This window comes from Streptomyces sp. CA189 (assembly GCF_056428985.1).
The window spans coordinates 1-42,188 of the sequence record NZ_JBWJVM010000076.1 but is presented as its reverse complement, the minus strand read 5'-3'; the positions used below and the strand labels follow the sequence as shown (position 1 = coordinate 42,188).

Below are 42,188 nucleotides of genomic sequence, written 5' to 3'. Positions count from 1 at the left end.
GGATTTGGCCGGCGCCGGATCGCACGTGTGCGCAGCACAGCGTGCTGGATTGCCCGGAGGCAACTCCAGCCATATCCAGCCTCGCCGGCGTTTGAGGCGCGGGGGTCCGGGGGCTGGTCCCCGGCAACGGCGCCGCGCACGGCAACGGGTCCGGGGCAAAGCCCCGGGGAACGGGCGAAGGGCGGGTAGGGGACCCAGCCCCGCAGGGCCAACCCACCCGCACCCGCCCACCGGCACCGACGCCAGACGGCAGTGGCCGCACCGCCGCCGAGCCGCGCGTTAAGAGGAAGCGTGGCCGGGCCGGCTCTCGACCCGCTTCTTCAGGCCCGCCAGCGCCCGGTCGATGATGACCTTCTCCGCCTTGCGCTTGATCATGCCGAGCATCGGGATCTTGACGTCCACGGTCAGCGAGTAGGTCACCTCGGTGCGCGCGCCGCCCGCGACCGGCGCGAGCTGGTAGGACCCGTCGAGCTGCCTCAGCATCTGGGACTTGTCCAGGGTCCAGCTGACCGTGTTCTCGCCAGGCCAGGTGTACGCCAGCGTGTGGTCGTCCTTGATCGCGCCCGCGTCCAGCAGCAGGCGGACGAGGGAGGCGCGGCCGGCGTCGTCCTTCGCCAGCACCTCGGCCTCCTTCACCTCGCCGGTCCACTCCGGGTAGCGGGCGAAGTCGGCGATCACGGCCATGACGTCGGCCGGGGACGCCTCGATCATGATGCTCGAGCTGGTGTGTTCCGCCATCGCGGTCGCTCCTCCGGGGGGAGTTCGAGGAAGTGTGCGGACGGCCGAGCCGCCGCGTGAAGGCTATCGCGCGTCATGGCCTCACCACTCCAGGGCCCACGGCCTTCCCGTGGCGGCGAAGTGCCCGACGTTCACGCACTCGGTGGCGCCGATCCGCATCCGCCGTGCGAGCGGCTGGTGCACGTGGCCGAAGAGCGCGTACCGGGGCCGCACCCGGCGGATCGCGGCGAGCAGCGCCCCGCTCCCCCGCTCGAAGCGCCGCGCCACCGTGTCGTAGCAGAGCTCCGGCACCTCCGGCGGGATGTGCGAGCACAGCACGTCGACCTCGCCCAGCGCCTCCACCTTGGCCGCGTACTCCTCCTCGGGCACCTCGTACGGCGTGCGCATCGGCGAGGGGAGTCCGCCCCCGACGAAGCCGAAGACCCGGCCCCCGATCTCGACCCGCTGCCCGTCGAGCACGGTCAGGCCGGGGCCGGCGTACTCGGGCCAGAGCCCGGGGATGTCCACGTTGCCGTAGGTGGCGTACGTGGGCCGCGGGAAGGCGGCGAACATCTCCGCGTACTGGCGCCGGACCGCGCCCTCGACGAGCCGTTCCCGGTCCAGCCCGGTCCACAGGCCGCGGGCGAACTCCCGGGCCTCCTCGAAACGGCGGGCGGTGCGCAGTTCGACGATGTGGTCGGCGTTCTCGACTCCGAACAGGTCGGGGAAGATGCCGCGCGAGTGGTCGGCGTAGTCGAGGAAGAGGACGAGGTCGCCGAGGCAGATGAGCGCGTCGGCGCCTTCCCCGGCCCGGGCCAGGGCCTTTGTGTTGCCGTGGACGTCGCTGACGACATGGACCCGTGTCCGGTTCTTCGTACCACCCATAGAGCCACCCATGCGGCCACCCTAGGGGCGCTTGGCCACCGCGGGTAGGGAATCGGGCCAGGCGGCCGGACCTGCGGTTACTTCCGAGTCGCAAACCGGGTCGACTAATGTCGGCAGGACACGGCCGCTACATGTGACGCAGGGAACATCTGGCCGGTTCCCTCTATCCGGAACCCACTACCGGTGGGTAACGTCCGGTCGGTCCACATGGTGGCGATGGCGCCCAGAGGAGCAGCAGTCTTGCGCGAGTTCAGCCTTCCGGCCCTGTACGAGGTCCCGTCGGACGGGAACCTGACGGATCTCATCCGCCGCAATGCCGCTCAGCATCCCGACACCGCCGTCATGGCCCGCAAGGTCGGCGGCGCGTGGCAGGACGTCACCGCGACCCAGTTCCTGGCCGAGGTCCGTGCCGCGGCGAAGGGCCTGATCGCGGCCGGCATCCGGCCCGGCGACCGGGTCGCCCTGATCTCCCGCACCCGCTACGAGTGGGTGCTGATCGACTTCGCGATCTGGAGCGCCGGCGCCGTCACGGTCCCCGTGTACGAGACCAGCTCCCCCGAGCAGATCCAGTGGATCCTCGGCGACTCCGGCGCCGTCGCCGTCGTCGTGGAGTCCCCCGGGCACGCCGCGGCCGTGGCCGCGCTGCGCGACCGGCTGCCGGAGCTGCGCGAGGTCTGGGAGATCGAGCAGGGCGCCCTGGAGACGCTGCGGGCGGCCGGCGCCGGGGTCTCCGACGCCGAGGTCGACGAGCGCAGCGCGCTCGCGGGCGCCGACGACCCGGCCACCATCGTCTACACCTCCGGCACCACCGGCCGCCCCAAGGGCTGCGTGCTGACCCACCGCAGCTTCTTCGCCGAGTGCGGGAACATCGTGGCCCGGCTGCGTCCGCTCTTCCGGACCGGCGAGTGCTCCGTGCTGCTCTTCCTGCCGGCCGCGCACGTGTTCGGCCGCCTGGTGGAGGTGGCGGCCGTGCTGGCGCCGATCCGGCTGGGCTGCGTACCGGACATCAAGAACCTCACCGACGAGCTGCAGTCCTTCCGGCCCACGCTGATCCTCGGCGTGCCGCGCGTCTTCGAGAAGGTCTACAACTCGGCCCGCGCCAAGGCCCAGGCCGACGGCAAGGGCAAGATCTTCGACGCGGCGGCCGAGACGGCTATCGCGTACAGCCGCGCGCTGGACCTGCCGGGCGGGCCGTCCCTCGCGCTCAAGCTCAAGCACAAGGTCTTCTCCAAGCTGGTCTACAGCAAGCTGCACACGGCGCTCGGCGGGCGCGGCGAGTACGCGATCTCCGGCGGGGCCCCGCTGGGCGAGCGGCTCGGCCACTTCTTCCGCGGCATCGGCTTCACGGTGCTGGAGGGCTACGGCCTGACAGAGTCCTGCGCGGCCACGGCCTTCAACCCGTGGGACAAGACGAAGATCGGTACGGTCGGCCAGCCGCTCCCGGGCTCCGTGGTGCGCATCGCCGACGACGGCGAGGTGCTGCTGCACGGCGAGCACATCTTCAAGGAGTACTGGAACAACCCGACGGCCACCGCCGACGCGCTGACCGACGGCTGGTTCCACACCGGTGACGTCGGCACGCTCGACGAGGACGGCTACCTGGCGATCACCGGGCGCAAGAAGGAGCTCATCGTCACGGCGGGCGGCAAGAACGTGGCGCCCGCCGTGATCGAGGACCGGATCCGGGCGCACGCGCTGGTCGCGGAGTGCATGGTGGTCGGCGACGCGCGCCCGTTCGTGGCCGCGCTGGTCACCATCGACGAGGAGTTCCTGGGCCGGTGGGCCGCGGAGCACGGCAAGCCGGCCGGTTCGACGGCGGCCCAGCTGCGCGAGGACGCGGATCTCGTCGCCGCCGTCCAGCAGGCGGTGGACGACGGCAACGCGGCGGTTTCCAAGGCGGAATCGGTGCGGAAATTCCGCATTCTGCCCTCCCAGTTCACGGAGGAGTCCGGGCACATCACGCCTTCGCTGAAGCTGAAGCGGAATGTGGTGGCGAAGGACTTCGCGGACGAGATCGAAGCCCTCTACCGGGGCTAGTGCCTGCCTCGCGGCCCCGCGGCCGGAGGCCGCTGATCAGCGCGGGTCGGCGAGGACCCTCGCCAGGTTCCGTTCCGCCAGGGCGGTGACGGTCACGAAGGGGTTCACGCCGAGCGATCCGGGGATCAGCGAGCTGTCGGTGACGTAGAGGCCCTGATAGCCCTTGACCCGGCCGAAGTCGTCGGTCGCGTCCCCGAGGACGCAGCCGCCCAGCGGGTGGTAGGTGAAGTTGTCGGCGAAGTTCTTGTTGTCGCCGAAGAGGTCGTAGCGGTAGATGGTGAAGTTGGCCCGGTTGATCCGGTCGAAGAGCCGCTTCGCGGACTGGACGGACGCGGCGTTCTGCGCCCGGGTCCACTGGAGCTTCGCCGAGTCGCTGGCGGCGTCGTAGGTGAAGTGCCCGCGCTCCGGGTTCTTGGTGATGGCCAGGTACATCGAGATCCAGTGCTCGAACCCCATCGGGAGCGGGGCGATCTCGGCGAAGACCGGGTTCGAGGCGTTGTCCCAGTCGTCGATGCCCAGGGCGGGCATCGTCGCCTGGTTGGCGCCGACCGTGTCCCACAGGTGGTTGGCGCGGGCGGTCATGACGTTGCCGTTGGGGCCCCAGCCGAGGCCCACCTTGTCGCTGAGCGCGGGCAGGGTGCCGGTCTCGCGGGCGCGCAGCAGGATCTCGGTGGTGCCGAGGCTGCCGGCACCGAGGAAGAGCTGCTTGCAGGCCAGTTCGCGGACTTGGGTGACGCGGCCGCTGAGGTCGCTGGTCTGGACGGTCAGGACGTAGCCGCCGGCCGGGTCCTGCCGTACGCCGACCACCCGCTGCATGGTCTCGATGGTGACGTTCCCGGTGCCCAGGGCGGCGGCGAGGTAGGTCTTGTCCACGCTCTTCTTGCCGTGGTTGTTGCCGTAGATGACCTCGCCGGCGAGGGCGGACTTGGCGGCGGTCCCGGCGGCCTCGCGCTTCATGTACTCGAAGTCGTAGACGTTGGGGACGAAGGTGGTCTTCAGCCCGGTCTTGTGTGCGTGCTTGCGGGAGACGCGGGCGAAGCGGTACCACTCGGTGGACTCGAACCAGGCCGGGTCGATGTCGTTGACCCCGAGCATGGCGCGGGCCCGGGGGTAGTAGGTGCCGTACATCTCGTCGGCGTCCACCCGGGGCATGACCTCGGTGAAGTACGAGCGCTTCGGCGTGGGCGCCATGCCGCCGTTGACCAGGGAGCCGCCGCCGACGCCGCGGCCCACGTACACCGACATGTCGCCGTAGTTCACGCGGTCCAGGACGCCGGGGTACGGGCTGATGTTGCGGTTGACCACGTCCAGCCAGAGGAACTGGGCGAGCGGCGCCTCGGTGCGGTTGCGGAACCACATCGAGCGCTGGTCGGGGGCGGAGGTGGCGGGGAAGACCTTCCCGTCGGCGCCCGGGGTGTCCCAGAGCCGGCCCATCTCCAGCACGACGGTCCGCACGCCGGCCTGCCCGAGGCGGAGCGCGGCGACGGCGGATCCGTAGCCGGAGCCGACGACGATGGCCGGGGCGTACGTCGCGGCCGCGGGCTCGGCAGCGGCCGCGGACTGCAGGCCGATCCGGGTGAAGCCGAGGGCCGCCGCGGTCTGGAGGGCGCCGAGACCGAGAACATGACGGCGTGTCAGGTTTGGTGTCATGGCCGCATCATGAGCGGATTCCGCTCAACCGGCCATAACCCGCACTGACACGCTTCTGAGTAACAGTCAGACATGGCTCGACCGTAGGAGGGCCCCGCCCCGGCCCGTGCGGTTTGATCGACTCTGCCCGCGATCGGCCCCTCGGGAGCGATAATCCCCCTCCGCACGGAAGGGGGACCCCGGCCGTCGCGCACGGCGCGGGGTGGCCGGCCTGCGGTCGCGGACTGCGGTTGCGGACTACGGCCGGGACTGCGGCCGCGAACTACAGCAGCTCGCGCAGCCGTTCCGCCAGCAGGTCCCAGCGCCACTTCTCCTCGACCCAGGCCCGGCCGCGCTCGCCCATGCGTGCCCGCAGGGCCGGGTCCCGGAGCAGGGTGACGATGCGGTCCGCGGCCTCGGCCGGGGCGCCGCCGCGGACCACCCAGCCCGTCTCCCCGTCCAGTACGGCATCCGGGGCGCCGCCGGAGTCTCCGGCGATCACCGGCAGCCCCGTGGCGGAGGCCTCCAGGTAGACGATGCCGAGGCCCTCCACGTCCAGCCCGCCGCGCCGGGTCCGGCAGGGCATCGCGAAGACGTCCCCGGCCCCGTAGTGGGCGGGCAGTTCGGACCACGGGACCGCGCCCGTGAAGACGACGGACTCCGCGACCCCGGTCGAGCCGGCCAGTGCCCGCAGGTCGGCCTCGTAGGGGCCGCCGCCCACGATCAGCAGGACGGCGTCGGGCAGCGCCGCCAGGATCCGCGGCATCGCCTCGATCAGCGTGTCCTGGCCCTTGCGGGGGACGAGCCGCGAGACGCAGACGACCACCGGCCGGTCGGTCAGGCCCAGCCTCGCCCGGACCTCCGCGCCGCCCGACCCCGGGTGGAAGGTCTTCTCGTCCACCCCCGGCGGGAGCTGCGTCATGCGCGCCGCCGCCCGCTCCGTCAGGGCCGGCGCGATCCGCGAACGCGTGTACTCCCCCAGGTACGTCAGGGTGTCCGTGCCCTCGCCGATGCGCCGCAGCAGTTGGCGCGCGCCCGGGAGCTGCGCCCAGCCCGCCTCGTGCCCGTGGGTGGTTGCCACGATCCGGCGCGCACCGGCCTGGCGCAGCGCGGGGCCCATCAGGCCCAGGGGGGCCGCGGCACCGAACCACACCGACGAGCAGCCGTGTTCGCGCAGCAGGCCCACGGCCCGGCGGGTGACCCTGGGGGTCGGCAGCAGCATCGTCGTGCGGTCGCGGACCACCTGGAAGGGCTGCTCCGCGTCGAAGGCGGCGGTGGCGGCGCGGGCCTCGGCCGAGTGCTTCCAGGTGGAGGCGTAGACCACGACCCGGTCGGGGTCCAGGCGCAGCGCCATGTTGTGCAGGAATGCCTGGATGCCCCCCGGCCGCGGCGGGAAGTCGTTGGTCACGATCAGCGTCTTGTCCATCGCCTGCCGACCCTACCGGAGCGGGGCCCTGCGGGGCGGGGCCCTGCGGGGCGGGACCGTGCGGGGCGGGGCCCTGCGGGGCTCTGCCCTACGGGGCGGTGCGCGGGCGGCGGCGCTGCGGGTCGGGGCCTGCGGACCGGGGCCGCGGAACCGGGCTGCGCCGGGGGCCCCTTGGGCTCAGCCCCAGACCCCGCGCCTCAAACGCCGGCGAGGCTGGATTTGGCCGGCGCCGGCCCGGATGTGCCCGCCCACAGCCGGATGCGTGCGACGCCAACCCGGACGTGCCCGGCGCCAACCCGGACGTGCCCGGCGCCAGCCCGGACGTGTCCGGCGCCGCCGGGGTGAAATCAGCCCCTCCGGCGTTTGAGGAGCGGGGGTCCGGGGGCTGGCCCCCGGGAGCGGACCCGCACGCGGCCCCCGGCGGGGAGCCGCACCAAAGCACCGGCGGCGTTCGAGGCGGCCGGTCCGGTGCCACGGCTAGCGGAACTCTCGGGTCAGGTCCTGCTGCCAGGCTCGCGTCAGGCCCGCGGGGTCCGTGCCCAGAGCCTCCGCCACCGCCGCCGGCAGGGACTCCCGGCCGGACTTCTCGTACAGGGAGACCAGCGCCGCGTCCCCCCACCGCCGGGCGATGAGCCGGCAGGCCAGCCAGGAGCCCTCGTAGGCCCGCGCCAGCGCGTCCGCGTCCCCGCCGAAGGCGAAGGCCCCGGGCTCCGGGAGGGTGGCCGGCAGGTCGCCGCCGCGCACCGCGCGGGCGAGGGCCGGCGCGGCTTCGGCCGGGGTCCGGCCGCTGTCGCGGAACGCGGCCCAGTCCGCGAAGCCCTCGGAGAGCCAGAGCGGGGTCCGGGCGGTGGTCGCCGCCCGGGTGGCCACGTGCGTGGTCTCGTGGGTCAGGATCACCTGGCGGCCCTCCGCCGTGAGCTGCCCGTACCCCTCCGGGTTCACCACGACCCGGTCGGCGGGGGCGGGGCCCGACCCGGTCCGCCCGGTGGTGACGGCGCCCAGGCCGCGGTACTCGTCCGCGGGCCGCCCCAGCAGCGCGGCCATCGCGTCCAGCGAGCCGGGCACCAGCACCACCACCCGGCCCGCCCACGGCCGCGGCCAGGCCGCGCTCGCCGCGGGCACCGCCTTGTCGGCCTCGGCGGCGATCTCGGAGAGGTAGCCGGAGCTGTGGCCGGCGCCGCCGAGCACCAGGGCGTGCGCCCCGCGCTCCACGGACACCGGGCCCTGGTCCCACAGCTGCGGCAGGGCCCCCGGGGCGGGCCGGTCGGCCGCCACCGCCCAGGAGCCGCCGTCGCGGGCGAGCTCCACCTCGCGGGCGGAGCCGGCCGGGGCGGCGTCGTAGCCGGTGAGCCGGTAGCGCAGCTCGGCGCGCGCGAAGGCCCGTACGCCGTCCACCCGGACCGCGGAGACCTCGTACGACCACCCCTCCAGCGGGATCGCCGCGAGGGCCGCGGGCGGGGACGCCGACCAGTCGGCGACGGCCCGCCGGACGTCCCGCTCGGCGGGGCCCCCCGAAGGGACCCCGGAGGCGGACACGGAACCGGAAGGAGAACCGGAGCCGGAACCGGAGCCGCATCCGGCGAGCGGCGCCCACAGCAGCAGCACGCAGAGCAGCACCAGCGGCAGTGCGCGCGGGCGCCGGCGAGGAGGACGGCCCAGGACCGGGAGCATCACCCGATCGTACGCAGGGCAGCCCCTGGGCCGACCTAGTGCTGTGGCCGGAAAGGTTTGCCGGGTCGCGGTGTCCGGTGCGGTGCATCGCAAGGCGGAGGACCGCGACTCGTACTGGACGTACCGTCGTGGTCCGACAACACGGCGAGGTGCCGTGCCGGGCGCCGTGACACGGTGAACCTTTCCGGCCACAGCACTAGGCCGGCTCTTTCGGATCTTGCCGGTCAGGCCCGCTCATCCGGTGCCGTGCCTCGCCACGCTGCCGGGGCTCCCGCGTACTGGACGTACCCGGGTGCCCCGGCAGTGCGGCGAGGTGCGGTGCCGGGCGGCGCGGGCCAGGCAAGATCCGAAAGAGACGGCCTAGGGCCGGGTCACCGAGGAGACCGGCATCATCCCGACCGGGTCGTACCGCACCCGCGCCCCCGGGTACGGGGCGTGCACCACCTGGCCGTTGCCGACGTACATGCCCACGTGGCTGGCGTCCGAGCGGTACGTCACCAGGTCCCCCGGGCGCGCCTCCGACAGCGACACCCGCCGCCCGGCGTGCCGCTGCGCCTGTGAGGTGCGCGGCAGGGCGACACCGGCCTGCCGGTACGACCACACCATCAGTCCGGAGCAGTCGAAGCCGGAGGGGCCGGTGGAACCCCATACGTAGGGCCGTCCGACGGCGGACCGGGCCGCCATCACGGCGGTCATGGCACGGCCGGAGGAGGGCCCTGAGGCCGCGGGGGCGGGGAGCTCGGGCAGGGCGTCGGGGCGGCCGCCGGAGCGCGAGGCCCGGTCGAAGTCGGCGCGCTCCTGCGTGGGCATCGCGTTCAGCAGCCGGCGGGCGGCGGCGAGCTTGGCGGTGACGGCCCGCTTCTCCTTGGCCACGTCGGCGCGCAGGGCGTCGAGTTCGGAGAGCTTGCGAGCGGCTTCCCCGCGTTCCTGGCCGAGCCGGCGCTGCTCGGAGCGCAGTTCGTCGAGCTGACGGGCCTGCCGGCCGGACAGCCGGTCGATGGCCGCGGCCTTGGCGAGGTAGTCGTCCGGGTCGTCGGAGAGCATCAGCTCGACGGCGGGGTCGATGCCGCCGGCCCGGTACTGGGCTCCGGCGTAGGCGCCGAGGACCCCGCGCATGGTGTTGATGCGGTCCTGCCCGCGGGCCACCGCGTCCTGGACCCGGTCGACTTCGGCGCGGAGCCGGCCGGCCCGCTCGCCCGCCTCGTTGAAGCGCTCGGTGGCCTGTTCGGCCTCTTCGAAGAGCCGGTCGACCTGGGCGCGGGTGCCCGCGGAGGGCTCCAGCGGGAGCCCGGGGGCGGCACCGGCGGGTGCGCCCGACATGGCGACCGCGGCTCCCGCCGCGGCGGCGGTGAGGACGGTGACCTTCGTGTTCCGGTCGAGGGCGCTGGGCCCGGACCGGCGATGGGACGCCACGTGAAACCGCTCCCTCCTGCTGAGCGGGACCCGGGTCCGCCCTCCGTGGGCGGCCGTGTGCCGGGGTTCCGCGCTGGCAGACAGTAGCCGCGCCTGAGGGCACCGGCCAACGACCTCCGGCGGGCACGCACAGTGACGCCCCGTCGGAGACGCAGGTCACCGGCGGGGCGTGTGGTCGGAGCGGGGCCTCGGAATTCGCCCGGATGGGCGGTGTACGGCGCGTCCGGTCGGGTCCTGGGCGGAGGGGGGCGTCAGCCCACGCGCACGCCGAACTGGAAGGGCATGTTGTTGATGGATTCGTACTTGACGCCGCCGCGCGGGTTCGAGGCGTGCAGCACCATGTTGTTGCCCGCGTACAGGCCGATGTGGTGGAGGTCGCCGTAGAACAACACCAGGTCGCCGGGCTGGAGCTGGCTCTTGCCGATCCGGGTGCCGTCGTTCGCCTGGGTGTACGTGACGCGCGATATGTTCACGCCGGCCTGCTTGTACGCCCACTGGGTCAGACCCGAGCAGTCGAACGAGTTGGGGCCTTCGTGCCCGGATATGTACGCGCTGCCGACCTTGGTCTGGGCGGCGGCGAGGGCGGCGCCGGCCCGGCCGGAAGGCTTCACGCTGCCGAGGTTGGGGACGCGGTCGCCGGCGCTGCGGCTGGCGCGGGTGTCCTCGTCCTTGATCTGCGCCCGCTCCTGGGCGGTCAGGGTGTTGAGGAGGGCCTGGGCCTCGGCGAGCTTGTCCGAGGAGGCCTTCTTCTTCTCGCCGAGCTCCTTGCGGGTGGCGTCGAGGTCGGTGAGCTTGCCCGCGGCCTCCTGGCGCTGCTGCGCGAGGGTGCGCTGCTTGGCCTGGATCTTCTGGACCGCTTCGACCTGCTGACCGCTGAGCTGCTCCAGGGTGGAGGCCTTGTCGAGGTAGCTGTCCGGGTCCGCCGAGAGGAAGAGCGCGAGGGACTGGTCGATGCCGCCGCTGCGGTACTGGGCGCTGGCCATCGAACCGAGCGTGCCGCGGAGGGCGTTGAGGTCCTCCTGGCCGCGGGCGACCTGGTCCTGGAGCTGCCCGATCTCGGTTTCGAGCTTGTCCTGGCGCTCCTTGGCCCCGTTGAACTTCTCGGTGGCCTGCTCCGCCTCTTCGTAGAGGGCGTCGACCTTGGCCTTGACCTCGTCCTTGCTCGGCTTGGCGGGGGCGGCGTGGGCGGCCTGCCCCGAGAGGACCACGGCGGCTGCCGCGGTGACTCCGAGCACGGTCGTGCGCATGCGGGTCGGCTGCTTGGGTCGACGGTGGGACGCCACGAAGGCGAGCTCCTTCTTCCTAGAGCCGCCGAAAGAACGCAAGACTCGGCGACACCTTCGCTGTCACCCCGAATGAGTGAACTACCGCACGAAGGTTTGACTGACCCTAGTGACCCTTCTGTGATCAGTTCAAATCCTGTCGGCAAAAAAATCGCCGTCCGACCAGGTTCTTTACCTATAGTGCACGCTCCGTGCCGACGACTTGACGGTCCGTCCCCCCGATCACCTGCCAATTCCGGCATATGGACCAGCAGTTACGAAACGCGCGAAAGCCGCTTCAGCAGCAAGGCGGACGCCACCGGCCGCGCCCCGGCCTTGGCCACCCCGTCGGCGACCTCACGGTCGGTGGAGACCACGACCACCGGACGGCCCGCCGGCTCGGCGCGCACCAGCTGGCGGATCAGCTCGTCCGCCGTCACCCCGGCCTTGGAGAACAGCACCCGCACCCCGCGCGGCGGCGCGAGCAGCACGGGGGCCGCCAGCTCCGCCCCGTCGAAGACACAGGTCATCTCGGCGCCCGTCTGCGCGGCGAGCATCGACAGCCCGCCCAGCAGCCGCAGCCGCTGCTTCTCGAGCGGCATCGTCGGGTAGCCGGTCTTGGTGACGTTGTAGCCGTCGACCACCAGATGGGCCTGGGGCAGCGCCAGCAACTGGTCCAGCAGCGCCGGATCGGTCTCCGACAAGGCGCGCGCCGCGATGTCCTTCGGGGTCATCCGGCCCGGCTCCACCGCCTCCACCGTGTCGGCGGGCCGCGTGGAGACAGGCGGCAGCGCGAGCTCCCGGCGCAGTCCCGCGGCCGCGTCCAGCACGGTGTCGAGCAGCAGCCGCAGCCGCATGTCCTCGATGCTGCGCCCCTCACGGGTGGCCCGGCGCGAGGTCTCCAGCGCCGATTCCACCTCCGCGAGGCGGGACTTGAGGCGCCGGGTCTCGCTCTCCGCCGAGGTCACCTGGGCGGCCGCCTCGGCGCGGATGCCGTCGACCTCCGCGTTGATCTTGCGCAGGGCGGCGTCACCCCGCTTGACGTCGCTCAGGGCGCTGCGCAGCTTGCGCTGAAGCGATTCCGCTTCCTTGCGCGCCACGTCCAGCTCGGCCCGCACCTGGTCGACACCCGTGCGCTGCAGTTCCCGTACGTGGGCCAGCTCCTCGCGGAGCCGCTCCATCTCGCGCCGGGCCTCCTCGTCGACCCGCTCGGCGTCGGCGCGCTGCGCCTCCTCGCCCGCGGCCGCGACCAGCTTGACCCAGCCGGCCGGCCGCAGCACGTACGCGGCGGCCGCGACGTCCAGCGGATCGGCGGCGGCGGGCGGGGCGCCCGACTCCAGCGCGGAGGCCAGGTCGGCCTGCGCCTCGCGGAGCTTCTCGGCGACCCGGCCCCGGAAGACGGGGTCGCTCTCCACGGCCGTGGCCATGGCGTTGCCCGCGAACTTGGCGCGCCTGGTCGGGGTGAAACGGGCGTACTGGCGCAGCTGCGCCGGGAGGTCCGCGACCGTCAGCCCGCCGAAGGCGTCGGAGACGAGCGCGACGACCCGGCGCCGCACGCCTTCCGGCAGCGGGCGGTCGAGGACCTCCGCGGCGTCGCCGGCCGCGTCGGCCGGCTCAGCGCCGCTTGCTGGCTCCACAATCCGTCACCCCTACCGTCATTCACCTGCGGGCGGGGCTCCGTCAGGAGTCCGCGCCCGGCCTGTCCACGAGCTCGATCTGGTCCACCGCGTTGCACCAGCGGCAGCGCACCGACTCGATGGTCTCATTGACCACCTCGCGCTCCTCGACCTTGGGCTCCCCGGCGAGGTCCAGGTGGACGTACTCCACGACCTTCGACGAACGGGTGACGTCGAAACGCGTGAGGTTGCCGCACAGGGTGCAGCGCCACCGGGTGGTGTCGGTCGGCAGGGGAACCGTCATCAGGCCGCTCTCTCCTTCTATCCTTCTATCGCGTACGTGCCGCACGCGGCGCACACGCCCATGTCGCCCTCGGGCACGTGCGTGCGTGCGTAGCTCGTAACCCTACGGCCTGCCGCACGCGCTGGTGGGCCCGGCTGGGTCATGCTCGGTCGCATGATCGTAAGGTGGCAGGCCGTACGCGAGGCCGCCCGGGGCCCGGTGGTCACCCACGCGCTGATCGCCGGCTGCTGCGTGGTGTTCGTACTGAGCCCGGCATCGGGGCTGAACCCGGTCTACGGGACGGGCGACCAGCTCCTGGAGACGGGGACGGCGTACTTCCGGCGCTGGGGCGTGGTCCCGGACGAGCTGTTCACCGGCTCGGGCCGAGCGGCGCTCACCCCCCTCACGGCCCTGTTCGTGCACGGGAGCTGGCTGCACCTGCTGGGCAACATGCTCTTCCTCTACGTCTTCGGGGCGATGACGGAGCGGCGCATGGGCCGGGCCGGGTTCCTCTGCTTCTACGTCTGTACGGGCTACCTGGCCCTGGCGGCGTACGCGGCGGCCTACGCCTCCTCGGACCAGACCCTGGTCGGGGCCTCCGGGGCGATCTCCGCGGTCCTGGGGGCCTTCCTGTACCTGTTCCCCAAGGCCCGGGTGACGAGCCTGTTCCCGTTCCTCTTCTTCCTGCCGCTGCGCTTCCCGGCGTGGATCGTGCTGATGTTCTGGTTCGGCCTGCAGTGGCTGGCGGCACACCGCGCGGCGAGCGGTCCGGGAGTCGCCTATCTGGCCCACGTGGTGGGCTTCTCCGTCGGCTTCCTCTACGCGTGGGCCCGCTACCGGGGTGGGACTAGAGTGGGTCGACCAGTGACTGCCGTCGAGGGAGACAGCCAACCGTGATCACCGCGATCGTGCTCATCAAGACCAGCGTGGACCGGATCCCCGAGATCGCCGAGGCCATCGCCGCGCTGGACAGCGTCAGCGAGGTCTACTCGGTCACGGGTACGTACGACCTCATCGCGCTGGTCCGCGTGGCCCGCCACGAGAACCTGGCCGACATCATCCCCGGCCGCATCAGCAAGATCCCGGGCGTCGAGGCGACGGACACGCACGTGGCGTTCCGCACGTACTCCCAGCACGACCTGGAAGCGGCCTTCGCGATCGGCCTCGACGCGTAGCCGTGCAGAGCGCGGGCAACGCCTCGCCCGAGCGGGCGGGGCGGCCTTCTCCTAGCCGGAAGAGATAGCCGCGCAGGTAGCCCGCGAGGCCCAGGTCGATGTGTGCCACGTAGGCGCGGGCACCGGCGGCGGCTTCACGCTCGTCGGAGCGCGTCGACACCGACCACTTCCGGTCCAGGGCCTCGGCCCATTCACGGACGCGACCGCGCTCGTCGTTGTAGAGCACATGGGCGGGCGCGACCTCCCGCCCCACCCAGCACGTGTCGGTTCCCGCGCCGTAGAACGGCCCCGGCACATTGCGCCAGTCACGCCGTGCCCACGCGTCGGGCCATGCGCCCCATGGTGGGCTGTACTCCGGTACCCAACTCGCGTTGCCCGGCAGCGGCTCACCGGTGACGCAGGCCCGCACGGTCGCTATCGGGTCCCAGTAGGTCACGCCCCGCAGCCTCTCAGACGGCCGGGACGCAGCGGCCCTCTTCGGTGCGGTACTGCCACTTGGCGCCGTCCGCGACGAGCTCCTTGACGGCGCGGACGAAGCGCTCCACGTGCTCGTCGGGGGTGCCGGCGCCGAAGCTGACGCGGATCGCGTTCAGGGACCGCTCCCCCGGGGCCGCCTCCGGGGCCCCGCACTCGCCCTGGGCCTGCGGCTCGCTGCCGAGGAGGGTGCGGACCAGCGGGTGGGCGCAGAACAGGCCGTCGCGGACGCCGATGCCGTACTCGGCGGAGAGCGCGGCGGCGAAGTGCGAGCTGTTCCAGCCGTCGACGACGAAGGAGATGACGCCGACGCGGGGGGCGTCGTCGCCGAAGAGGGACAGGACGCGGACCGCCGGAACCTCGGCGAGGCCTTCGCGGACCTTGGCGATGAGCCGCTGCTCGCGGGCGACGAGGTTCTCGAAGCCGGCTTCCTTCAGCGCCTTGCAGGCGGAGGCGATGGAGTAGACGCCGATCACGTTCGGGGAGCCGGCCTCGTGGCGGGCGGCGGTGGTGTGCCACTCGACGTCCACGCCGCCGTCCTCGCGGCGGGCCACCTTGCGGGAGGCGCCGCCGCCGGCGAGGTACGGCTCCGCCTCCTGCAGCCAGTCCGCGCGGCCGGCGAGCACGCCCGAGCCGAAGGGGGCGTAGAGCTTGTGACCGGAGAAGGCGACCCAGTCCACGTCGAGGTCCTGGACCGAGACGGGGTGGTGCGGGGCCAGCTGGGCGGCGTCCAGGACGATGCGGGCGCCGTGGGCGTGCGCGGCGGCGGCGAGTTCCTTGACGGGCCACAGCTCGCCGGTGACGTTGGAGGCTCCGGTGACGCAGACCAGCGCCGGGCCCTTGGGGTCTCCCCAGCTCGAAGAGCTAGGGGATGGGTCACGGTCGGCCAGGGCGCGCTCCAGGGTGGCGACGGCCTCGTCCGGGGTGCGGGGGGCGTTGAGGTAGGTGACCTGTGCGTTCGTCCACGGGAGCAGCGAGGCGTGGTGCTCGGTCTCGAAGACGAAGACCTGGCAGTCGGCTGGGAGCACGGCGGCGAGCAGGTTGAGGGAGTCGGTGGTGGACCGGGTGAAGATCACCTGATCGGAGGGGCGGCAGTCGAGGAACTCGGCGACCGTGACCCGGCTCTGCTCGAACAGGTCGGTGGAGAGCTGCGAGAGGTACCCGGCGCCGCGGTGGACGCTGCCGTAGTACGGGGCGTACGCGGCCACGTCGTCCCAGACCCGCTGCAGGGCGGGGGCGCTGGCCGCGTAGTCGAGGGCGGCGTAGGTGACCTCGCCGCCGGTGACGAGCGGCACGGTGACCTCGCGGCCGAGGACCGCCAGGGGCTCGGCACAGGCGGGGTCGACGGCGGCGGCAGCAGTGGTGGCGACGGCGTTCAGGGTTGCGGACATGGCGGTATCTCCCGGCAGGCAGGTGTGAATGGCTTCGGTGTGCCCGTACGCGGATACGGCGCTGCGGCCGTTCGGGGTACGGGAGTGCCCCGGAACGCGGATCGGCCACCGCACACAGATGTGCTGCCGCAGATGTACTGCGGGTACGCGGAAGTGACCCTGTTCGGAGGGGTGAAGAAGGGGCGGAGTCGCCCTATCGCATTCGCTTGCTCACGGAAAACGCTCCTCGAGAGACCAGGACCCCTGGCGTTCGAGGGATCCGCGCTTGCCGTAGACCTCACTGCCTACGACCTGGTCATCACCCGGGGCACCCCGCCACGGAAGGAGGGTTGCCGGACAGCAAGCCGGGGCCTAAACGCTGTCACTCGTGACCTGAGGAGCATCCTGCCACACGATCTTGCGAACGCAAGACCCCGGTCCACATGGCGGACCGGGGTCAGTGCTGGATCTTGGCCGGATCCCGTCGAACGGGGACGGGAACGGTGACCGGGACGGCTACGCGTTGCTCGCCGCCACCCAGCGTGCCAGCGCCTCGCGAGCCGATCCCGAGTCCACCGACTCCGCCGCCCGTACGACACCGGCGGCGAGCTGCTCCTCCAGGGTGCCCGGGCCCGGGTCCAGCGCGACCAGGGCCGCCGCCGAGTTCAGGAGCACCGCGTCGCGGACCGGGCCGGTCTCGCCGGCCAGCAGCCGGCGGGCCACGTCCGCGTTGAACGAGGCGTCCGCGCCGGCCAGCGCGGAGACGTCCACCAGCGAGATGCCGATGTCGCGCGGGTCGAAGCCCTGCTCCCTGACCTCGCCGTCACGGACCCACCAGACCCGGGAGGTCGCCGTGGTGGTGAGCTCGTCGAGCCCGTCGTCACCGCGGAAGACCAGTGCCGAGGAGCCCCGCTCCGCCAGGACTCCCGCGACGATCGGGGCCACCCGCGCGTCGGCCACACCGGTGGCCTGCGACCGGACCCGCGCCGGGTTGGTCAGCGGGCCGAGGAAGTTGAAGGTGGTCCGGATCCCGAGCTCCCGGCGGGCCGCCGCCACGTGCCGCAGCGCGGGGTGGAACTTGACCGCGAAGCAGAAGGTGATCCCGGCTTCCTCGGCCACCTCCACGACCCGCGCGGGGGTGAGGTCGAGGTTGACCCCCAGCTTCTCCAGGACGTCCGAGGAGCCGCTCGCGGAGGACGCGGCCCGGTTGCCGTGCTTGACGACCTTGGCACCCGTACCGGCCACCACGATGGCCGACATCGTGGAGATGTTGACCGTCTTGGCCCCGTCGCCGCCGGTGCCGACGATGTCCACCGTCCGGCCCGGCACCTCGATCAGGTTGGCGTGTTCGTACATGGCGCGGACCAGGCCGTTGATCTCGGCCACGGTCTCCCCCTTGGCCCGCAGCGCGACGGCGAATCCGGCGATCTGGGCGTCGGTGGCCTCCCCGCGCATGATCCGGTCCATGGCCCAGGCCGTGTCGTCGGCGCCGAGGTCCCGGCCGGACAGCAGGGCGTCCAGAACGCCCGGCCAACCGCGGGCCGCCACGCTGTCGCCGCCTGCCGGGGTCACCAGGTTCATGGTCCGCTCCTGCTGCTCGTGGGGGATTCCACGTCGAATGGGAAGGGCTTCAGCCTATCCAGCGCCGGGGACGGCAAAGAGCCCCGTCCAGACACTGGACGGGGCTCTCGCCGTGGCGACACCAGGACTGACCGAAATCAGTCCCTCAAGCAGTCATGCGTGGTGCGTACTGCGTGAATCGTGAAGCTGTGAAGCCGTGATGCGGGAGATCAGTGGTGGCCGTGGCCGCTCTGGATCTCCTTGTACTCCTCGACCGTGGGCTTCGGGATCTGGTTGTTCTCCCCGTAGTAGCCCTTGCTGAGCTTGGCGCGGAGCTTCTCCAGCGGCTTCACCTTGCGCTCGACACCGTTCTCGTCGACCGTCGGGCCGATCTCGGCGGGCTCGTACTGCTCGTACGAGGTGAGCGCGTGCAGCTTGCCCTGCGAGAGCGGCTCGTGGACCTCGACGAACTCACCGTGCGGCAGGCGCTTGATGATGCCGGTCTCGCGGCCGTGCAGCACCTTGTCCCGGTCCCGGCGCTGGAGGCCGAGGCAGATCCGCTTGGTGATGATGAAGGCGATGACCGGGCCGACGAAGAACCCGATGCGCGCGAACCAGGTGATCGCGTTGATCGACAGGTGGAAGTACTGCGCGAACATGTCGTTTCCACCGGCGATCAGCAGGATGACGTACCACGTCAGCCATGCCACACCGAAGCCCGTACGGGTCGGGACGTTGCGCGGGCGGTCCAGGATGTGGTGCTCGCGCTTGTCCCCGGTGATCCAGGACTCGATGAACGGGTAGACCGCGATCACGGTCAGGACCAGCGGGAAGATCATGAACGGGATGAAGACGCCCAGGGCCAGGGTGTGGCCCCACAGGTTGACTTCCCAGCCGGGCATGGCACGGATCAGGCCCTCGGAGAAGCCCATGTACCAGTCGGGCTGCGCACCGGTGGACACGTGGTCCGGACGGTACGGGCCGAGCGCCCAGATCGGGTTGATCGAGGCGATGCCCGAGATGGCCGCGATGACACCGAAGACCAGGAAGAAGAAGCCTCCGGCCTTGGCCATGTAGACCGGGAGCAGCGGCATGCCGACGACGTTCTTCTCGGTCTTGCCGGGGCCCGCGAACTGGGTGTGCTTGTGGTAGAAGACCAGGATCAGGTGGGCCACCAGCAGGCCCATCATGATGCCGGGCAGCAGCAGGATGTGCACCGAGTAGAGCCGGCCCACGAAGTCGCCGCCGGGGAACTCCCCGCCGAAGAAGAAGAACGACAGGTACGTGCCGACGATCGGCACGGACAGCATCGCGCCTTCCATGAAGCGGACACCGGTGCCCGAGAGCAGGTCGTCCGGCAGGGAGTAACCGGTGAAACCGGTGAACATGCCGAGGACCAGCAGCAGGAAGCCGAAGACCCAGTTGACCTCACGCGGCTTGCGGAACGCGCCGGTGAAGAACACGCGCATCATGTGCACGAGCATCGCCGCGATGAAGATCAGCGCCGACCAGTGGTGGATCTGCCGGATGAGCAGGCCGCCGCGGACGTCGAAGCTGATCTCCAGGGTCGAGCGGAAGGCCTCCGACATCATGACGCCCTGCATGGGGACGTACGAACCGTCGTAGTGCACTTCGTTCATGCTCGGGTGGAAGAACAGCGTCAGGTACACACCCGTGAGGATGAGGATGATGAAGCTGTAGAGGCAGATCTCGCCCAGCATGAAGGACCAGTGGTCCGGGAAGATCTTCCGCATGTTGGCCTTGGCGAGGCTGTAGATGCCCAGCCGGCCGTCGGCCCAGTCGGCTACACGCTCGCCGGCCGGGGCCTTGCGTTCTTTTGTTTCGGTGGCAGTGCTCATCCGCGCTCCCAGAAAGAGGGACCGACGGGCTCTTCGAAGTCGCCGAGCGCCTCGAGGAAACCTTCGTCATTGACGCCGATCCGCAGCTGCGGGAGCGCGTGACCAGCCGGGCCGAAGATGACTCGGGCGCCGTCGGAGAGGTCGAAGGTGGACTGGTGGCACGGGCAGAGCACGTGGTGCGACTGCTGCTCGTACAGGCTGATCGGGCAGCCGACGTGGGTGCAGATCTTGGAGTAGGCCACGATGCCGTCGTGGGACCACTCCAGTTCCTTCTTGTCCTTGATGTTCTCCGGCTGGATGCGGACGATCATCAGGGCGGCCTTGGCGATCTGGACCTGGAAGTCGTGCGCGTCCTCTTCCAGGCCTTCCGGCATGGCGAAGGTCAGCGAACCGACGACGATGTCCTCGGGCCGGAGCGGCTCCATCGTGTTCTGGTTGATGAGCATCTTGCCCCGCGCCCAGATGGTCTTGCGCAGCTTGTCCTCGGGCAGCGGGCCCAGGTCGCGCAGGATCACGACGGCGGAGAGCGGCAGCAGGGCCAGCGCACCGAACATCGTGTTGCGGATGAGCGGGCGGCGGCCGATGGCCGACTCGCGCGCGCCGTCCGCGAAGTCCTGCATGACCTGCGCCTTGACCTCGGCCGGGGCCGCGATCTCGTGGCGCTCGGCGGCGACCTCCACGTCGGACATCAGGGTGCGGGCCCAGTGGACCGCGCCCGCGCCGATGCAGAAGAGGGCCGCGCCGAGGCTGACGCCCAGGGCGAAGTTGAGAGCGCTCACCTTCCCGATGGGGAAGATGTAGACGATCTTGTCGACCGGCAGGATCACGAACGAGGCGATGAAGGCGATCGTCGCCAGCATCGACAGCGTGAACAGGAAGGCCACCGTGCGCTCGGAGCGCTTCGCGGCCCGCTCGTCGATGTCCTGGATCCGCGGCCGGTGAACCGGCAGGCCGGGGTCGGCGAACGGGTCGTCCGCCACTGCCACGGCACCGTGGTGCGCGTCGCCCTGCTCGCTCGGCAGGTGCTTCTCTTCGGGAATGTCTTGGCTACTCATGACTTCTTGGCCTTAGCGGTGTGGGCCGCGACCCAGACGGCGACAGCGATCAGCGCACCCAGTCCGAAGATCCAGCCGAAGAGACCCTCGGAGACGGGGCCGAGGCCACCGAGCTTGAGGCCACCGGGGCTGGTCGACTTCTCGCCGTTGACGTGCTGGAGGTACGCGATGATGTCCTTCTTCTGCTTCTCCGGCATGGTGCTGTCGGGGAAGGAGGGCATGTTCTGCGGGCCGGTGAGCATGGCCTCGTAGACGTGCTTCGGCTCGACACCCTCAAGGTTGGGGGCGTACTTGCCGTTCGTCAGCGCGCCGCCCTCGCCCGTGAAGTTGTGGCACTGCGCGCAGTTGTTGCGGAACAGCTCACCACCCTTGGCGATGTCGGCACCCGCCGGGTCGTACTGCTTCTCGGTCGGCACGATCGGGCCGGCTCCGAGGGACGCGATGTACGCGGCGAGCTGGTCGGTCTGCGCCTGGGTGTAGATGACGGGCTTCTTCGGCACCTGGGCGCCGGGCTGCTGGGCGGGCATACGGCCCGTCATCACCTGGAAGTCGACGGCAGCGGAGCCGACGCCTACCAGGCTGGGGCCGTCAGAGGAACCCTGACCGCCGGTACCGTGGCAGCTTGCGCAGCCGACGGCGTAGAGCTTCTGGCCCTCCTCGATGGCGAGGGACTGGACGGTTTCGTCGGCCTTCGCATTGCCCGCGGGCGCGAAGGCGGAGTACAGCCCCCCGGTAACCGCCAGCGCGAAGAGTAGAACGACGACCGCCGCCAGCGGATGGCGTCGTCGTGCGGAGAGCTTTTTCACGGATTACCCCGGTGTCAGGATCTTCTGCGTCGGTGTGTCTGGATGGAGTGCCGGGTCGGGCCCGGCGACGTGTTCGCTACTTGATCAGGTAGATCGTCGCGAAGAGGCCGATCCAGACGACATCGACGAAGTGCCAGTAGTAGGACACGACGATGGCCGACGTGGCCTGTTCGTGGGTGAACCTCTTGGCCGCGTACGTCCGGCCGAGGACCAGCAGGAAGGCGATGAGACCGCCCGTCACGTGCAGACCGTGGAAGCCGGTGGTCAGGTAGAAGACCGAGCCGTACGGACCGGACGAGAGGCTCATGCCCTCGTGCTTGACCAGCTCGGTGTACTCGAACACCTGGCCGCCAATGAAGATCGCACCCATGACGAACGTGATGATGAACCACGTCCTGAGCTTCTTCACGTCACCGCGCTCGGCGGCGAATACGCCGAGCTGGCAGGTGAGCGAGGAAAGCACCAGGATCGTCGTGTTCGTCGCCGAGAAGGGCAGATTCAAGGCCGAAGCCTGTTCTGTCCAGTACTCGGCGCCTGTCACGGATCGCAGGGTGAAGTACATCGCGAAGAGGGCCGCGAAGAACATCAGCTCGGAACTCAACCAGATGATGGTTCCCACGCTGACGAGGTTCGGCCTGTTGACCGTCGGGTGCGCGTGCCCGGTATCTACTGTCGTTGCTGTCGCCACGACCGACATTATGTCGGTCCCTTATCCCGCCCTCACCCCGGGGGGTGCCGTTCGGAGTGTCAGGGGCGTGTGCAAGGCCCGAACGGCCCATCAGATCGCCCTTCGGAAGTCTGCGGAACGCCTGTGGGCGAGGTGCACGTACTTGGTTGGAATCCGTGGTGACCGGTTGGGTCTGGTCGTGGTCCGTCTTGAGTGAGTGTCGGATACGGGTTCGTGGCTCGAAGGGGTGACCTTTCGTGCGGGATGTCGTTGATCGGATGACAGCACCGGACGGTAGGGGGGTGGGTGTTGAGTCGGAAGGTGTCGCTAGCCGAGGGGCAGACAGTGCGGACGGCTTCTGCGCGTGGTCTGCTGCGGACTGGTGTGGATGAGAAGACCGGCGGACTCCTGCCTGCCGGTGTGCTGGCGGACCGGGTCGGCTGGGCCGTGCACCGTGCACCTGATGTCCGCCATGGCCGCTGAGCTGATGGCCGTGCACTGGAACGCCCTTGATGTGGATGTGCTTGCCTCCGGACAGGACGCCGGGGGCAGGAAGCTGCCATCGACCGCGTGGATGGCCTTGCGCCGCCTCGGCTGGAGCAGCACACCCCCCGAGGGCGCCAAGGTCAACGACCGGATCGTCCGGATGGCACAAGAGGCAGCCGGGCGGACGCTGCGGTCGGTGAAGTGGCGGGCCGATCTGACCGCTGGGGTCCTCGCGTCCTGGCCTGGCGACCCCGGCAAACGCACATCCGAGGAATGGGACCGGGTCCGCGAAATAGTGCCGGGCGGGCAGTTCCTGCCGTCCAGTGTGATCAAGTCCCGTACCCGACAGATCGCCGCGTTCCTCCGGAGGCATGGCCGTCTTCCGGTCGATGTGTTCGAGCTGGAAGCCGTACCCCGCATGGCCCAGATGCTGCTGCTGTCGGCGTGCGACGCGCAGCAGGCCACGATCGAGCGGGCGGACGCGCCAGGGCGGGCGTTGCTGCGGTTGCAGCTCCCCACCCGGCCCGATCCGCGGTCGTACGAGCACTGGACCCGGGTGGCCTGCCCAATCACGCTGCCGCCCGTGATCCCGGCGGGCGCGGTACTGCACCTGCCCACCCTCCGCGTGCACCAGGGAAGGGTGCGGGCCGACCTCGCCTACACACATGCCGTTCCCAAGGCCCAGCCGTCCGGGCACACGGTCGCACTCGGTGTGGACTGGGGGCTGAATACCCTGCTGTCCGCCGGTGCCGCCCGGCTGCACGATGACGGGCAGATCACCGCTCTCAGAGCCGGGGGCATGTTCCGCGCCGCTGGGATCCTGGCCAAACAGCACCGGCTACGCCGCCTCTCCGAGCACCTGTACGCCGAAGCCGACCAGTACCAACGCCTCACCGACGGCGACACCGAACACCCCCTCACGGTCAGACTGGCGGTGCTGGCCGAGGAGACGCAGCGTGTCAGTGCCCGGCGGTCGAACCTCAACGACGCCCTCGCGCGGGCCGCCGCACGCTGGGCTGTCGATCAAGCCATCGCCGCCGGGGCGACCGTCATCTACATCGAAGACCTCCGCTCGATGGAGGCAAGGGGCATGGGCCGCACGATGAACACCCGCCTTCCCCAGGCGGTGCGCGGGCGGATCGTCGACCGGATGCGGCACCTCGCCGCCGAGAGCGGTATCGCCGTCGTCACCGTGCCCGCGAGGAACACCTCGAAGCACTGCCCGCGCTGTCTGGTTCCGTTGCGGCACCGCAAGGCCCCTGACAGGCCCACCGCGCCGGGATGGAAATGGGCCATCTGCCCATCCTGCCGATACCAGGGCGACCGCGACCACGGCGCGTGGCAACGCATCGCCGCACGCGGCCTCACCCATCAGGCCAAGACCGTCACCGACCGCACCACCGGCACCATGGCCATCCGCACGGTCGTGGACACCCTGGAACCCCGCGCCGTGATCACCCCCACGGCCACACCCAGCCGGAAGGACCGGTCCAAGACCGGACCCACCCGGCCGTCAACCACACGCCCCGCGCCCAGGCGACGCAGGGCACCCTCCCTCGCGGGCCCTTCGGGGCCGGCGGGCAAGCGTCCGGAGGGGCGCGTACCAACGGGCCGGACCAGGCTGCCCCGCGCAGCCCACCGGAACCAGAACGTGACCACGATCAGCACACCCACCACCAGCTGACACCGGCCACGAGGCACAGCACTGGGCGCGGGGTTTCACCTGCACGCCCACGCCACCCCTCCACGATGGGAAGAACCCACACCGGACACCACGTCCTACGTGGGCTCGCCAGGCTTGATCAGAGACGCTGTGCGAACCGATGTTGACACCGGGTCGGACGGAGTAGCATCCCGCGCAACATCAACGTGATTCACGGGACACGTGGAGGAACGAAATGCGGGCGACTGCGCGGGTTCTGGTCTACAGCGACGACGCGGGCACCCGGGAGCAGGTGCGGCTGGCCGCCGGGCGCAGGCCGGCCGCCGACCTGCCGCCGGTGGAGTTCCTGGAGTGCGCCACGCTGCCGGCCGTCCTGAAGGAGCTGGACGCGGGCGGCATCGACGTGTGCGTGCTGGACGGCGAGGCGGTTCCGGCCGGGGGCATGGGGGTGTGCCGGCAGATCAAGGACGAGATCTTCCAGTGCCCGCCCGTACTGCTCCTGATGGGCCGTCCGCAGGACGCCTGGCTGGCCACGTGGAGCCGCGCGGACGCCGCCGTCACCCTTCCGGTTGATCCGGTGGACTTCGCGCAGGCCCTGGCGGGTCTGCTGCGCGCGCGGCTCTCCCCGGCGGCGTAGCGGGGCCTGTGCGCCCCGCACAGGCCCTTACCGGCGCATACCGGGCCCACGGGTGCCCGTACGGTCCGTACGGGCACCCGTGCCCCGGCTGTGGCCCCTCCAGGCGCTCCCGGCCCGGTGGTTACACCTGCGGGCGCAGTCGGGCCTGGTCGACCGGGCTGCGGCCCTCCTGGGTGCCCTTGAGGAGGGCGCTGCCCTCGCGCCAGTCCTTCCAGTCCATGTTCCAGTCGCCGAAGCCGTTGCCGAAGATGTCCATGTCGTCGCCGATGCTGTTGATGACGCTGACGATGTCGCCTTCGGTGATGTTCTCGTAGAACCAGGCGGCGTTGCCCGTGCTCATGCCGGTGCAGCCGTGGCTGACGTTGGCGTATCCGTGGGAGCCGACGGACCACGGCGCGGCGTGGACGTATTCACCGCTCCAGGTGACGCGCGTCGCCCAGTAGACGGGCAGGTTGTAGTACTCGCTGCCGCCGATGCCGACGGTGTCGCCGCGCATCTGGACGTAGTACTGCTTGCCGAGCACCACCTTGACGCCGTTGCGGGTGGAGAAGCCGGGCTTCCCGGTGGTCACCGGGATGGAATTGATCACTTCTCCGTTGCGCCTGAACGTCATCCAGTGCGAGGAGGCGTCCGTGGTGACCTCCACCCGGTCGCCGATCTCCAGCTTCACCGGCTTGGAGGCGGCGCCGTGCAGGTCGTCGGAGACCTTGATGCCCTCCAGGTTGCTCCGGACGGACACGGTGGTGTTGGCGGGCCAGTAGTCCTTGGGCCGGTAGTGGAGGTTCTTGTCGTCCACCCAGTGCCAGGCGCCCACGGCCGCCGACGGGCCGTCGACGACCAGGCCCCGCTCGATGACGGCGCGGGCGGCCTTGTCCTTCACGGGTTCGTTGAGTTCGGCCGTGAGGGGCTGTCCGACGCCGTACTTGCCCTCGTCCGGGCCGAATTCGACCTTGAGGACCTTCTGGGCCGGAGTGGTGTCGAAGGTGAGCGTGCGCTGCCCCGGCGCGCCCCGTTCGTCCTCGGTGCTCACGAGGACGGTGTAGCGGACGCCGGCGGCCATCGGGACGGTGCTGTGCCAGCGGTCGCCGGAGGCGGACAACTCTCCCGCCAGGCGGCGTCCGTGGGTGTCCACGGCGCTCACGTCGGTGATCCGGCCGTCGCCGCCCTTGGCGGTGACTTCCAGGGGCCGGTCCGGGTCGACCGGGCGACTGCCGGTGGACTGGTTGAGGGCGACTTGGTCGCCCGCGTCGTAGGGGCGGGCGGACAGCGGGTTGTCGTCGCCCGACCCGCATGCGGTGGCGCCGGCCCCGAGGGACGCGACCAGCAGGGAGCAGCCGATAACCGTCCAAAGACGCGGTGACTGGTTCATGGAGTCAACGCTATGAAGGTATGACAATTACGGCGCGCGGGGTGACTGCAAACGAGGGGCCCGGACTCCTCCATTGGAGGTGTCCGGGCCCCTGGTCTCACGCTGTGGCCGCTGCGGGAAGCAGTGGCGCGGGTGCGGCTACTGGTTCTGGTTCTCGCCGCGGTAGTACTCGTACACCCAGCCCCACAGACCGACCAGGATCAGCGGCGCCGAGAAGTACATCAGCCACCAGCCGAAGACGACGCCCATGAAGGCGAAGAGGCCACCGATGGCCAGCGAGAGCGGCTGCCAGCTGTGCGGGGAGAAGAACCCCAGCTCGCCCGCCTCGTCGGCGACGTCGGCCTCCAGGTTGTCCTGGGCCATCTCGTCCACGCGCGCGGCCGTGAAGGCCAGGTAGTAGCCGATCATGGCGCTCAGGCCGAAGGCCAGTGCGAGCGCGGTGGTGCCGACCGGCTCCTTCGACCACACGCCGTACACGACGGTCATGATCAGGATGAAGGCGGCGAGCCACAGGAACATCCTGCCCTGGATCTTCACTTGCCGGCCTCCTTGCCACCAGCGACGGCCTTGGCGGCCACGGCGTGGTCCTCAAGGTGGTCGAGGGCCGCGATCTCGGGGTGGTGCAGATCGAATGCCGGGGATTCGGACCGGATCCTCGGCAGGGTGAGGAAGTTGTGCCGCGGCGGCGGGCAAGACGTCGCCCATTCGAGCGAACGGCCGTAGCCCCACGGGTCGTCGACCTCGACCTTCTTGCCGTACTTCGCCGTCTTCCAGACGTTGTACATGAACGGCAGCATCGACAGGCCCAGCACGAACGAGCTGATCGTCGAGATGGTGTTCAGCAGCGTGAAGCCGTCCGCCGCGAGGTAGTCCGCGTAACGACGCGGCATGCCCTCGGCGCCCAGCCAGTGCTGCACCAGGAAGGTGCCGTGGAAGCCGATGAACAGCGTCCAGAAGGTGATCTTGCCGAGGCGCTCGTCCAGCATCTTGCCCGTGAACTTCGGCCACCAGAAGTGGAAGCCCGCGAACATCGCGAAGACCACGGTGCCGAAGACGACGTAGTGGAAGTGCGCGACGACGAAGTACGAGTCGGAGACGTGGAAGTCCATCGGGGGCGAGGCCAGGATGACACCGGTCAGGCCGCCGAAGGTGAAGGTGACCAGGAAGCCGATCGTCCAGAGCATCGGGGTCTCGAAGGACAGCGAGCCCTTCCACATGGTGCCGATCCAGTTGAAGAACTTCACACCGGTCGGAACCGCGATGAGGAACGTCATGAAGGAGAAGAACGGCAGCAGCACACCGCCGGTGACGTACATGTGGTGGGCCCACACGGTCACCGAAAGGCCGGCGATCGAGATCGTCGCGGCGATCAGGCCGATGTAACCGAACATCGGCTTGCGCGAGAAGACCGGAATGATTTCGGAAACGATTCCGAAGAACGGCAGCGCGATGATGTACACCTCTGGGTGCCCGAAGAACCAGAAGAGGTGTTGCCACAACAGGGCGCCGCCATTGGCCGCGTCGAAGATGTGCGAGCCGAACTTCCGGTCGGCCTCCAGCGCGAAGAGCGCGGCGGCCAGCACCGGGAAGGCGAGCAGGACCAGAACACCGGTCAGCAGCACGTTCCAGGTGAAGATCGGCATGCGGAACATCGTCATGCCGGGGGCGCGCATGCAGATGATCGTGGTGATGAAGTTGACCGAGCCGAGGATCGTGCCGAAGCCGGAGAAGGCCAGACCCATGATCCACATGTCGGCGCCGATGCCCGGCGAGCGGACGGCGTCCGACAGCGGGGAGTAGGCGAACCAGCCGAAGTCGGCGGCACCCGAGGGGGTGATGAAGCCGGCCACCGCGAGGGTCGAACCGAAGAGGTACAGCCAGTACGCGAACATGTTCAGCCGCGGGAACGCCACGTCGGGCGCGCCGATCTGCAGCGGCATGATCCAGTTCGCGAAGCCCGCGAACAGCGGGGTGGCGAACATCAGCAGCATGATCGTGCCATGCATGGTGAACGCCTGGTTGAACTGCTCGTTCGACATGATCTGCGTACCCGGACGGGCCAGCTCGGCGCGCATGAAGAGCGCCAGGAGGCCGCCGATGAGGAAGAACACGAACGACGTGAGCAGGTACATCGTGCCGATGGTCTTGTGGTCGGTAGTGGTCAACCACTTCACGACGACATTGCCCGGCTGCTTGGCCCGTACCGGCAACTCGTTCTCGTACGAGTCGGCCTCGGCACCCTGAGGCTGATTGAGGATGCTCACAGTTGGTTCACCTCAGCATTGCGGGCCGGGTCGGTCTGCTGGATGCCGGCCGGGAGGAAGCCGGTCTGACCCTTCTCCGCAAGCTCCTTCAGGTGCGCCTTGTACGCCTCCGGGGAGACGACCTTGACGTTGAAGAGCATTCGGGAGTGGTCGACACCGCAGAGTTCGGCGCACTTGCCCATGAAGACGCCCTCTTCGGTCGGGGTGACCTCGAAGACGTTGGTGTGCCCCGGAATGACGTCCTGCTTGAACAGGAAGGGGACCACCCAGAAAGAGTGGATGACGTCGTTGGACGACAGGATGAAGCGGACCTTCTCACCCTTCGGCAGCCAGAGCGTCGGGCCCGGGTTGCCGGTCTCCGCGTTCCGGTCGCTCGGGACGCCCTTGGTGTAGACGCCTTCGGCGCCCGCGGGGAAGTCCTTGGTGTAGCGGTCCGGAATGGCGGCGAGTTCCTTGGGAACCTCGCCCGCCTTCGGAGTCGCCGCATCGCCGTCGACGTCCTCGACGTAGTTGAAGCCCCAGCTCCACTGGAAGCCGACCACGTTGATCGTGTGCGCCGGCTTGGCGGAGAGGGCGAGCAGCTTCGACTCGTCACGCGCGGTGAAGTAGAAGAGCACCGAGACGATGATGAGCGGGACCACGGTGTACAGCGCCTCGATGGGCATGTTGTACCGGGTCTGCGGGGGAACCTCGACCTTGGTCCGGCTGCGCCGGTGGAAGATGACGCTCCACATGATCAGGCCCCACACGAGGATGCCGGTGATCAGAGCGGCCGCCCAGGACCCCTGCCACAGGGAGAGGATGCGAGGCGCCTCTTCAGTGACCGGGGTGGGCAATCCGAGGCGGGGGAAGTCTTTCCATGTATACGAGCAACCAGTGGCGGTCGCCAGGACCACGCCCGCAGTCAGCGCCTGCAGCAGCTTCCGCCGCATCGGGCGCCGCGGCGAGCGGTCGGAGCCGTAGGGACTCACGTAGCGCCTTCCCGAGAGTCTCGGCCCGCGCGGCCGGCCGCGGCCGCATTCGGGTCGGTCGCCGGCCCTGACGCAGGCAGGGGTTTGGATGTTTATGCGGACCAAACCCTACTGGACGCTATTTGGGGTCGCGCGGGGAGGGTGCCCAACGCGCCGTTACTGACCCCGAAGGGATGGATCCGCCGTACGGGGGACGGCCCAACGGGCCCCGAATGGCGGGGTCCCGACGACATCTGACGGGCCCTAGGGCCTGTCGCGGCGCCGGCGCGGCGGCCGGTTAGCGTGACCGGATGCCGTACTTCGACACCGCGTCCGCCGCCCCGCTGCACCCCGTGGCCCGGCAGGCACTCCAGGCCTCCCTTGACGAAGGCTGGGCCGACCCGGCCCGGCTGTACCGCGAAGGGCGCCGGGCCCGGCTGCTGCTGGACGCGGCGCGGGAGGCGGCGGCGGAGGCGGTGGGCTGCCGTCCCGACGAGCTCGTGTTCACTCCTTCGGGGACGCACGCGGTTCACTCGGGCATGGCCGGGGTCCTGGCGGGGCGTCGGCGCGTCGGCGGGCATCTGGTCGTATCAGCGGTGGAACACAGTTCCGTACTGCACGCGGCGGAGGTCCACGCGGCGGGCGGCGGGCGGGTCGAGGAGGTCCCGGTGGACCGGTTCGGCCGGGTCTCCGCCTCCTCCTACGGGGAACTCGTGGGGCCCTCCACCGCGCTGGCCTGCCTCCAGTCGGCCAACCACGAGGTCGGCACCGTCCAGCCCGTGGCGGAGGTCGCCGAGGTGTGCGCCGCCGCCGGGGTGCCGTTGCTGGTGGACGCCGCGCAGTCGCTGGGCTGGGGGCCGGTCCCCGGAGGCTGGTCCGTGCTGTGCGCGAGCGCCCACAAATGGGGCGGTCCGGCCGGGGTCGGCCTGCTGGCGGTCCGCAAGGGAGTGCGCTTCGCCCCCCAAGGCCCCGCCGACGAAAGGGAGTCGGGGCGCTCCCCCGGCTTCGTCAACCTCCCCGCGGCCGTCGCCGCGGCGGCCTCCCTGCGGGCGGTGCGCGCCGAGGCGGACGCGGAGGCGGCCCGCCTGCGGATCCTGGTGGACCGGCTGCGGCGGCGGGTGGCCCGCCTGGTGCCGGACGTGGAGGTGGTGGGCCATCCCGACCTCCGGCTCCCGCACCTGGTCACCTTCTCCTGCCTGTACGTGGACGGCGAGACCCTGCTCCACGGGCTGGACCGGGCGGGCTACTCCGTCTCCTCCGGCTCCTCGTGCACCAGCTCGACGCTGACGCCGTCCCATGTCCTGCGGGCGATGGGGGTGCTGTCGGAGGGGAACGTACGGGTGTCCCTGCCGGCCGGTACGACGGCGGCGGAGGTCAACGGCTTCCTGGAGGTCCTGCCGGGGCTGGTGGCTGGGGTCCGCGAGCAACTCGGCGTGGTGGAACCGGTGATGGGCTCCGATCCGGAGGCGGAATCCCTGGAGCTGGACACCCTCGGCCTGCGGTGTCCGCAGCCGGTGATCGAACTGGCCCGGGCCATTGTCCGGGTGCCGGTGGGTGGCACGGTGACCGTCCTGTCGGACGACGAGGTCGCGCGGCTGGACATTCCGGCGTGGTGCGCGATGCGGGGGCAGACCTACGTGGGCGAAGCCCCGCGTCCCCTTGGTACTGCGTACACGGTCCGCCGGGCGGTCTGACCCGGGTCGCGGCTGCGGAGCCGGCCTGCGGCGGCCGGGGGGGGCGGGGCGGCCCTGCGGGGCGGAGTCCCCTACCCGCCCTTCCACCGTTCCCCGGGCTCCGCCCGGACCCGGTCCTCAAACGCCGGACGGGCTGGATTTACCGCTGCGCGGCAAAATTCAGCCCCGCCGGCGTTTGAGGCGCGGGGTCTGGGGCGGAGCCCCAGGGGGTCCGGGCGGAGCCCGGGAAACGGGCGAAGGGCGGGTAGGGGACTTCCGCCCCGCAGGGCCGAACCACCCGCACCCGCCCACAGACGGTCGTGCCGCCCAGCGCCGCGAGGGGCTACGCCGGGAGGTGGGCCTGGACTTCGGCCGCCGCCTCGTCGCCGTAGGCCTTCGTGAAGCGCTCCATGAAGTGGGCGCGGCCCAGGGTGTACTCCTGGGTGCCCAGGGTCTCGATGACGAGCGTGGCCAGCATGCAGCCGACCTGCGCGGCCCGCTCCAGGCCGACGCCCCAGCCCAGACCGGTCAGAAAGCCCGCGCGGAACGCGTCGCCGACGCCCGTCGGGTCGACCTTCGCGTTCTCCTCCGGGCAGCCGACCACGATCGGGTCGTGGCCGACCCGGTCGATGCGGACGCCGTTCGAGCCGAGCGTGGTGACCCGGGTGCCGACCTTCGCCAGGATCTCCGCGTCGGTCCAGCCGGACTTCGCCTCGATGAGGCCCTTCTCGTACTCGTTCGAGAAGAGGTACGTCGCGCCCTCCATCAGGGTGCGGATGTTGTCGCCGTCCATCCGGGCGATCTGCTGCGAGAAGTCCGCGGCGAAGGGGATCGCCCGCGTACGGCACTCCTCCGTGTGGCGCAGCATCGCCTCGGGGTCGTCCGCGCCGATCAGGACGAGGTCCAGGCCGCCGACGCGGTCCGCGACCGACTTGAGCTCGATCAGGCGGGCCTCGCTCATCGCGCCCGTGTAGAAGGAGCCGATCTGGTTGTGGTCGGCGTCCGTCGTGCAGACGAAGCGCGCGGTGTGCAGGACCTCGGAGATCCGCACGGACTGGGTGTCGACGCCGTGCCGGTCGAGCCAGGCGCGGTACTCGTCGAAGTCGGAGCCGGCCGCTCCGACGAGGATCGGCCGGGCGCCGAGCTGCCCCATGCCGAAGCAGATGTTCGGGCCGACGCCGCCGCGCCGTACGTCGAGGTTGTCGACGAGGAAGGAGAGGGAGACCGTGTGCAGCTGGTCCGCGACGAACTGGTCGGCGAAGCGGCCGGGGAAGGTCATGAGGTGGTCGGTGGCGATGGAGCCGGTGACTGCGATACGCACGGCGTGGACGCTCCTGCGGGGGACGGCATGGGGACAATCAAAACTACCCGGTCGGCGGGCCCCTCGGCCGACCGGCAGAAACTACCCCGTAGTAGGTCTTTCTTCGCTCGCGGTACCGTGCCTACCGTGCCCGCATGACCTACACGGATGGCTTCGGGCACGCCCGGCCCGCCCAGAACGCGGCGGGCACCGAGTTCGAACAGCTGCTGGGCGACTGCGCCCGGATGGCCCCACATTGGCCGGTTCCCGCCGATCTCCGACCGGATCGAGTGAGCCCCTCCCAGATCAACGGGATCCGCGTCCCGGCGGCCTCGGCCCGGCTCATCGCCGCCACGGCGGTCTACGGCTACTAGGCCGTCTCTTTCGGATCTTGCAGGTCCGGCCCCGGCGGAACCGGATCCGCGTCTGTTCCGTCACACCCGCATCACCCCATGCGGGACGGGCAAAGGAGCGATGCGGTGACCAGCGAACAACCCGAGGCAACCGGGGCAGCCGAGGCACCCGGCACACCTGAGGCATCACGTGCCACCCGACGGCGGCCGGCCTGGGTCGTCGGTTCGATCGCGGCCGCCGTCCTGCTCACCGGCGGCGGCACCGCGTACTGGGCGTCGACCGCCCACGGCGAGGGCCGTACGGGTGACAGCGCGGCCTCCGCGCCCCGCGCGCTGCCCACTCCGCCCGGGCCCGGCATCGCCCCCGGCGAGCCCGACCCCTCCGGCGGCGGGGTCACGTACACCGCCGACGTCCGGCTCCCGGACGGCCCGGCCACGGCGCCGGCGTTCACGGCGAGCGGTGAGGTGACCGCCGCCGAGGTGGCGCGGCTCGCGACGGCGCTCGGGATCTCCGGCGCGCCCCGGCTCGCCGGGCAGACCTGGCAGGCCGGGGAGACCGCGGACGGCTCCGGGCCCCGACTCACGGTGAACCTCAAGGCCCCGGGGACCTGGAACTTCTCCCGCTTCCAGGTCGGCGGCACGGGGGACGACTGTGTGCGCGGCAAGGACACCTGCGGACCGGCCACCCTCCCCCAGGACCTGGGCGGGGAGCATGGCGCCGCCGCCGGGACGCCCGTCTCCGAGGAGGCCGCCAAGGCCGCCGCCGCGCCCGTGCTGGCGGCCGTGGGCCAGGGCGCGGCCGCGCTCGACGCCCGGATCGCCCAGGGCTCCGTACGCCTGGTGACGGCCGACCCGGTGATCGGGGGCCTGCCCACGCAGGGCTGGTCCACCCGGATCGGCGTCGGGACGGACTCCCGGGTGGTGTCGGGCAGCGGCGAGCTGAAGGTTCCGGTGCGGGCCGCCGAGCAGCCGGTGATCGGCGCCGTGGACGCGCTGGCCCGGCTGAACGACAAGGCCCGGGGCTCCGACGGTACGGGCCCGGACCCGAGCGGCTGCGCCACGAGCGTCCCGCTGACTCCGGACGCCCCGGACGGGGCCACGGACACGCTCCCGTGCAACCCGGAGCCCCGGCCGATGAAGCCGCCGCGGACGGAGTCGGTGCGGGGCGCCGAGCTCGGGCTGGTCCCGGGCACCGTCGACGGGGCCCGCGGCCTGGTGCCGGCCTGGCTGTTCGAGGTGGCGGGCAAGGGCGGCGGCCCCGGCCACACGGTGGCCCAGCCGGCGGCCCTGACGGAGGAGACTCCCCCGGTCGACCTGCCCACCCCGGTCGACCCGCCCGCGAAGGGACAGACCGTGCCCGGGTTCTCGTACTCCTCGGCCGACCGGACGCTGACCGTGAACTTCTGGGGCGGGGTGTGCAGCACGTACGCCCTGGAGGTCCGCGAGCAGCCGGAGTCGGTGATGGTGAAGATCACGGACACCCCGAACGCTCCGGGGCAGGCCTGCATCATGCTGGCGCAGGAGATGACGGTGACGGCCTCGCTCCAGCAGCCGCTCGGCGACCGCAAGGTGATCGACGCGACCACGGGCAAGGCGGTCCCCCGCCAGTAGGCGCCGGGACGTGACGAGAGGGGCCCGCCCCCCGAAGTCCCCCGGCCGGCCCCTCTCGTGGTCCTACGAGCTCAACCGGGCTGTGAACCAGCCGGGCAGCCCGGGCTTAGCTGAAGGAGTCGCCGCAGGCGCAGGAGCCCGTGGCGTTCGGGTTGTCGATCGTGAAGCCCTGCTTCTCGATGGTGTCGACGAAGTCGATGGACGCACCGTGCAGGTACGGGGAGCTCATCCGGTCGGTGACGACCTTCACACCGTCGAAGTCCTTCACGACGTCGCCGTCGAGGGAGCGCTCGTCGAAGAAGAGCTGGTAGCGCAGGCCGGAGCAGCCGCCGGGCTGGACGGCGACGCGCAGCGCCAGGTCATCGCGGCCTTCCTGCGTCAGCAGGGTCCTGACCTTCTCGGCGGCGGCGTCGGACAGGAGGATGCCGTCGCTCACGGTGGTCTTTTCGTCCTGTACGGACATCTGCATTCACTCCCGAAGTGGGCGGCTCCCCACCCAAGGCGGGGAAACGTCGGACTCTTGCCGTCGGTGGCAACGAGCGGGACCGCGGATTCATTCCGGGACCCGACGCGTCTTTCAGAAATTCCATGCTCGCACACACCCGCGCGGTGGTGGGTCCCCGTGAGGTCCCCGTGCCGGGCGGGCGAATTCGTCACATCGACACTATCGGCATCGTCAAAGTGACGTGAAGCAGTTATGATAGATAACGTCAAATAGACGAGAAGTCGAAGCGAAGGCTTCAGAGTGGCTTCAGAAGTCCCTTGTCGCAGAACAGAAAGGGTGCGTGTCGTGACCACCGCCCAGCCTTTGGACAACCAGCCTTTGGACGTCCAGCCGACGCCCCTCGCCTTGCTGCTGCTCGGCCGCGAGGCCGACCCCAAGAGCGAGCGCGGGGTGGAGTGCCCCGGCGACCTGCCCTCGCCGTCGGACCCGAACCTCGTGGCGCGCGCCCGCGCCGCCAAGGAGAAGCTCGGGGACAAGGTCTTCATCCTCGGCCACCACTACCAGCGTGACGAGGTCATCGAGTTCGCCGACGTCACCGGCGACTCCTTCAAGCTCGCCAAGGACGCGGCCGCCAGGCCGGAGGCCGAGTACATCGTCTTCTGCGGCGTCCACTTCATGGCCGAGTCCGCGGACATCCTCACCTCGGACGACCAGAAGGTGGTCCTGCCGGACCTGGCCGCGGGCTGCTCGATGGCCGACATGGCCACCGCCGAGCAGGTCGCGGAGTGCTGGGACGTGCTGACCGAGGCCGGTATCGCCGGAGCCACGGTCCCCGTCTCGTACATGAACTCCTCGGCCGACATCAAGGCCTTCACCGGCAAGCACGGCGGCACGATCTGTACCTCGTCCAACGCCAAGAAGGCCCTGGAGTGGGCGTTCGAGCAGGGGGAGAAGGTGCTGTTCCTCCCGGACCAGCACCTGGGCCGCAACACCGCCGTCCGCGACATGGGCATGTCCGTGGACGACTGCGTGTTGTACAACCCGCACAAGCCGAACGGCGGCCTGACCGTCGAGCAGCTCCGCAACGCCAAGATGATCCTGTGGCGCGGTCACTGCTCGGTGCACGGCCGGTTCTCGGTCGACTCGGTCAACGACGTGCGCGCCCGCATCCCCGGCGTGAACGTCCTGGTCCACCCCGAGTGCAAGCACGAGGTCGTGGCGGCCGCGGACTACGTCGGCTCCACCGAGTACATCATCAAGGCGCTGGAGGCGGCCCCGGCCGGCTCCAAGTGGGCCATCGGCACCGAGCTGAACCTCGTCCAGCGTCTGGCGAACCGTTTCGCCACGGAGGACAAGGAGGTCGTCTTCCTCGACAAGACGGTCTGCTTCTGCTCGACCATGAACCGCATCGACCTCCCCCACCTGGTGTGGACCCTGGAGTCCCTGGCCGAGGGCAACCTCGTCAACCAGATCCAGGTCGACAAGGAGACCGCGGACTTCGCCAAGCTCGCCCTGGAGCGGATGCTCGCGCTTCCGTAGCCCGGCCGGCAGCAGCAACGGCCGAAGGGCCGCTCCTCCTGTGAGGAGCGGCCCTTCGGCGTGTGCGCCCGTACGGGTCTCAGACCTTGACCGGGCTCTCCTCGTCCGCCGGGGCGGCCGGGGCCGGGACCACGGTCAGGCGGGCCGTCTTCTTCGCGCTGCGGCGCTCCTTGCGGAGCTCCAGCATCGTGTAGAGGGTCGGCACCAGGAGGAGGGTGAGCAGGGTGGAGCTGATCAGGCCGCCGATGACGACCACCGCGAGCGGCTGCGAGATGAAGCCGCCCTCGCCGGTGACGCCCAGCGCCATCGGGAGCAGCGCGAAGATCGTCGCCAGTGCCGTCATGAGGATCGGGCGCAGCCGGTGGCGGCCGCCCTCGACGACCGCCTCGATCACGCCGTAGCCCTGGGCCCGGTACTGGTTGACCAGGTCGATCAGGACGATCGCGTTGGTCACGACGATGCCGATGAGCATCAGCATGCCGATCAGTGCCGGGACGCCGAGCGGGGTGCCGGTGACCAGGAGCAGGCCGAGCGCGCCGGTCGCGGCGAACGGGATGGAGACCAGCAGGATCAGCGGCTGGACCAGCGAGCGGAACGTCGCGACCAGCAGCATGAACACGAGCGCGATGGCCGCGAGCATGGCCAGGCCCAGCTGGGCGAAGGCCTCGCTCTGGTCCTCCCCGACGCCGCCGATGGAGGCCGTGGCGCCCGCGGGCAGGTCCAGGGCCTTGATCTTCGACTGCAGGGTGGAGCTGACGGCGCCGGTGTTGTCGCCGATCGGCTTCGCACTGATGGTCGCGGCGCGGGCGCCGTCGATCCGGGTCATCGCGACGGGCCCGGGGACCTCCTTGACCTCGGCGATGTCGCCGAGCCTGACCGGGCCGACCGGCAGCGCCTGCAGCTCGGCCAGGGTGGCGGCCGGCTGCGCGGACTTGATGACGATGTCCCGCTCGGTGTCGTCCAGTACGGCCTTGCCCGCCGGGTTGCCGCGTACGGCCTGGCCGACGATGGCGCCGAGCGCGGCCTGGTTCAGGCCGAACTCCGCCGCCTTGGGGGTGGCGGTGACCGAGATCCGGGGCACGGACTGGGACAGGTCGCTCTGGACGTCGGTGACGTCCTCGATCTTCGCCACCTCGGCGCGGACCTGCTCGGCGGCCTGGGCGAGGACGGCCCCGTCACCGGCCTTGACGACGACGCTGAGGTTCTGGCTGCCGAAGCCGTCGCCGGCCGCGATGGTGGTCTCGCCGATGCCCTCGATCCCCTTGAGGGCGGTCTCGATGTCCTTCTTGGCGGACTCGGTCTTGTCCGAGCTCTCCAGCGTGACCTGGTACGAGGCCTGGTTGGAGCCCGTACCGCCGCCGAAGGCGGCCATGAAGCCGGAGGAGCCGACGGTGACCTGGTAGTCCTTGACCCCGTCGGTCTCGGAGAGGACCTTCTCGACCTTGCGGCTCGCCTCGTCGGCGGCGACCAGCGAGGTGCCGGGCGCCAACTGCTGCTTGATGCTCAGGACTTCCTGCTCACCCTGGTCGAAGAAGTTCGTCTTGAGCAGCGGGGTCATGCCCAGCGTCGCGACGAGCACCACGACGGCGACGGCCACGGTGGCGAGCCGGCGGCGGGTGACGAGGTCCAGCGCCCGTACATAGAACTGCTGGAGCTTGCTGCGGGACTCCTTCTCCTCGGCCTCGCGGCGGGCCTTCTCGATGCTCGCGGCGTCCCCCTCCACGACGCCCTTCGGCGCGCGCAGGAACCAGTACGAGAGCACCGGCACGACCGTCAGGGAGACGAGCAGCGAGGCCAGCAGGGCCGCGGTGACGGTGATGGAGAACGGGCCGAAGAACTGGCCGACCATGCCGCCGACGAAGGCGATCGGCAGGAAGACGGCGACGGTGGTGAGCGTGGAGGAGGTGACCGCGCCGGCCACCTCCTTGACCGCGGTGATGATCGCGTGCCGGCGCTCCTCGCCGTAGCCGAGGTGGCGCTTGATGTTCTCCAGGACCACGATCGAGTCGTCGACGACCCGGCCGATGGCGATGGTGAGCGCGCCCAGCGTCAGCATGTTGAGGGAGAGGTCGCGGGTCCACAGCACGATCAGCGCGAGGACGACGGACAGCGGGATGGAGACCGCGGTGACCAGCGTCGAGCGCAGCGAGCCGAGGAAGACCAGGATCACGACGACCGCGAAGACCAGGCCGAGCAGGCCCTCGGTGGTCAGGCCCGAGATGGACTTGGCGACGGCCGGGCCCTGGTCGCTGACCACGGTCAGGTCGGCGCCGGAGCCGAGGGTGGAGCGGAGCTCGGGCAGCTTGTCCTTGACCGCGTCCGAGATGGCGACGGCGCTGCCGTCCTTGTCCATGGTGAGGACCAGGGCGAGGCTGGGCTTGCCGTTGGTGCGGGTGAGGGAGTCGGCCTTGGCGGGCTCCTGCTTCACGCTCGCCACGTCGCCGAGGCGGACGGCGGGCTTGCCCGGTCCGGCGGTGAGGCGCAGGTCCTCCAGCTGGGCGAGCGAGGTGTAGCCCGAACCGACGCGCACGGTGCGGTTCTTGCCCCCCTCGTCGAAGGAGCCGGCGGGGATGGTGGCGCCGCCCGCCTGGAGGCCCTGGGCCAGGGCCGCTCCGTCGAGGCCGGCGGCGGCGAGCTTGGCGTTGTCGGGGGTGACGGTGACCTGGACGTCCTGGACCCCGTCGACGGTGACCTGGCCGACGCCCGCGATGTCCTCCAGCGCGGGGACCACCGACTTGTTCAGCTGGTCGGCCAGCGCCTGCTGGTCCTTGTCGGAGGTGACGGCGAGGACCACGGTCGGCATGTCGTCGGTGGAACCGGCGATCACCTGCGGGTCCACCTCGGCGGGCAGCCGTACGCGGGCCCGGTTGACGGCCTGCTGGACGTCGGCGACGAGCTGCTTGGTGCCGTCGTCGCCGTAGTCGAAGGTCGCCATGATGAGGGCGTTGCCCTCGCTGGCGGTGGAGGTGATGCCGGTGATGCCGTCGACGCCCTTGAGCATGGCTTCGATCGGTTCGACGACCTGCTTCTCCACCACGTCGGGCGAGGCGCCCTGGTACGGCGCGAGCACGGACACCATCGGCAGGTCGATGGAGGGCAGCAGCTGCTGCTTGAGCTGCGGGATGGCAATGGCGCCGAAGAGGAGCGCGACGAGCGACACGAGGCCGATCAGCGCCCTTTGGGCGAGGCTGAAGCGGGACAGCCGGAACATGGCTATGGGGATCTCTCTGCAGGGACGCGGTGACGTCTACGAGGCATGACGGGGCCGTGCCGTCGGGCACGCGCGGGCTCCCTCAGCCTCTCCCGCACAGGGGCACGGCCACGTCGGCCCCAGGTCCCGTCCTTATCCGGGGCATACCGCGTCCGCAGTAGGCGGGGCTACTCCGAACTGCTCCGAACTCCTCCGAAACGCCTCCGAACTAGTCGGCCCTGGGCCGGACTAGTCCCGATTCGTAGGCGATGACCACCAATTGCGCCCGGTCGCGGGCGCCGAGCTTGGACATGGCGCGGTTCACGTGGGTCTTGACGGTGAGCGGGCTGACTTCCAGCCGGCGGGCGATCTCGTCGTTGGACAGGCCCGCCGCCACGAGTACGAGGACCTCGCGCTCGCGGACGGTCAGCGCGGCGAGGCGCTGTACGTGGTCGGCGCCCGCGGCGGGGGTGTCGCCGGCGCCGCCGCCCTGCGCGAGGAAGGTGGCGATGAGCCCCTTGGTGGCGGCCGGGGAGAGCAGCGCGTCGCCGGCCGCCGCGACGCGGATGGCGTTGAGCAGTTCCTCGGGCTCGGCGCCCTTGCCGAGGAACCCGGAGGCGCCCGCCCGCAGGGCCGCCGCCACGTACTCGTCCACCTCGAAGGTCGTCAGCATCACCACGCGCACCGCGGCCAGTTCGGGGTCGGCGCTGATCAGCCGGGTGGCGGCGAGGCCGTCGGTGCCGGGCATCCGGATGTCCATGAGCACGACGTCGGGCCGCTCCGTGCGCGCCAGCTCGAAGGCCTGCGCCCCGTCGGAGGCCTCCCCGACCACGCACATGTCGGCCTCGGAGTCGACGAGCACCTTGAACGCGCTGCGCAGCAGGGCCTGGTCGTCGGCGAGGAGCACCCGGATGGGCGTCGGGGCCTGGTTCGGGGTCGTTTCCACGCCCTGACCCTACGTCGTCCCAGGCCCTAGCCCAGGGCCAGTACCACCAGGGCCGTCGTCGCCGAGACCTCGGCCAGGGCTCCGAACACGTCGCCCGTGACCCCGTCGAAGCGGCGTACGCAGCGGCGGAGCAGGGCCTCCGCCGCCAGTAGGGCGGCCAGGACCGCCGCCGCGTGCTGCGCGGCGGCCGGCAGGCCCAGCGGCAGCGCGGCGGCGGCGGACAGGACCACCACCAGCGCGGCGACCGCGGCGGCGGCGCCGCCGGGGACCACTCCGGCGACCGCCGCGCCCAGCCCCTCGGGGCGGGCCGGAGGGACGCCGTCGCGGGAGGCCAGGGTCATGGCGAGCCGGGCGGCGACGGCGGCGACCACGGCGGCCAGCGCACCCCGGGTCCAGCTGTCGGCGTACACGTTCGCCAGCGCCGCGACCTGGACCAGCAGCACGAACACCAGCGCCACCACCCCGAAGGGGCCGATGTCGGACTGCTTCATGATGCGCAGCGCGGCGTCGGCCGGCTTGGCGCTGCCCAGTCCGTCCACCGTGTCGGCGAGGCCGTCCAGGTGCAGGGCGCGGGTCAGGGCCGCCGGTACGGCGACGGTGACGGCCGCGGCGAGCAGCGGGCCGCCGCCGCACAGCAGCAGGAGCACCCCGGGCACGGCCGAGAGGAGCCCCACGACGAGCCCGGCGAGCGGGGCGCAGGCCATGCCGGTGCGGGCGGCGGGACGGTCCCAGCGGGTGATGCGCGCGGGCAGCACGGTGAGCGTGCCGAAGGCGAAGCGGACCCCGTCGAGCAGCGAGGCCCGGTCCGGGGGCGGGGTCAGGGGCGGGCCGTCGTACGAATCTGTCATCGGCGCGAACGCTACCCGCTCGACGGGACCGGTAAGTTACCCATAACGCCCCAAACCGGAAGGTGGTGGCATGGGTCACTGGTGGTATCGCAACATTGTGGAGCCGGGGAAGCTCCCGCTGCTCCTCGCGCTGGTCGCCTTCGTGCTGTCCTTCCTGGTCACCCGCGTGATCACCCGGATGATCCGGGCGGGGCGCGGGCCCTTCAAGAACGTCACGCCGGGCGGGATGCACATCCACCACGTGGTCCCGGGCGTGATCCTCGTGATCATCGGCGGCTTCGGTGCGATCGGCAGCGCCCGGCACAGCTTCGGGGCGGGGCTGTCGGCCGTGATCTTCGGGCTGGGCGCGGGGCTGGTGCTGGACGAGTTCGCGCTGATCCTGCACCTGGACGACGTCTACTGGAGCGAGCAGGGGCGCAAGAGCGTGGAGATCGTGGTCCTGACGGCGGCGGTCGTGGCGCTGGTGCTGGGCGGTTTCCTGCCGTTCGGGGTCAACGACCTCACCGAGGACGAGCGGCACAACCGCGGCCTGGTCGCCATGAACACGGCGACCAACTTCTTCCTCGCCCTGATCGCCCTGTGGAAGGGCAAACCGCGCACCGCGTTCTTCGGCACGGTCATCCCCTTCGTCGCGCTGATCGGCTCGGTCCGCCTCGCCCGGCCCGGTTCTCCGTACGCGAAGAAGTTCTACGCGAACCGCCCGAAGGCCCGCGCCAAGGCCCAGCTGCGCGCCTTCCACCACGACCGCCGGTGGGCCTCGCCGCGGCGCCGGTTCGAGAACTTCATCGGCGGTACTCCCGACCCGGAGCGGCAGACCTCCGAGAAGGAGCCGCACTGACCCGGCGGCCCGGTGCGGAGACGGCGCGAGGGCCCGTCCCCATCCTTGGGTTCTAGTGGTTGTCGCAACACCCCAGTTCAGGGGATGCGATGGACTTCCGGATCCGTGAGGTGCGGAGCCCCCAGGGGCCCAGGAAGCTCTCTGCGGAGCGGGCTGGATACTTCCAGCTCA

Annotated in this window: 34 protein-coding genes and 1 riboswitch; of the genes, 10 read left to right on the top strand and 24 right to left on the bottom strand. The window is 70.9% G+C overall.

The window, feature by feature from the left end; all coding sequences use genetic code 11:
• Positions 1 to 279: 279 nt before the first annotated feature.
• Both AC061S_RS36185 and AC061S_RS36180 read right to left on the bottom strand, forming a co-directional pair.
• Positions 280 to 738, bottom strand: coding sequence for an SRPBCC family protein (locus AC061S_RS36185; RefSeq protein WP_478690122.1), 459 nt, complete (start codon positions 736 to 738; stop codon positions 280 to 282).
• An 81-nt stretch (positions 739 to 819) separates the two neighbouring features.
• Positions 820 to 1,614, bottom strand: a complete 795-nt coding sequence (locus AC061S_RS36180) for a metallophosphoesterase family protein (protein ID WP_478690121.1) — start codon at positions 1,612 to 1,614, stop codon at positions 820 to 822.
• A 228-nt stretch (positions 1,615 to 1,842) separates the two neighbouring features.
• Between AC061S_RS36180 and AC061S_RS36175 the strand changes: the two genes are divergently transcribed.
• On the top strand, positions 1,843 to 3,639 hold the full coding sequence (locus AC061S_RS36175) for an AMP-dependent synthetase/ligase (protein WP_478690120.1): 1,797 nt from the start codon (positions 1,843 to 1,845) through the stop codon (positions 3,637 to 3,639).
• A 36-nt stretch (positions 3,640 to 3,675) separates the two neighbouring features.
• Here AC061S_RS36175 and AC061S_RS36170 read toward each other — a convergent pair whose 3' ends face one another.
• The 7 genes from AC061S_RS36170 to AC061S_RS36140 form a co-directional block, all read right to left on the bottom strand.
• Positions 3,676 to 5,289 (bottom strand): GMC oxidoreductase, encoded by a 1,614-nt coding sequence (locus tag AC061S_RS36170; protein ID WP_478690119.1) that lies wholly within the window; start codon positions 5,287 to 5,289, stop codon positions 3,676 to 3,678.
• A gap of 262 nt (positions 5,290 to 5,551) precedes the next feature.
• Complete coding sequence (locus tag AC061S_RS36165; protein ID WP_478690118.1) at positions 5,552 to 6,694, bottom strand: glycosyltransferase family 4 protein; 1,143 nt, start codon at positions 6,692 to 6,694, stop codon at positions 5,552 to 5,554.
• Positions 6,695 to 7,171: 477 nt separating this feature from the next.
• Positions 7,172 to 8,365 (bottom strand): hypothetical protein, encoded by a 1,194-nt coding sequence (locus tag AC061S_RS36160; RefSeq protein ID WP_478690117.1) that lies wholly within the window; start codon positions 8,363 to 8,365, stop codon positions 7,172 to 7,174.
• Between the two features lie 360 nt (positions 8,366 to 8,725).
• Complete coding sequence (locus AC061S_RS36155) at positions 8,726 to 9,778, bottom strand: C40 family peptidase (RefSeq protein WP_478690116.1); 1,053 nt, start codon at positions 9,776 to 9,778, stop codon at positions 8,726 to 8,728.
• Between the two features lie 251 nt (positions 9,779 to 10,029).
• A complete protein-coding gene (locus AC061S_RS36150; protein WP_478690115.1) occupies positions 10,030 to 11,061 on the bottom strand; it encodes a C40 family peptidase in 1,032 nt (343 codons plus the stop codon).
• 254 nt (positions 11,062 to 11,315) lie between these two features.
• Positions 11,316 to 12,680, bottom strand: a complete 1,365-nt coding sequence (locus tag AC061S_RS36145) for an NYN domain-containing protein (RefSeq protein ID WP_478690123.1) — start codon at positions 12,678 to 12,680, stop codon at positions 11,316 to 11,318.
• Positions 12,681 to 12,720: 40 nt separating this feature from the next.
• Complete coding sequence (locus AC061S_RS36140) at positions 12,721 to 12,960, bottom strand: hypothetical protein (protein WP_008738811.1); 240 nt, start codon at positions 12,958 to 12,960, stop codon at positions 12,721 to 12,723.
• Positions 12,961 to 13,101: 141 nt separating this feature from the next.
• Between AC061S_RS36140 and AC061S_RS36135 the strand changes: the two genes are divergently transcribed.
• A complete protein-coding gene (locus AC061S_RS36135; RefSeq protein ID WP_478690114.1) occupies positions 13,102 to 13,836 on the top strand; it encodes a rhomboid family intramembrane serine protease in 735 nt (244 codons plus the stop codon).
• Positions 13,833 to 14,114, top strand: coding sequence for an Lrp/AsnC ligand binding domain-containing protein (locus tag AC061S_RS36130; protein ID WP_031148522.1), 282 nt, complete (start codon positions 13,833 to 13,835; stop codon positions 14,112 to 14,114). Before AC061S_RS36135 ends, AC061S_RS36130 begins: the two co-directional genes overlap by 4 nt.
• Positions 14,115 to 14,563: 449 nt before the next feature.
• On the opposite strand, the gene AC061S_RS36125 is transcribed toward AC061S_RS36130, so the two are convergent.
• From AC061S_RS36125 to ctaE, 6 genes are all read right to left on the bottom strand, one after another.
• Positions 14,564 to 15,979 (bottom strand): aminotransferase class V-fold PLP-dependent enzyme, encoded by a 1,416-nt coding sequence (locus tag AC061S_RS36125; protein WP_478690113.1) that lies wholly within the window; start codon positions 15,977 to 15,979, stop codon positions 14,564 to 14,566.
• A 256-nt stretch (positions 15,980 to 16,235) separates the two neighbouring features.
• Positions 16,236 to 16,352, bottom strand: a riboswitch (SAM riboswitch).
• Between the two features lie 122 nt (positions 16,353 to 16,474).
• On the bottom strand, positions 16,475 to 17,539 hold the full coding sequence (trpD, locus tag AC061S_RS36120) for an anthranilate phosphoribosyltransferase (RefSeq protein WP_478690112.1): 1,065 nt from the start codon (positions 17,537 to 17,539) through the stop codon (positions 16,475 to 16,477).
• A 209-nt stretch (positions 17,540 to 17,748) separates the two neighbouring features.
• A complete protein-coding gene (gene qcrB / locus AC061S_RS36115; RefSeq protein ID WP_478690111.1) occupies positions 17,749 to 19,377 on the bottom strand; it encodes a cytochrome bc1 complex cytochrome b subunit in 1,629 nt (542 codons plus the stop codon).
• Positions 19,374 to 20,432 (bottom strand): cytochrome bc1 complex Rieske iron-sulfur subunit, encoded by a 1,059-nt coding sequence (gene qcrA, locus AC061S_RS36110; RefSeq protein ID WP_478690110.1) that lies wholly within the window; start codon positions 20,430 to 20,432, stop codon positions 19,374 to 19,376. The genes qcrB and qcrA overlap by 4 nt, the downstream gene beginning before the upstream one ends.
• Positions 20,429 to 21,238 carry a cytochrome bc1 complex diheme cytochrome c subunit gene (qcrC, locus tag AC061S_RS36105; protein ID WP_243330033.1) on the bottom strand — a complete coding sequence of 270 codons (810 nt, stop codon included), beginning with the start codon at positions 21,236 to 21,238 and terminating at the stop codon, positions 20,429 to 20,431. Before qcrC ends, qcrA begins: the two co-directional genes overlap by 4 nt.
• Before the next feature lie 76 nt (positions 21,239 to 21,314).
• Complete coding sequence (gene ctaE, locus AC061S_RS36100; protein WP_008738823.1) at positions 21,315 to 21,935, bottom strand: aa3-type cytochrome oxidase subunit III; 621 nt, start codon at positions 21,933 to 21,935, stop codon at positions 21,315 to 21,317.
• A gap of 433 nt (positions 21,936 to 22,368) precedes the next feature.
• Between ctaE and AC061S_RS36095 the strand changes: the two genes are divergently transcribed.
• On the top strand, positions 22,369 to 24,075 hold the full coding sequence (locus tag AC061S_RS36095; RefSeq protein ID WP_478690109.1) for a zinc ribbon domain-containing protein: 1,707 nt from the start codon (positions 22,369 to 22,371) through the stop codon (positions 24,073 to 24,075).
• A gap of 214 nt (positions 24,076 to 24,289) precedes the next feature.
• Positions 24,290 to 24,691 (top strand): DNA-binding transcriptional response regulator, encoded by a 402-nt coding sequence (locus tag AC061S_RS36090; protein ID WP_250742508.1) that lies wholly within the window; start codon positions 24,290 to 24,292, stop codon positions 24,689 to 24,691.
• A 121-nt stretch (positions 24,692 to 24,812) separates the two neighbouring features.
• On the opposite strand, the gene AC061S_RS36085 is transcribed toward AC061S_RS36090, so the two are convergent.
• The 4 genes from AC061S_RS36085 to ctaC all read right to left on the bottom strand — a co-directional run bounded on the left by AC061S_RS36085 (position 24,813) and on the right by ctaC (position 29,295).
• Positions 24,813 to 26,060 carry a L,D-transpeptidase gene (locus AC061S_RS36085; protein WP_478690108.1) on the bottom strand — a complete coding sequence of 416 codons (1,248 nt, stop codon included), beginning with the start codon at positions 26,058 to 26,060 and terminating at the stop codon, positions 24,813 to 24,815.
• A 138-nt stretch (positions 26,061 to 26,198) separates the two neighbouring features.
• Positions 26,199 to 26,597 (bottom strand): cytochrome c oxidase subunit 4, encoded by a 399-nt coding sequence (locus AC061S_RS36080; RefSeq protein ID WP_478690107.1) that lies wholly within the window; start codon positions 26,595 to 26,597, stop codon positions 26,199 to 26,201.
• Positions 26,594 to 28,324, bottom strand: coding sequence for an aa3-type cytochrome oxidase subunit I (ctaD, locus tag AC061S_RS36075; RefSeq protein ID WP_478690106.1), 1,731 nt, complete (start codon positions 28,322 to 28,324; stop codon positions 26,594 to 26,596). Before ctaD ends, AC061S_RS36080 begins: the two co-directional genes overlap by 4 nt.
• Positions 28,321 to 29,295 carry an aa3-type cytochrome oxidase subunit II gene (gene ctaC / locus AC061S_RS36070; RefSeq protein WP_478690105.1) on the bottom strand — a complete coding sequence of 325 codons (975 nt, stop codon included), beginning with the start codon at positions 29,293 to 29,295 and terminating at the stop codon, positions 28,321 to 28,323. The genes ctaD and ctaC overlap by 4 nt, the downstream gene beginning before the upstream one ends.
• 290 nt (positions 29,296 to 29,585) lie before the next feature.
• On the opposite strand from ctaC, the gene AC061S_RS36065 reads away from it, so the two are divergent.
• Positions 29,586 to 30,968, top strand: a complete 1,383-nt coding sequence (locus AC061S_RS36065) for an aminotransferase class V-fold PLP-dependent enzyme (protein WP_478690104.1) — start codon at positions 29,586 to 29,588, stop codon at positions 30,966 to 30,968.
• Positions 30,969 to 31,290: 322 nt separating this feature from the next.
• Here AC061S_RS36065 and AC061S_RS36060 read toward each other — a convergent pair whose 3' ends face one another.
• Entirely contained in the window at positions 31,291 to 32,268 is a 978-nt protein-coding gene (locus AC061S_RS36060) for a carbohydrate kinase family protein (RefSeq protein ID WP_478690103.1), read from the bottom strand.
• A gap of 134 nt (positions 32,269 to 32,402) precedes the next feature.
• Here AC061S_RS36060 and AC061S_RS36055 point away from each other — a divergent pair, with 134 nt between their 5' ends.
• Both AC061S_RS36055 and AC061S_RS36050 read left to right on the top strand, forming a co-directional pair.
• Complete coding sequence (locus AC061S_RS36055) at positions 32,403 to 32,621, top strand: hypothetical protein (protein ID WP_478690102.1); 219 nt, start codon at positions 32,403 to 32,405, stop codon at positions 32,619 to 32,621.
• A gap of 105 nt (positions 32,622 to 32,726) precedes the next feature.
• The gene (locus tag AC061S_RS36050) at positions 32,727 to 34,211 is read left to right on the top strand and encodes a hypothetical protein (protein ID WP_478690101.1); all 1,485 of its coding nucleotides are present in this window, start codon (positions 32,727 to 32,729) and stop codon (positions 34,209 to 34,211) included.
• Positions 34,212 to 34,317: 106 nt separating this feature from the next.
• Here the strand turns inward: AC061S_RS36050 and erpA are convergent, their stop codons facing one another.
• Complete coding sequence (gene erpA / locus AC061S_RS36045) at positions 34,318 to 34,674, bottom strand: iron-sulfur cluster insertion protein ErpA (protein ID WP_478690100.1); 357 nt, start codon at positions 34,672 to 34,674, stop codon at positions 34,318 to 34,320.
• 318 nt (positions 34,675 to 34,992) lie between these two features.
• Here erpA and nadA point away from each other — a divergent pair, with 318 nt between their 5' ends.
• Complete coding sequence (gene nadA, locus AC061S_RS36040; RefSeq protein WP_478690099.1) at positions 34,993 to 36,195, top strand: quinolinate synthase NadA; 1,203 nt, start codon at positions 34,993 to 34,995, stop codon at positions 36,193 to 36,195.
• A gap of 79 nt (positions 36,196 to 36,274) precedes the next feature.
• Here the strand turns inward: nadA and AC061S_RS36035 are convergent, their stop codons facing one another.
• From AC061S_RS36035 to AC061S_RS36025, 3 genes are all read right to left on the bottom strand, one after another.
• A complete protein-coding gene (locus tag AC061S_RS36035; protein ID WP_478690098.1) occupies positions 36,275 to 39,406 on the bottom strand; it encodes an efflux RND transporter permease subunit in 3,132 nt (1,043 codons plus the stop codon).
• A 208-nt stretch (positions 39,407 to 39,614) separates the two neighbouring features.
• Positions 39,615 to 40,331, bottom strand: coding sequence for a response regulator (locus tag AC061S_RS36030; protein WP_478690097.1), 717 nt, complete (start codon positions 40,329 to 40,331; stop codon positions 39,615 to 39,617).
• Between the two features lie 26 nt (positions 40,332 to 40,357).
• Entirely contained in the window at positions 40,358 to 41,179 is an 822-nt protein-coding gene (locus AC061S_RS36025; protein ID WP_478690096.1) for an adenosylcobinamide-GDP ribazoletransferase, read from the bottom strand.
• Positions 41,180 to 41,249: 70 nt separating this feature from the next.
• Here AC061S_RS36025 and AC061S_RS36020 point away from each other — a divergent pair, with 70 nt between their 5' ends.
• On the top strand, positions 41,250 to 42,017 hold the full coding sequence (locus tag AC061S_RS36020; RefSeq protein ID WP_478690095.1) for a hypothetical protein: 768 nt from the start codon (positions 41,250 to 41,252) through the stop codon (positions 42,015 to 42,017).
• The last annotated feature ends 171 nt before the right edge of the window (positions 42,018 to 42,188 follow it).

Coding starts and splice junctions, on each gene's coding strand:
- AC061S_RS36185 (WP_478690122.1), bottom strand. CDS start 738: ATGGCGGAACACACCAGCTCGAGCATCATGATCGAGGCGTCCCCGGCC.
- AC061S_RS36090 (WP_250742508.1), top strand. CDS start 24,290: ATGCGGGCGACTGCGCGGGTTCTGGTCTACAGCGACGACGCGGGCACC.
- AC061S_RS36095 (WP_478690109.1), top strand. CDS start 22,369: ATGTCCGCCATGGCCGCTGAGCTGATGGCCGTGCACTGGAACGCCCTT.
- qcrB (WP_478690111.1), bottom strand. CDS start 19,377: ATGAGCACTGCCACCGAAACAAAAGAACGCAAGGCCCCGGCCGGCGAG.
- AC061S_RS36035 (WP_478690098.1), bottom strand. CDS start 39,406: ATGTTCCGGCTGTCCCGCTTCAGCCTCGCCCAAAGGGCGCTGATCGGC.
- erpA (WP_478690100.1), bottom strand. CDS start 34,674: ATGTCCGTACAGGACGAAAAGACCACCGTGAGCGACGGCATCCTCCTG.
- AC061S_RS36170 (WP_478690119.1), bottom strand. CDS start 5,289: ATGACACCAAACCTGACACGCCGTCATGTTCTCGGTCTCGGCGCCCTC.
- AC061S_RS36065 (WP_478690104.1), top strand. CDS start 29,586: ATGCCGTACTTCGACACCGCGTCCGCCGCCCCGCTGCACCCCGTGGCC.
- trpD (WP_478690112.1), bottom strand. CDS start 17,539: ATGAACCTGGTGACCCCGGCAGGCGGCGACAGCGTGGCGGCCCGCGGT.
- AC061S_RS36125 (WP_478690113.1), bottom strand. CDS start 15,979: ATGTCCGCAACCCTGAACGCCGTCGCCACCACTGCTGCCGCCGCCGTC.
- ctaE (WP_008738823.1), bottom strand. CDS start 21,935: ATGTCGGTCGTGGCGACAGCAACGACAGTAGATACCGGGCACGCGCAC.
- AC061S_RS36025 (WP_478690096.1), bottom strand. CDS start 41,179: ATGACAGATTCGTACGACGGCCCGCCCCTGACCCCGCCCCCGGACCGG.
- AC061S_RS36165 (WP_478690118.1), bottom strand. CDS start 6,694: ATGGACAAGACGCTGATCGTGACCAACGACTTCCCGCCGCGGCCGGGG.
- AC061S_RS36020 (WP_478690095.1), top strand. CDS start 41,250: ATGGGTCACTGGTGGTATCGCAACATTGTGGAGCCGGGGAAGCTCCCG.
- AC061S_RS36160 (WP_478690117.1), bottom strand. CDS start 8,365: ATGCTCCCGGTCCTGGGCCGTCCTCCTCGCCGGCGCCCGCGCGCACTG.
- AC061S_RS36140 (WP_008738811.1), bottom strand. CDS start 12,960: ATGACGGTTCCCCTGCCGACCGACACCACCCGGTGGCGCTGCACCCTG.
- qcrA (WP_478690110.1), bottom strand. CDS start 20,432: ATGAGTAGCCAAGACATTCCCGAAGAGAAGCACCTGCCGAGCGAGCAG.
- AC061S_RS36055 (WP_478690102.1), top strand. CDS start 32,403: ATGACCTACACGGATGGCTTCGGGCACGCCCGGCCCGCCCAGAACGCG.
- AC061S_RS36085 (WP_478690108.1), bottom strand. CDS start 26,060: ATGAACCAGTCACCGCGTCTTTGGACGGTTATCGGCTGCTCCCTGCTG.
- AC061S_RS36135 (WP_478690114.1), top strand. CDS start 13,102: ATGCTCGGTCGCATGATCGTAAGGTGGCAGGCCGTACGCGAGGCCGCC.
- AC061S_RS36180 (WP_478690121.1), bottom strand. CDS start 1,614: ATGGGTGGCTCTATGGGTGGTACGAAGAACCGGACACGGGTCCATGTC.